The organism is Antarcticibacterium flavum (assembly GCF_006159205.1).
Taxonomy (GTDB): Bacteria; Bacteroidota; Bacteroidia; order Flavobacteriales; family Flavobacteriaceae; genus Gillisia; species Gillisia flava.
Genome location: NZ_CP040812.1, coordinates 2,364,525 through 2,422,195, shown reverse-complemented (window position 1 = coordinate 2,422,195; position 57,671 = coordinate 2,364,525). Strand labels below are relative to the sequence as shown.

Annotated in this window: 54 protein-coding genes and 1 tRNA gene (2 of these 55 cut by a window edge); 34 read left to right on the top strand and 21 right to left on the bottom strand. The window is 41.1% G+C overall.

All coding sequences use genetic code 11. The annotated features are described in order from the left end of the window. The 8 genes from FHG64_RS10255 to FHG64_RS10220 form a co-directional block, all read right to left on the bottom strand. Positions 1-636 carry the 5' portion of a PA0069 family radical SAM protein gene (locus FHG64_RS10255; RefSeq protein WP_139066314.1) on the bottom strand. 441 nt of this gene lie to the left of the window's left edge, so 636 of the gene's 1,077 nt are visible here — the first part of the coding sequence; its start codon is at positions 634-636; its stop codon lies off the left edge, out of view. 302 nt (positions 637-938) lie between these two features. After that, positions 939-1,721 carry an enoyl-CoA hydratase/isomerase family protein gene (locus FHG64_RS10250; RefSeq protein WP_139066313.1) on the bottom strand — a complete coding sequence of 261 codons (783 nt, stop codon included), beginning with the start codon at positions 1,719-1,721 and terminating at the stop codon, positions 939-941. Positions 1,722-1,781: 60 nt separating this feature from the next. After that, positions 1,782-3,236 carry a sensor histidine kinase gene (locus tag FHG64_RS10245; RefSeq protein WP_139066312.1) on the bottom strand — a complete coding sequence of 485 codons (1,455 nt, stop codon included), beginning with the start codon at positions 3,234-3,236 and terminating at the stop codon, positions 1,782-1,784. 47 nt (positions 3,237-3,283) lie between these two features. Beyond that, a complete protein-coding gene (locus FHG64_RS10240; protein ID WP_139067947.1) occupies positions 3,284-3,832 on the bottom strand; it encodes a CopD family protein in 549 nt (182 codons plus the stop codon). A 160-nt stretch (positions 3,833-3,992) separates the two neighbouring features. Then, positions 3,993-5,345, bottom strand: a complete 1,353-nt coding sequence (locus FHG64_RS10235) for an MATE family efflux transporter (protein ID WP_139066311.1) — start codon at positions 5,343-5,345, stop codon at positions 3,993-3,995. A gap of 4 nt (positions 5,346-5,349) precedes the next feature. Then, positions 5,350-6,384 (bottom strand): ferrochelatase, encoded by a 1,035-nt coding sequence (gene hemH / locus FHG64_RS10230; protein WP_139066310.1) that lies wholly within the window; start codon positions 6,382-6,384, stop codon positions 5,350-5,352. Between the two features lie 92 nt (positions 6,385-6,476). Further along, positions 6,477-7,208, bottom strand: coding sequence for a ThuA domain-containing protein (locus FHG64_RS10225; protein WP_139066309.1), 732 nt, complete (start codon positions 7,206-7,208; stop codon positions 6,477-6,479). A gap of 85 nt (positions 7,209-7,293) precedes the next feature. Then, a complete protein-coding gene (locus FHG64_RS10220; protein ID WP_139067946.1) occupies positions 7,294-8,193 on the bottom strand; it encodes an AraC family transcriptional regulator in 900 nt (299 codons plus the stop codon). Between the two features lie 198 nt (positions 8,194-8,391). On the opposite strand from FHG64_RS10220, the gene hemA reads away from it, so the two are divergent. The 13 genes from hemA to FHG64_RS10155 all read left to right on the top strand — a co-directional run bounded on the left by hemA (position 8,392) and on the right by FHG64_RS10155 (position 19,759). After that, on the top strand, positions 8,392-9,645 hold the full coding sequence (hemA, locus tag FHG64_RS10215; protein ID WP_139066308.1) for a glutamyl-tRNA reductase: 1,254 nt from the start codon (positions 8,392-8,394) through the stop codon (positions 9,643-9,645). Beyond that, the gene (gene hemC, locus FHG64_RS10210; RefSeq protein WP_139066307.1) at positions 9,642-10,553 is read left to right on the top strand and encodes a hydroxymethylbilane synthase; all 912 of its coding nucleotides are present in this window, start codon (positions 9,642-9,644) and stop codon (positions 10,551-10,553) included. The genes hemA and hemC overlap by 4 nt, the downstream gene beginning before the upstream one ends. 3 nt (positions 10,554-10,556) lie before the next feature. Next, positions 10,557-11,222, top strand: coding sequence for a uroporphyrinogen-III synthase (locus tag FHG64_RS10205; RefSeq protein ID WP_139066306.1), 666 nt, complete (start codon positions 10,557-10,559; stop codon positions 11,220-11,222). Positions 11,223-11,237: 15 nt separating this feature from the next. Then, the gene (gene hemE / locus FHG64_RS10200) at positions 11,238-12,266 is read left to right on the top strand and encodes a uroporphyrinogen decarboxylase (protein ID WP_139066305.1); all 1,029 of its coding nucleotides are present in this window, start codon (positions 11,238-11,240) and stop codon (positions 12,264-12,266) included. Further along, a complete protein-coding gene (locus tag FHG64_RS10195) occupies positions 12,253-12,765 on the top strand; it encodes a DUF6973 domain-containing protein (RefSeq protein WP_394344219.1) in 513 nt (170 codons plus the stop codon). Before hemE ends, FHG64_RS10195 begins: the two co-directional genes overlap by 14 nt. Next, positions 12,762-13,664 carry an oxygen-dependent coproporphyrinogen oxidase gene (hemF, locus tag FHG64_RS10190; RefSeq protein WP_139066303.1) on the top strand — a complete coding sequence of 301 codons (903 nt, stop codon included), beginning with the start codon at positions 12,762-12,764 and terminating at the stop codon, positions 13,662-13,664. Before FHG64_RS10195 ends, hemF begins: the two co-directional genes overlap by 4 nt. A gap of 377 nt (positions 13,665-14,041) precedes the next feature. Continuing rightward, a complete protein-coding gene (gene tnpA / locus FHG64_RS10185; RefSeq protein WP_139066302.1) occupies positions 14,042-14,500 on the top strand; it encodes an IS200/IS605 family transposase in 459 nt (152 codons plus the stop codon). Then, positions 14,501-14,824: a ribonuclease E inhibitor RraB gene (locus tag FHG64_RS10180; RefSeq protein ID WP_139066301.1), complete on the top strand. Its 324-nt coding sequence runs from the start codon at positions 14,501-14,503 to the stop codon at positions 14,822-14,824. 12 nt (positions 14,825-14,836) lie between these two features. Continuing rightward, entirely contained in the window at positions 14,837-15,811 is a 975-nt protein-coding gene (gene hemB / locus FHG64_RS10175) for a porphobilinogen synthase (RefSeq protein ID WP_139066300.1), read from the top strand. Between the two features lie 131 nt (positions 15,812-15,942). Then, positions 15,943-16,269: a hypothetical protein gene (locus FHG64_RS10170; protein ID WP_139066299.1), complete on the top strand. Its 327-nt coding sequence runs from the start codon at positions 15,943-15,945 to the stop codon at positions 16,267-16,269. 110 nt (positions 16,270-16,379) lie between these two features. Beyond that, entirely contained in the window at positions 16,380-16,862 is a 483-nt protein-coding gene (locus FHG64_RS10165; protein ID WP_139066298.1) for a hypothetical protein, read from the top strand. A 75-nt stretch (positions 16,863-16,937) separates the two neighbouring features. After that, positions 16,938-18,470 carry an IS1182 family transposase gene (locus FHG64_RS10160; protein ID WP_139067849.1) on the top strand — a complete coding sequence of 511 codons (1,533 nt, stop codon included), beginning with the start codon at positions 16,938-16,940 and terminating at the stop codon, positions 18,468-18,470. A gap of 194 nt (positions 18,471-18,664) precedes the next feature. Beyond that, a complete protein-coding gene (locus FHG64_RS10155) occupies positions 18,665-19,759 on the top strand; it encodes a CNNM domain-containing protein (RefSeq protein ID WP_139066297.1) in 1,095 nt (364 codons plus the stop codon). 265 nt (positions 19,760-20,024) lie between these two features. On the opposite strand, the gene FHG64_RS10150 is transcribed toward FHG64_RS10155, so the two are convergent. Continuing rightward, the gene (locus FHG64_RS10150; RefSeq protein WP_251805278.1) at positions 20,025-21,311 is read right to left on the bottom strand and encodes an IS1380 family transposase; all 1,287 of its coding nucleotides are present in this window, start codon (positions 21,309-21,311) and stop codon (positions 20,025-20,027) included. A gap of 61 nt (positions 21,312-21,372) precedes the next feature. Here FHG64_RS10150 and FHG64_RS19985 point away from each other — a divergent pair, with 61 nt between their 5' ends. From FHG64_RS19985 to FHG64_RS10135, 3 genes are all read left to right on the top strand, one after another. Then, positions 21,373-21,849, top strand: coding sequence for a methylated-DNA--[protein]-cysteine S-methyltransferase (locus FHG64_RS19985; RefSeq protein WP_353057341.1), 477 nt, complete (start codon positions 21,373-21,375; stop codon positions 21,847-21,849). Between the two features lie 97 nt (positions 21,850-21,946). Continuing rightward, positions 21,947-23,107 (top strand): serine hydrolase domain-containing protein, encoded by a 1,161-nt coding sequence (locus tag FHG64_RS10140; protein WP_139066294.1) that lies wholly within the window; start codon positions 21,947-21,949, stop codon positions 23,105-23,107. Beyond that, positions 23,097-23,810 (top strand): 3'-5' exonuclease, encoded by a 714-nt coding sequence (locus tag FHG64_RS10135; RefSeq protein WP_139066293.1) that lies wholly within the window; start codon positions 23,097-23,099, stop codon positions 23,808-23,810. Before FHG64_RS10140 ends, FHG64_RS10135 begins: the two co-directional genes overlap by 11 nt. 60 nt (positions 23,811-23,870) lie before the next feature. Here the strand turns inward: FHG64_RS10135 and amaB are convergent, their stop codons facing one another. Together amaB and FHG64_RS10125 are read right to left on the bottom strand one after the other, a co-directional pair. Continuing rightward, positions 23,871-25,424, bottom strand: coding sequence for an L-piperidine-6-carboxylate dehydrogenase (amaB, locus tag FHG64_RS10130; protein ID WP_139066292.1), 1,554 nt, complete (start codon positions 25,422-25,424; stop codon positions 23,871-23,873). A gap of 77 nt (positions 25,425-25,501) precedes the next feature. Beyond that, positions 25,502-26,047, bottom strand: a complete 546-nt coding sequence (locus tag FHG64_RS10125) for a 3-hydroxyanthranilate 3,4-dioxygenase (RefSeq protein WP_139066291.1) — start codon at positions 26,045-26,047, stop codon at positions 25,502-25,504. 242 nt (positions 26,048-26,289) lie between these two features. Here FHG64_RS10125 and FHG64_RS10120 point away from each other — a divergent pair, with 242 nt between their 5' ends. The 6 genes from FHG64_RS10120 to FHG64_RS10095 all read left to right on the top strand — a co-directional run bounded on the left by FHG64_RS10120 (position 26,290) and on the right by FHG64_RS10095 (position 34,385). Continuing rightward, positions 26,290-27,381 carry an isoaspartyl peptidase/L-asparaginase family protein gene (locus FHG64_RS10120; RefSeq protein WP_139066290.1) on the top strand — a complete coding sequence of 364 codons (1,092 nt, stop codon included), beginning with the start codon at positions 26,290-26,292 and terminating at the stop codon, positions 27,379-27,381. A gap of 133 nt (positions 27,382-27,514) precedes the next feature. Beyond that, positions 27,515-28,012: a GbsR/MarR family transcriptional regulator gene (locus FHG64_RS10115; RefSeq protein WP_139066289.1), complete on the top strand. Its 498-nt coding sequence runs from the start codon at positions 27,515-27,517 to the stop codon at positions 28,010-28,012. Between the two features lie 23 nt (positions 28,013-28,035). Beyond that, positions 28,036-29,142: an efflux RND transporter periplasmic adaptor subunit gene (locus FHG64_RS10110; protein WP_139066288.1), complete on the top strand. Its 1,107-nt coding sequence runs from the start codon at positions 28,036-28,038 to the stop codon at positions 29,140-29,142. A 6-nt stretch (positions 29,143-29,148) separates the two neighbouring features. Next, a complete protein-coding gene (locus FHG64_RS10105; protein ID WP_139066287.1) occupies positions 29,149-32,292 on the top strand; it encodes an efflux RND transporter permease subunit in 3,144 nt (1,047 codons plus the stop codon). A gap of 5 nt (positions 32,293-32,297) precedes the next feature. Further along, a complete protein-coding gene (locus FHG64_RS10100) occupies positions 32,298-33,683 on the top strand; it encodes an efflux transporter outer membrane subunit (protein ID WP_139066286.1) in 1,386 nt (461 codons plus the stop codon). A gap of 117 nt (positions 33,684-33,800) precedes the next feature. Then, positions 33,801-34,385: a phosphatase PAP2 family protein gene (locus FHG64_RS10095; protein ID WP_168191349.1), complete on the top strand. Its 585-nt coding sequence runs from the start codon at positions 33,801-33,803 to the stop codon at positions 34,383-34,385. A 173-nt stretch (positions 34,386-34,558) separates the two neighbouring features. On the opposite strand, the gene FHG64_RS10090 is transcribed toward FHG64_RS10095, so the two are convergent. The 4 genes from FHG64_RS10090 to FHG64_RS10075 are packed head-to-tail and all read right to left on the bottom strand — an operon-like array spanning position 34,559 to position 36,526. Next, a complete protein-coding gene (locus FHG64_RS10090) occupies positions 34,559-34,840 on the bottom strand; it encodes a GNAT family N-acetyltransferase (protein ID WP_139066284.1) in 282 nt (93 codons plus the stop codon). 52 nt (positions 34,841-34,892) lie between these two features. Beyond that, positions 34,893-35,381: a YciI family protein gene (locus tag FHG64_RS10085; RefSeq protein ID WP_139066283.1), complete on the bottom strand. Its 489-nt coding sequence runs from the start codon at positions 35,379-35,381 to the stop codon at positions 34,893-34,895. Between the two features lie 9 nt (positions 35,382-35,390). Beyond that, the gene (locus FHG64_RS10080) at positions 35,391-35,861 is read right to left on the bottom strand and encodes a CYTH domain-containing protein (RefSeq protein WP_139066282.1); all 471 of its coding nucleotides are present in this window, start codon (positions 35,859-35,861) and stop codon (positions 35,391-35,393) included. Positions 35,862-35,863: 2 nt separating this feature from the next. Continuing rightward, positions 35,864-36,526 carry an NAD(P)H-binding protein gene (locus tag FHG64_RS10075; protein ID WP_139066281.1) on the bottom strand — a complete coding sequence of 221 codons (663 nt, stop codon included), beginning with the start codon at positions 36,524-36,526 and terminating at the stop codon, positions 35,864-35,866. Between the two features lie 146 nt (positions 36,527-36,672). On the opposite strand from FHG64_RS10075, the gene dinB reads away from it, so the two are divergent. Further along, on the top strand, positions 36,673-37,764 hold the full coding sequence (gene dinB / locus FHG64_RS10070; protein ID WP_139066280.1) for a DNA polymerase IV: 1,092 nt from the start codon (positions 36,673-36,675) through the stop codon (positions 37,762-37,764). Between the two features lie 56 nt (positions 37,765-37,820). On the opposite strand, the gene pyk is transcribed toward dinB, so the two are convergent. The 5 genes from pyk to FHG64_RS10045 all read right to left on the bottom strand — a co-directional run bounded on the left by pyk (position 37,821) and on the right by FHG64_RS10045 (position 42,090). Then, positions 37,821-39,251, bottom strand: coding sequence for a pyruvate kinase (pyk, locus tag FHG64_RS10065; protein ID WP_139066279.1), 1,431 nt, complete (start codon positions 39,249-39,251; stop codon positions 37,821-37,823). Then, a complete protein-coding gene (locus tag FHG64_RS10060) occupies positions 39,251-39,736 on the bottom strand; it encodes an IPExxxVDY family protein (RefSeq protein WP_139066278.1) in 486 nt (161 codons plus the stop codon). The genes pyk and FHG64_RS10060 overlap by 1 nt, the downstream gene beginning before the upstream one ends. Positions 39,737-39,843: 107 nt before the next feature. Continuing rightward, on the bottom strand, positions 39,844-40,581 hold the full coding sequence (gene rnc / locus FHG64_RS10055) for a ribonuclease III (RefSeq protein ID WP_139066277.1): 738 nt from the start codon (positions 40,579-40,581) through the stop codon (positions 39,844-39,846). A 6-nt stretch (positions 40,582-40,587) separates the two neighbouring features. Further along, complete coding sequence (fabF, locus tag FHG64_RS10050) at positions 40,588-41,841, bottom strand: beta-ketoacyl-ACP synthase II (protein ID WP_139066276.1); 1,254 nt, start codon at positions 41,839-41,841, stop codon at positions 40,588-40,590. A gap of 15 nt (positions 41,842-41,856) precedes the next feature. Further along, positions 41,857-42,090 (bottom strand): acyl carrier protein, encoded by a 234-nt coding sequence (locus FHG64_RS10045; RefSeq protein WP_139066275.1) that lies wholly within the window; start codon positions 42,088-42,090, stop codon positions 41,857-41,859. 161 nt (positions 42,091-42,251) lie between these two features. Between FHG64_RS10045 and purN the strand changes: the two genes are divergently transcribed. From purN to FHG64_RS10025, 4 genes are all read left to right on the top strand, one after another. Then, on the top strand, positions 42,252-42,836 hold the full coding sequence (gene purN / locus FHG64_RS10040) for a phosphoribosylglycinamide formyltransferase (RefSeq protein ID WP_139066274.1): 585 nt from the start codon (positions 42,252-42,254) through the stop codon (positions 42,834-42,836). Between the two features lie 4 nt (positions 42,837-42,840). Next, positions 42,841-43,302, top strand: a complete 462-nt coding sequence (gene rnhA, locus FHG64_RS10035; protein WP_285897169.1) for a ribonuclease HI — start codon at positions 42,841-42,843, stop codon at positions 43,300-43,302. An 86-nt stretch (positions 43,303-43,388) separates the two neighbouring features. Then, the gene (locus FHG64_RS10030; protein WP_139066272.1) at positions 43,389-44,327 is read left to right on the top strand and encodes a PfkB family carbohydrate kinase; all 939 of its coding nucleotides are present in this window, start codon (positions 43,389-43,391) and stop codon (positions 44,325-44,327) included. A 62-nt stretch (positions 44,328-44,389) separates the two neighbouring features. Then, a complete protein-coding gene (locus tag FHG64_RS10025; protein WP_139066271.1) occupies positions 44,390-46,288 on the top strand; it encodes an amidophosphoribosyltransferase in 1,899 nt (632 codons plus the stop codon). A 556-nt stretch (positions 46,289-46,844) separates the two neighbouring features. On the opposite strand, the gene FHG64_RS10015 is transcribed toward FHG64_RS10025, so the two are convergent. Next, positions 46,845-47,453, bottom strand: coding sequence for a superoxide dismutase (locus FHG64_RS10015; protein ID WP_139066269.1), 609 nt, complete (start codon positions 47,451-47,453; stop codon positions 46,845-46,847). Between the two features lie 171 nt (positions 47,454-47,624). Between FHG64_RS10015 and FHG64_RS10010 the strand changes: the two genes are divergently transcribed. From FHG64_RS10010 to FHG64_RS09980, 7 genes are all read left to right on the top strand, one after another. After that, complete coding sequence (locus FHG64_RS10010) at positions 47,625-50,753, top strand: UvrD-helicase domain-containing protein (protein ID WP_139066268.1); 3,129 nt, start codon at positions 47,625-47,627, stop codon at positions 50,751-50,753. A gap of 31 nt (positions 50,754-50,784) precedes the next feature. Further along, on the top strand, positions 50,785-51,981 hold the full coding sequence (kbl, locus tag FHG64_RS10005; RefSeq protein ID WP_139066267.1) for a glycine C-acetyltransferase: 1,197 nt from the start codon (positions 50,785-50,787) through the stop codon (positions 51,979-51,981). A gap of 246 nt (positions 51,982-52,227) precedes the next feature. Further along, complete coding sequence (locus tag FHG64_RS10000) at positions 52,228-53,649, top strand: OmpA family protein (protein ID WP_139066266.1); 1,422 nt, start codon at positions 52,228-52,230, stop codon at positions 53,647-53,649. 68 nt (positions 53,650-53,717) lie between these two features. Continuing rightward, positions 53,718-56,474, top strand: coding sequence for a PD-(D/E)XK nuclease family protein (locus FHG64_RS09995; protein WP_139066265.1), 2,757 nt, complete (start codon positions 53,718-53,720; stop codon positions 56,472-56,474). Further along, positions 56,461-57,342: an alpha/beta hydrolase family protein gene (locus tag FHG64_RS09990; RefSeq protein ID WP_139066264.1), complete on the top strand. Its 882-nt coding sequence runs from the start codon at positions 56,461-56,463 to the stop codon at positions 57,340-57,342. Before FHG64_RS09995 ends, FHG64_RS09990 begins: the two co-directional genes overlap by 14 nt. Positions 57,343-57,409: 67 nt before the next feature. Further along, a tRNA-Ala gene (locus FHG64_RS09985) sits at positions 57,410-57,483 on the top strand. A 77-nt stretch (positions 57,484-57,560) separates the two neighbouring features. Beyond that, on the top strand, positions 57,561-57,671 hold the 5' portion of the coding sequence (locus FHG64_RS09980) for a GNAT family N-acetyltransferase (protein WP_168191348.1). Its footprint extends 393 nt past the window's final position; the window shows 111 of its 504 coding nt (coding positions 1-111); its start codon is at positions 57,561-57,563; its stop codon lies off the right edge, out of view.

Below are 57,671 nucleotides of genomic sequence, written 5' to 3'. Positions count from 1 at the left end.
ACTGGCAGTGCGAGGCTCCAGTAACCTGCGGGTAGTCTCTTCAAGGGAGGTAATAGAAATATTCACCTGCACCAGGTTATCTGCAGCCAACTCTTTTAATATATCCATATCCCGCTGTACTAATGCATTCTTGGTAATTATACCTACTGGATGTTTGTACTTCAAAAAGCACTGCAATAAGCTACGGGTGATCTCCAGCTTTTTTTCTATAGGCTGGTAACAATCTGTATTTCCTGAAAGTACTATAGGCTCTGCCTCCCAGCTCTTGCTGCGCAGTTTCTTTTCCAGCAGCGCCACGGCATTCCTCTTAACAAGGATCTTTTGCTCAAAATCCAGGCCTGCACTATAACCCCAGTACTCATGAGAATTCCTCGCATAGCAGTATACACATCCATGCTCACAGCCCTGGTAGGGATTAAGGGAATAACCCATTCGTATATCGGGACTGGTGACCTTATTTACAATGGTCTTAGGAAAAGTGTCTGTTAAGGTCGTTCCCGACGCCCTGGCCTCTTCCCCTTCTACTGCACAATAATTGAGGAAATCATCCCGCAGTTCGTGGCTATGAGCATCAAACCTGTTCCCTACATTCAACTGTGCTCCCCTGCCTTTTATTATTTCATCTCCATTGCTCATAAAACAAAAATATGGAATATATCCTTATAAAAGGAAATATTCCATATTTAATTCATTGATGTCTGGTTAAAAAACCTAGACCGCTTCCGCTGCTAGAATATAGAACCTGGACTAAAATCTACTTCAATGGAAAACATTGCTTTACCCAATTCTAAATAGCTTGGATTTCCATAAACTATTTTAGATTCAAAACCAGCCACATATTGAGGTTGACTTGACCTTAGACTATACATAGTAAGGTTAAATGTATATTCACACTATATAAATAGGATACCAATGATTTAAAATTTGTAATATAAAATCTATTTTCCGGGAAAATCGGCTTTTCTTTTGCTCAAAAACGCGCTCGTGCCCTCCTTGAAATCGGCTGTGCCAAAGGAGTTTCCAAATTCTTCGATTTCCCGGTCAAACCCGTTTACCCCATCTTCATAATTGGCGTTCACGGCTTTAATAGCTGCACTTATTGCGACCAGGGAATTCTTAAGGATCCTGCGTGCTATATTTTCTGTAAATTCCAGCAGCTCCTCTGGGGTAGTAACGTGGTTCACAAGGTTATACTGCAGGGCCTGGCTGGAATCTATCATTCCTGCTGTCATGATCATTTCCATAGCCCTTCCCTTACCTACCAGTTGTGGTAGTCGTTGGGTCCCGCCATATCCCGGAATAACTCCCAGTGAAACTTCAGGTAATCCCATCTTTGCTGTTTCACTTGCAATTCGAAAATGAGCAGCCATCGCAAGTTCAAGTCCGCCGCCAAGCGCAAAACCATTCACCGCCGCGATTACCGGCTTTGGGAAATTGGCTACCAAATCAAAAAGTTTTTCCTGTCCCCTTGCCGCCAGTTCCTTTCCTTCTTCAGTAGAGAAATTGGCAAACTCGCTTATATCTGCTCCCGCAACGAATGCTTTCTCACCACTACCTGTTAAAATGATAACCTTAACTTCATCATCCAGTTCAGCATCTGTAAAGGCCTGGTGAAGCTCTTCAATAGTTTGTTTATTTAATGCGTTTAGCTTGGAAGGCCTGTTTATAGTAATGGTTAAAATGCCATCATTTTTCTCCTCAAGTACATTCTCAAATTTCATATCGGTTATTTTTGGTTAGACAAAACTTCTTAGGCTGCTTCTTATAGGGCAACTAATGGTTTATTTAGGAAACTTTACAGTAAAGATAGTCCCTTTATTTCTTTTTGAAGTAAATGTGATACTACCTCCATAGGTCTCTACAAGGTTCTTAACCATTGCAAGTCCAAGACCCATCCCACTGGATTTGGTAGTGAACTTAGGCTCAAAAACCTTTTCTTTATTCTCTTCGGCTATACCTACGCCGTTATCACTTACGGTTATACTCACCATATCCTCTACCTCCTCTACTCTCACAAGGATTTTAGGATCTGGTATATCCTGCAGGGCCTGGGTGGCATTTTTAACCAGATTTGTCACAACCCTAATGAGCTGGGTGCGATCAAATTTTGCCAGGATCTCCTCTTTTTCTGTAGAGAAGATGATATATTCTTCATTAAAAATATCCAAAGCCAGCTTTACTATCTTTGGAACATTAAGGATCTCATTTTGCTGCGCAGGCATTTTGGCGAAATTGGAAAAGGCAGATGCTATGGCACTCATTGTATCAATTTGATGAATGAGGGTATTGCTATATTCCTCAACCTTCATCTTAATTTCAGGATCATTGGGGTCAAAATTTCTCTGGAAGCTTTGTACACTTAGCCTCATGGGGGTAAGCGGGTTCTTGATCTCATGTGCTACCTGTTTTGCCATTTCCCGCCACGCCTGCTCCCGCTCACCTGTGGCCAGTTTCACAGCACTTTCTTCAAGATCATCGATCATACTGTTATAGGCAGCCACCAGGGTATATATTTCTTCAGATGCGTTCTCGATCTCGATCTTTTGGTTCTTTTTGTCAAGCCGGGTTTCCACGATCTTCTCAGAAACCATTTTCAGGGATTTGGTAATGTATTTTGACAGGAAATAGGACAGCAGGATAGCCAGGACCAACATGAATAAATAGACCTCAGCCATTTTCATAAGGAAATCATTAAGGTCCTTTTGAAGTAATTCATCATCCTGCAGGTAGGGAAGATAAAGTATAGCCAGCGGCTTGAACTGGTTATCATTTAAATAGGAGTAGGAGGACTGGAAAACCTGACCGTTTACCTCGCTCCTTCTTAAATATCTTTTTCTTGAAGAAGATTCAAGTTCTTTGAGGACCTGGGGAGGGATTTGATCATTTGAGGTGTCACGAAAGAAAGATTCGTTGGACTGGATGAGCAATTTACCCGAAAGATCATAGATATTGAGTTGCATATCATGAACCTGGGAGATCTCATGGATCTTTTGCCGGTCTTTCATGATCACAGGTAAATTTTGAGTATTCACCACATGAGTCGTGCTGGCCAGAACAAATTTTATGTTTTCCCTTATGGCCTGCTCCTTTCTTTCCAAACGTTCCCGGTGATAGGCTTCACTCTCTTGTTTATATTGATAAACAGTCACCCCCACGATCAAAATTGAAGCACCCAAAACCAACAGGATCATGGAAATGAAAATTCTGTTTCTAAGGGAAAGTTTGATAAGCCTCATTTAAATTTTTAATGATTTAGCCAGCATTAATCAATTATCACACCATCTTATGCATTAGGATTTCCTGACCTGATTCTTTGATACATCTTAAAGCCAAGCATTAAAATAACAGAAAGCAATATAATCCCTATTACTCCATAGATCCAATCCAGGGCATTTCGCAATATCACAAGAAAGATCACTGCAAAAAGAATGATCGTTGCACCTTCATTAAACAACCTCATTCCATTGGAGGTCCATTTAATAACATCTTGCTGGAATTCTTTGAAAATGAGGTGGCACTTGAAATGATAGATAAATAACAATACCACGAAACCCAATTTCACCAGCATCCAGTCCTGCTCCAGCCAAAAAGGCATTAATACAAGCAACCATAAAGCAAAACCCGTTGCGAGGATAGCCGAGGGCCAGGTGATGATGTACCACAACCGCCTGGTCATCATTTTAAGCTGGGTGGTGAGGATAGAGCGTTCCGGTTCCTTCTTATCTGCAGCTTCTATATGATAAACAAATAATCGAGGAATATAAAAAAGCCCGGCAAACCAGGTGATAACAAAAATTAGATGTAAAGCCTTTAAGTATTGATAATATTCCAGCACGTTTCTCTATTTAATGTCTGCTTGCAGTTACAGATCCTTGGTTAAAAGCAATGATACTTTAAAATGCTTCGGAAGGGGTGCAGCCCGTCCTCATAATTTTCATGTGCAGGCCGTTGCTCCCTTTACAAAGATAGGAATTTCCTTCAGCAGAAAAATATTAACCTGATCCTGTGTCCAGCTTCTGCTTTATTTCCTTCCGAAGAAAAAAACCCGTCACCAGCGTGGAAAGCAGGTCGGCCAGTGGAAAGGAGATCCAAACCCCTAGCTCCCCCAGGTAGAGCGGCAACACGAGCACCAGCGGAATAAAGAAAAAACCCTGTCTTGTAAGTGTTAATAAAAGTGCCGGGGTGGCTTTTCCTATGGCCTGAAAATAGGCAGATCCAATTAATTGTAATGCTACAATTGGTGTAGCTGCAAACACCCATCGCATGGCATTGGGAGTTTGAGAGATGATCACAGGATTGGTGGTAAAAATGCTTACAATCTCTTCAGCAAATACCATAATGCCTGCAAAAACCAGGAGCCCCAGGATACTGGCATATAGTATTGCGGTAACTATACTTCTTTTGACCCTGTCCCAGAGCTGAGCCCCATAGTTGTAACCGGCAATAGGCAGGAACCCCTGGGTCATTCCCAATACAGGGAAAAGGGCAAACATTAACATGCGGGCTATTATCCCATATACGGTAACAGAGTCTTCTCCTCCCAGTTCAAATAATATATTATTCATAAGTAGGTATACAATACTTACCACAGCCTGTCTTGCAAGGGTTACAAAGCCAAGAGAAGCGATCTCTGCAGAGATGGAGCGGTCGAGCCCAAATGATTTAAAATTGATCTTAAGTTCAGAATTTCTCGAGAGGAAGAACCATAATACATATCCAAAACATAACAAATAGGACATAGTGGAGGCCCAGGCAGCACCTTCCATTCCCATATCGAGCACGTAAATAAGAATATAATCAAGCAGGAGGTTACCTACTGAGGGGATGATCATAGCCACCATGGCAAACCTGGGTTTTCCCTCTGCACGAATAACTGTATTCCCCATCATACAAAGTGCAAGGAAAGGGACTCCATAAAGTACAATGGTATAATAGATCCTGGCGGGTTCAAAAATATCACCTTTACCACCAAAGGCAGGAATTAGCGAATCCCGGAAGTACAGGCCAACTATGACCATTCCAATGGTAAGTAGAAGGGTCCAGGTAATTTGATTACCAAAGGTTCTTTGGGCCCTCGCCCTGTTTCCGGCGCCAAGCGCCCTGGAGATCACCGAGGATCCTCCAATTCCTATAGCCATTCCCAATGCTGCTATGAAAAAAGAGACCGGAAGTACTACATTGATAGCTGCAATGGCAATAGAGCCAATCCAGTTACCAACAAAGATCGTATCGACCAGAATGTTGAGGGACATGACAAGAATGCCAACAGATGCAGGTACCGCCTGGCCTATGAGCAATTTTCCTATAGGTTCCTTTCCCAGTACCGCGGCATCATTCCCTGCCATTATGCTATACCTCTACAGGTTTGGATAAAGCCCACTCGTCTATCCAGCGGGAAAGGACTTGAGACCAGTCGTCGCGATCATTGAGACAGGGCACAACGGTGAATTCCTTACCTCCCACTTCGTGGAAGATCTCTTCCCCCTCCATGGCGATCTCTTCAAGGGTTTCCAGACAATCGCTCACAAAAGCAGGGGTAACTATAGCCAGTTTTTTCATCCCCTGTTTACCGAACCTCTCAATGGTCCTGTCGGTATAAGGTTGAAGCCATGGGTCAAAACCTAATCGCGACTGAAAGGAAACGCTATATGTGTTTTCCTTTAACTCCAGGTATTCTGCCACCAACCTGGTGGTTTCGTAACACTGGTGCCTGTAACAAAATTGATGTGCTGCAGATGGGGTCTTGCAGCATGATCCATCTATCTGGCAATGGGATTTGGTAACATCGCTTTTCTTGATATGCCTCTCTGGCACCCCGTGATAGGAAAAAAGGAGGTGTTGAAAATCTATCCCTTTAAGCCTCTCAGCTATACTATTCGAGAGTACCCTTATATAATCTGGATGGTTATAGAATGCAGGAACAGATGTAAAGGACATTTCAGGAAAATGTTCTTTTCTAAGCTTTTCAGCCAGGACAAGAATTGTCTCTGTAGTAGCCATAGCAAACTGTGGATATAAAGGAAAAATAAGGACCTCATCTACCCCCTTATCCTTAAGCTCCTGCAGTCCCGACTTAATATTGGGTTTGCCATATCTCATTGCAAGCACAATAGGAACTGAGGTTAATCCATCAATCTTGTCGCGCAACCTTTCAGAAAGAACAATCAAAGGTGAACCTTCATCCCACCAAATCTTTTGGTAAGCCTCTGCCGATTTTTTGGGACGTGTGTTAAGAACAATCCCTCTTACAATGATATTTCTGGCCCAAAGCGGTACATCTATGACCCTTTCATCCATTAGAAATTCGTCGAGGTATTTTTTCACGTCCTTAGGATCGGTACTATCGGGTGATCCCAGATTAACAAGAAGAACTCCTTTGCTCATAATTTTCCTTTTTCAAAATCAAAAATAATATTATTAAATGGTCCCGTTATCGATCAGGCATTTTTCTTTCTTATTGCAGGATAGAAGAAATATTAATCCTTCTTCACATCCAGGGCAAAAAGTATTGAGCGCAATAAATGTTCAACAAAAGCCGGCTCTGTATATGACTGGATGGTATGGCCACCGCCGGTATAGATGGAAATACCACCTCCCTCGAGTTCTTTGTACCAGGCAAGTGGATGATCTTCCCCATTGGTTCCTCCCTTATAGGTGCTTTCATCAAGTTTTAATAACACCTTATTATCAGGGTTTATATTCTTATAATTATACCATTCGTCTGTCCTCACCCATCTTTCAGGTAAATGGGCGACTGCAGGATGATCTGGCATTGTGACTACCACTTCGGCCTCCTGCACTTCTGGATGGCTTACAAAATAAGCACCCACCAATTTGCCATACCATTCCCAGTCATATTCAGTATCTGCAGCGGCGTGGATACCAAAAAAGCTTCCGCCGTTATCTATGAAATCCTTAAAAGCCTCCTGTTGCTTCTCATCCAGTACATCTCCTGTAGTGTTAAGGAAGAGGACTAGATCATAGGACTCAAGGTTTTCCCGGGTAAATTCTTTAGGATCATCGGTTTCTTCAGTATTAAAACCATTTGCCTCCCCAAGGTCGGCAATTGCCTGGTAACCTGCAGGTATGGATTCGTGCCAAAAGCCTTCAGTTTTATAAAAAACCAGCACATTCTTATCCTGGGCATATAGAGAACCAGCAAGCGAAAAGACAAGGAATAAAAATGAAGCTAAAATCGATCTTTTCATAATTGTTTTTTTTATGGTTGAAGTGGGCCCGCAAAAATATTATTATGCGGGATCTATTAGCTTATCGCTTTTGCTATTTATTAATCTAATTTGCTGCAGGAAGGGACATAATATATTTCTTTGGAGTAGTACCAAATTTCTTCCTGAAGGCAGCAATAAAGTGACTGGCAGTACTGTACCCTACCTTGAGCCCTACCTCATTTACATTATACTCCCCACTGTCCAGCAGCTTCCTGGCATATTCCATTTTATAATCAAAAAGGAAACTATAAACCGGCTCGCCATATATTTGTTTAAAACCTTCTTTTAATTTTTTCAGGCTTAAACCTATCTCATTTGACAGCTCCTGCAGGGAAGGCGGCTCGGCCATACGGTTAATTACAATATCCTTGGCTCTTCTTATCTTAAGAATATTTTCCTCATCGCTTAAAAAAGGACATTGCTCCACATCCTTATCACCTGCACGGTTAAACTGAAGACTTAATAATTCGTATGCCTTTGCTTTGAAATATAAACCCTTAATGGTAGGCATAAGATTAAAGTTCATCAATTGATTAAGCACTATGGCCATTGAAGGGGAGATCTTGCCATCCTGGTAATATTTCTTGTCCTTATTTTCCAGGCTTAAGAAAGGTATAAATTTTGCCTCCTGGCTAAACAGGGAGTGAAATTTCTCGATAGAAACCACAAGGGAGATGAGCCAGCTTTTGGGAGCCAGGTTCAAATTAAGGGGAAGGTCCTGTTTTGGGTTGTATAATAAGAGGGAATTATCCTCTTCGAGGTTGATAACATAACTACCGCCATTGAATAAAAGATCTGTCCTTCCCTTTACACAAAAATGGAACTGTATGTAACTACTATCCACTCCCCGGCTACAGGATTCCACATTTTCACTGTCATTTTGTGATTTTAAAATATAAAATCCGTCTTCAATTTTCGTCTCTTCCACAAACCCTCCAGCGATATTTTCCTCCTGCATTTTCATCAATTTTTTTAATTTTTATTTAGAACTGTTCTAAACTACCTCTTCCAAACTTAAAGTCCCTACTACAAAAGTAGCTATTTTAGCTATAAAAAGGGAAAGAATATGATATATATCAGGAAACGACACATTTAGTACTTTAAGCGTTATATTTTAAATATTCATTATCTTACTTTTGCGACGGAATATGTAATAAGTTTCATGGAAAACACAATTTCTAGAGGAAAACATTTTTATGCAATTGGTCTAAGCTATAAAAAAGCTGATGCTGCCATACGCGGTCATTTTTCTCTTTCTGATGATGCCAAGGAAAATTTGCTGGTACAGGCAAAGACTGAGGGTGTAGAGGGATTACTTGCCACATCCACCTGTAACCGCACCGAACTTTATGGATTTGCTGAACATCCTTTCCAGCTTATAAAGCTCTTGTGTGAACACACACATGGGACTGTAGAGGAATTTGAAAAAGTAGCTTATATCTATAAGAACAAGGAAGCCATTTCACATCTTTTTAGAGTTGGCACCGGCCTTGACAGTCAGATTCTAGGAGATTTTGAGATCATAAGTCAGCTTAGAAACGGGTTTATTAGATCGAAAAAGCATGATATCACCAACCCTTTCCTGGAAAGACTGGTAAACGCAGTGATCCAGGCCAGCAAGCGCATTAAGAATGAAACCCAGATCTCCTCTGGAGCAACTTCTGTGAGCTTTGCCTCGGTACAATACATTCTTAGAGAGGTTGAAAACGTTTCAGACAAGAACATCCTTCTATTCGGGACAGGTAAAATTGGAAGAAACACTTGCGAGAACCTGGTGAAGCATACCAAGAACGACCACATAACATTAATCAACAGAACCAAAGATAAGGCCGAGAGAATAGCCGGGAAATTTAACTTAAAGGTTAGGGATTACGGCGACCTGCAATCTGAAATAAGAGAAGCAGATATTCTTATAGTTGCAACCGGGGCACAAAATCCTACTATCACCAAAGAATTGATATATCCTAAAAAGGATCTTTTGATCCTGGACCTTTCTATTCCTAAAAATGTTCATGATGACGTAGCTCAAATGGAGAATGTGAAATTGCTACACCTGGACAGTCTTGCCCAAATGACAGATGAGACTCTGGAAAGAAGAAAGGAATCTATACCACATGCTCAAAAGATCATTGCCGAAGTTGAAGGAGATTTCAACAAATGGCTTGAAACCAGGAAATTTGCACCTACCATTAAAGCTCTGAAAAAGAAGCTAAAGACAATGAAGGATGCCGAGCTGGATTTCCAAAGAAGAAAGATCGTCAACTTTAATGATGAACAGGCAGAGATCGTGAGCAACAGGATCATTCAAAAAATAATGAACCATTTTGCCAATCATCTTAAAGATGATTCAAATACTACAGATGAGAGCCTGGAACTTATTCAAAAGGTATTTCAACTGGAAGAGTCTCCTCAATGAATAAAGTGATAAGGATTGGAACCCGGGACAGTGAACTTGCTCTTTGGCAGGCTAACACTGTAAAAAATGCTCTTACGAAATTAGGTCATGAGGCAGAGCTGGTTCCTGTCAAATCCCAGGGAGACCTTAACCTGGACCAACCTTTATACGAGATGGGAATTACAGGGATCTTTACAAAAACCCTTGATGTTGCCATGCTAACGGGGAAAGTAGATATTGCTGTACATTCTATGAAGGATGTACCTACCACCCTTCCAAAAGGAATTGTGGAAGCCGCGGTTCTAAAACGGGCCAATACCAGTGACATCTTATTACACAAAGGTTTAGACTTTCTGGATTCAGAAGGCACTATCGCAACGGGAAGTCTGCGACGCAAGGCCCAGTGGCTAAACCGCTATCCTGAACATAATGTGGTGGACCTGCGCGGGAATGTTAATACCAGGATGAAAAAACTCGAAGAAAGCAGCTGGAACGGGGCAATTTTTGCCGCGGCCGGCCTGGAAAGAATCAACCTGAAACCAGATGACCACCTGGAGCTTGGCTGGATGTTACCCGCCCCTGCACAGGGAGCGATGCTGGTAGTGGCTATGGAAGAAGATGAGCAAAGCCTTGATGCCCTCGCTGCCCTGCACCACTTCAATTCTGCGGTTTGTGTACACATAGAAAGAGAATTTCTAAAGGTACTTGAAGGTGGTTGCACTGCTCCTATAGGCGCCCTTGCAACCATTGAAAATGAAACTGTCAAATTCAATGGTGCACTTTTTAGCCTGGATGGGAGCCGAAAAATAGAAGTAACAAAAGAGATCCCACTTAAAAAAATTGAATCTTTTGGAAAGAATTGCGCCCTGGAAATCCTTGAAAATGGAGGTAAGGAGTTAATGCGCGAAATAAGGAGAGTCATTAATTAATGTATGCCTACTTTACTTTCCACAAAAAAACTTACTCTGCCGCAAAAGCACCTTTTGCTTAACACCGGGATTGGACTGGTGGAATACGATGCCATTGGCATAAAGGTTCTTGAGCTCCCACAGAATCTCAACCTTCAAAAAAACCTTATCTTCACCAGTAAAAATGCCGTGAGAGCTGTTTTGCCCTATTTGAACCGGGAAGTAATTTTTGGTTCGGAAGTCTTTTGTGTAGGGGAGAAAACCGCTGCATTATTGAAAACTGAAGGATTTCAGGTTGTGGAATGTGAGAATTACGGCAAAAGCCTGGCAACAAAAATTATCAAGGAATACAGCGACAGGTCTTTTACTTTCTTCTGCGGAAAAATGAGAAGGGAAGAGATCCCCCATTTGCTGAAGGGCAGCAATATTAATTTTACTGAAGTCCTGGTGTATGACACCAGGTTGAATAAAAAGGAGATAAAAAGCGAATTCGACGGAATTTTATTTTTTAGCCCCAGCGGTGTTAAGAGTTTTACCCGGAAGAATAAGATCTCTGGAGCTACAGCATTTTGTATAGGTACCACAACGGCTGCAGAAGCCGGGAAACATACAAATGATATTATTATAGCCAATAAACCCACAATAGAGAATGTAATTGTGGGGGCAGTGAAACATTTTAAGAACAGATAGCATTAAATAATTGCAATGATAAAGAACGATTTATTTTTAAGAGCATTAAAAGGAGAAACTGTTGAAAGACCCCCGGTATGGATGATGCGCCAGGCAGGCCGCTATCTGCCAGACTTCATGAAACTAAAGGATCAATATGATTTCTTTACCCGGTGCCGCACCCCGGAACTTGCTACTGAAATTACGGTTATGCCCATTCACCAGGTAGGAACAGATGCCGCAATTCTTTTTAGCGATATCCTTGTGGTTCCCCAGGCAATGAATATTGAAGTGGAAATGAAGCCCGGGCTGGGCCCATGGCTACCAAACCCCGTGCGCACCACAGCCGATGTTGAAAAGGTAATTGTTCCAGATGTGCACGAGACCCTGGGATACGTAATGGAAGCCGTAAAGATGACAAAAAAGGAACTTAATGATGAAGTGCCGCTAATTGGTTTTGCAGGTTCTCCCTGGACGATCCTTTGTTATGCGGTACAAGGCCAGGGATCCAAAAATTTTGATATCGCAAAGAAATTTTGTTTCACCAATCCCGCTGCAGCACACACATTGCTGCAAAAGATCACAGATACCACTATAGCTTACCTGAAAGCTAAAGTAGAAGCGGGAGTGGATGCCGTACAAATATTTGATTCCTGGGGAGGAATGCTTTCTCCTGAAGATTATCAAACATTTTCCTGGAAGTACATTCAGCAAATAATAGACGCATTAAAACCTGAAATCCCTGTAATAGCATTCGGAAAAGGATGTTGGTTTGCCCTGGATGTCATGGCAAGATCGGGCGCATCAGCTTTAGGAGTAGATTGGACTTGTTCTCCAAAGAATGCAAGGTACTTAACTGGAGGTAATATCACCCTTCAGGGTAATTTTGATCCGTCAAGGTTATATTCCCCGCCGGCAGAGATCAAGAGGATGGTAAATAATATGATCAATGAATTTGGAAAAGATCGTTATATAGTAAACCTGGGTCATGGGATACTGCCAGATATCCCTGTTGAAAATGCCATTGCTTTCGTGGAAGCGGTAAAGGAATATAAATCTAACTAACCTGGGCCTTTTAAGGAAAATAGCAGGCCTGAATGCAAAGGAGTTAGCAGGCCTTTGTCTTGTTTTCCTTAAGTATCCACGTTACCTTTTACCAACATATAAAGCAACCAAAAGGACGGTGTATATAAGCGACCGGCTGTATGGGAACCTTCATCACGGGGACAACAGGACAAACGCCTTTAGGCATGCGCTTTGGAATTTCCTAATTTGTCAATACTGCCTTCCGGTTGCCGGGACTGCTGAAAAGGCTGCAACCTGGAGTAAGACAATAACAGACCTCCATGAAAGACTGGCTCCAAATGAAGAACTGGCAAAGATGATGGATCTTCACAATAATAGGATAGGCAGGGATTTGTTTCATAGAAGACCGAAGGAGGAAGAAGTAATACCACTTTTGCAATTAATGATTAAAGAGGCTGTAAAAGTTTCTACAGTAGAACATATAGAAAAGGAGAGGGAAAAGCTCGTTTTCATTGAAAAAATAGAACACCCGCTATGAAAGATAAATTCTATAAATATATAGAGCAACTGCAGGACAGAATAACTACTGCCCTTGAGGAGATAGATGGGAAAGCAAAATTTCGCCAGGATCTCTGGGAGCGGACTGAAGGTGGAGGAGGCAGGACAAGGGTCATTGAAAATGGCAATGTCTTTGAAAAAGGAGGGGTAAATATCTCTGCAGTTTATGGTCCGCTTGCTCCCGCTATGCAACAATATTTTAAGGTTGGCGAGGTAGATTTCTTTGCCTGCGGATTAAGCCTCGTCCTACATCCAAAAAACCCTATGGTACCTACCGTACATGCTAACTGGCGTTATTTTGAGATGTATGATAAAGAAGGGAATACAATAGACCAATGGTTTGGAGGCGGGCAGGACCTTACGCCTTATTATCTCTTTGAAGAAGACGCTGTTCATTTTCATAAGATTTGCAAAAGGGCTTGTGACACCCACGATCCCGATTTTTATTCACGCTATAAGAAACAATGTGATGAATATTTTTGGAATTCACACAGGAATGAAGCCCGTGGAATTGGGGGATTATTCTTTGACTATTGTAAAGCTACAGAGGAAAGAAGTATTGACAAATGGTATGATTTCGTTACCGAAGTTGGCAACAGCTTTTTAGAAGCATATCTACCCATCGTTGAAAGGAGAAAAAACATGGAATCTACTCCACATAATAGAAACTGGCAGGAAATACGACGTGGTCGATATGTTGAATTTAACCTGGTACATGATAAAGGCACCCTATTCGGATTAAAAACCAATGGCAGGATCGAGAGCATTTTAATGAGCCTTCCGCCCTACGTTCAATGGGTTTACGACCATCGCCCGGAACCTGGTAGCGAGGAAGAAAAATTAATAACGGTTCTGGAAAACCCACGAAATTGGTTATAATATCTGTATTCTAAAATATATATGCCGCCCCGCCGGGGGGCTATAAATATGTCGCCCCGCCGGGGCTATAATATGGCGCTCCCAAAATATGATTCCCTATAAATATGTCGCCCCGCCAAGGCTGGATTGAGCTCCAGAGGAGCGCCATATGTATAGCTAAAATGCACAGTTAGAAATGGGGAGCCCCGGAGGAGCGGCATATTTATGACACAACCCATGCTCAGAAAAATGCCGGGTCTTTCCAAAAATTAAATTTACCTCCATAATTGACAAATTAAAAATCTGATAATTGTTATTAACAGCTTAAAAAATAAGAAGCCAGAGAAATTTTATTTAAATTATATACCGGACAGCTCATGTGGAGCAAAAATTCAAAAATGGCAGATACCTATTCGCAGATATATATTCATGTCGTCTTTGCAGTAAAGCGAAGAGCAAATATGCTTCCACCGGAGAAAAAGGACGAAATATATAAATACATCACCGGGATTGTAACAAACGAAGGTCAAAAATTAATTGCAATAAATGGAATGCCAGATCATATCCATATTTTAATTGGATTAAAACCTACAAAATCTTTATCTGATCTTGTGAGGGACATAAAAGCAAACACCTCCCGGTTCATAAATGAGAAAAAATGGCAGCTTCATAAGTTTGAATGGCAAAACGGTTTTGGCGCCTTTTCTTATGGCCACTCGCAACTCACCAGAATTATTCGATATATAGAAAATCAGGAACACCATCACAGGAAATCCTCTTTCAAGGAAGAATATTCTCAATTCCTCCACAACTATAATATTTCCTTTGATCCTAAATATGCCTTTCCGGAAAATTAAATGAAATATCTCAACAGGATAGTAATTAGCCTCTTTAAATCCCTGGGAGGTAATATGATGGAAAAACATCCAATTACACACTGGTTTTATTTTCAGGAGAAAAAGGATTTGCTGAAATTTGAAGTCCATATGAACCAAATTGGATTCTCCACGATGGGAAAAGATTTGGAACGGAAATCTGCCAATGATAAATTTCTATTAATTGTTGGAAGGGTGGAGAAATTAAATGAGGACTCCATTAATTTCGACACCGAAGACTTCATCGAAATAGCAGCGGAATACAGGGGCGAATACGATGGCTGGGAAACACAAATTGATAATTAAACCTACATTATAATGTATCCATTAAGAAGAAACAGAAGATTAAGAACAGGAGAGGCAATAAGGTCCCTTGTAAGAGAAACCTCAATAACCCCCAATGATTTTCTTGTCCCGCTGTTCATAGTTGAAGGAAAGAATATAAAGGAAGAGATCGCTTCCATGCCTAATTATTATCGTTATAGCCTGGATCTTCTTGAAAAAGAGGTAAAAGAACTATGGAAACTTGGCCTTAAGGCTGTGCTTCTTTTTGTGAAGGTGCCAGATGAACTTAAGGATAATGCCGGTACAGAAGCTATCAATGCTGAAGGCCTTATGCAGCGAGCTGTTAAAACTGTCAAAAACGCGGTGCCAGATATGCTTGTAATGACAGATGTGGCACTTGATCCATATTCTTCTTACGGCCATGATGGTGTGGTTGCAGACGGGAAAATACTTAATGATGATACCACAGCAATCCTTGCTGAGATGTCTTTATCCCACGCAAAAGCAGGTGCCGATTTTGTTGCCCCCAGCGATATGATGGACGGTAGGATCTTTGAAATAAGGAGTCTGCTGGAAGATGAAGGGTATCACGATACAGGAATAATGAGTTACAGTGCTAAATATGCATCTGCATTTTATGGCCCCTTCAGGGATGCTTTGGATTCGGCTCCAGGGTTTGGAGATAAGAAGACCTACCAAATGGATCCCGCCAACCGGGATGAGGCTATAAAGGAAACTCTTATGGATATTGAGGAAGGCGCAGATATCGTCATGGTAAAACCCGGTTTATGCTATCTTGATATTGTAAGGGATATAAAGAACACCGTGAATGTTCCGGTAGCCGTGTACCAGGTAAGCGGGGAGTATGCCATGCTAAAAGCTGCAGCTGAAAAAGGATGGTTAAACCACGATGCCGTTATGATGGAACAGCTCACCGCCATTAAACGGGCAGGTGCAAATATGATCGCCAGCTATTTCGCAAAAGATGCCGCAAAGTTGCTATCCTAGAATTTTGAAAAAAATGAGTAACTCCCGCTAAATATATGGCGGGAGCTATTGCTTATTATTTTCATAATTTTTCACCTCCATATTCTCTTTCTCTCTACATTTGTGCTGTGAAAGTATCATACATAAAGAGTATGTTTATTTATTTGCTGCTTGCTATAATAAGCATTGGCAACAGCAATTCTTTTGCCCTGTCCCCTGCAGCTCCGCTGCAAGTGGAACAGGAAACCCTTCAAGAAGACAGCCATAACCTTCCGTTATTTTCTGAGGAGATCGCAGGAACTTTCATTTTCCAGGTGGTTACCGCCAAACCCTTTGGAAATCAAGGCTTACTTTCTGCTTTTACCACTCCTGCACATTCAAAACAGGTATATTTGGATCCTTTGTGTCTTTCTGTTTATCCAGAAATTCAAAAAGCTCTTATAAAACGACACACCTTTCCCTTCCATTTCTTTTGGTGATCTAATTTTTTATTCTAAACCTGCATTTGGATCCTATTTGGATTCCAATCTGCCCGTGCCCAATTTATTCGGCTCAAAAAATTCAGCATTCACTAAAAATATATTTAAAAATGGATACAGCATCTGCCACTATAGGCATTGTTTTAATATTATTATTTGTATGCCCTGTGGCTTATATCATTTGGCAACAAGCAGCCAAAAACAAAAAAAGACTTCAGCAATTAAAGCTTGCAGAGAAGCAGTTCAAAATTAAACTTGACACCATTGATCTTACTCCTTCCCTATTGCTGGGCCTTGATTCTGCAGCTAAAAAGCTTGTAGTGATCAATACCCTGCATAATTCGCCTCTGCAGGTAGTAGACTTGAAAAAAGTTCATAGGTCGAGTGTGAAAAAAGTTGCAGTAGATGAGGTAAAGGAAAATAAAAATCCTTCTTGTAAACTCGTCTCCCTGGAATTGCTAAACGGTCATCCCGGTAATACCACTAGCATTGTTTTTTATGATGAGGAGGAGGAGACGGGTTTCGATGTGGAAACACAACTTGCCCTGGCCAATAAATGGGATACCCTAATTAAAGGCCACCTACAGGCTTAATTTAAAAAGGTGAGGCTGTCTGAAAAGGCAGCCTTTTTCGTTGGAAATAATTCTAAGATGTATTATTTTCATGGTATGAACAAGAAAGTTGTATTTAAGACTTACTCTCAGGACCAGTTAAGTCTTCTTCCACCCAGCTATGATGATTTAGTTCCTAAGAATCATCCTGTCCGAATTGTAAATACCATTGTTGATCGCCTTGATATCTCAACTCTAGAAAGGAGCTATAAAGGAGGTGGTACTTCCAGCTATCATCCCCGGATGTTACTAAAAGTGACCATCTATGCCTATTTGCGCAACATTTACTCCTCTCGTAAGATAGAGCAAGCCCTGCAGGAGAACATCCATTTTATGTGGCTTAGCGGACAAAGCAAACCAGATCATAACACCATCAATGATTTTAGAGGAAAACGATTAAAAGGAATTTTCCAAAACATTTTTAATCAGGTCGTCATTTTATTGGCAGAACAAGGAGTGCTTTCTCTTAAAGAACTTTTTGTTGATGGTACCAAGATAGAAGCCAATGCTAACCGCCATACCTTTGTGTGGGGCAAGTCTAACAAGACTAGCAAAGAGCGTATCAAAAAACAACTCAAAGAACTCTGGAAATATGTGGAGAGCGTTTATGACCAGGAGCAAATGTTGCCAAATGAACCAGATTTTGAAGCTATAGATCCTGAAAAAGTTGCTCAAACCATTGACACCATAAACCAGGCCCTGAAGGACAAAGAGATTGACAAGAAGGTCAAACAAAAGCTCAATTATGCCAAAAAGAACTGGCCACAGAACCTACAAAAATATAATGAGCAGGAGAAGATCCTGGGAACAAGGAACAGCTACAGCAAAACAGATCCCGATGCCACCTTTATGCGGATGAAAGATGATTATATGCAAAATGGGCAATTAAAACCCGGGTATAACTTGCAGGCTTCAACCAACAATCAGTTTATCGTTAACTACTCCTTAGCACAAACTACAGCTGACACCACCACTTTAAAAGATCACCTGCAAAAACATATTGCCTCCTATGGAGAAGCTCCTCAAACTCTTACTGCCGACGCTGGTTACGGCAGTGAAGAAAATTATGTTGATCTAGAAGAGAAAGAAGTTACTGCCTATGTGAAATACAACTACTTTCACAAAGAACAACGGGATAAAAAGCACAGAGAAAACCCTTTCCATCCAGATAACTTGTTTTACAACCGTGAAACAGATACTTATTACTGTCCAATGGGACAGGCGATGAATAAAATAGAATGCTACGAGAGTCAAACTAAGAATGGTTTTAAACAAACAATACATAGATACCAGGCTCAGAATTGCCTTGGATGCCCTCTGCGAGGCAGCTGCCACAAAGCAAAGGGGAACAGAACTATAGAACGCAATCACAACCTAATCCGCCTGAAAGAAAAAGCAAGGGATCTACTGCTCAGTGACGAAGGTATAGCACATCGCAAGCGTCGGTGCTGGGATGTAGAGGCTGTCTTTGGAAATATTAAGCAGAATATGGGCTTCAAGCGATTTATGCTCCGAGGAATGGAAAAGGTTACCACTGAGATAGGACTCATAGCAATGGCACACAACCTTAGGAAGTTCAGTGTAGCCTAAGAGCTATATCATTGACTTTCTATAATTTTATAAAAAGGAGAAGCAAAACAATTATTAAACAACATAAAAAGAGAAACCGCCTAAAAATTACTTTTTAGACGGCCTCATTTTTGCTATATCTCTTTCCGGGCTTAATTCCTTGCTGTTATGATTATATTCTCTAATTTAGTAATCTACATCCACTAAATTTTGTAATGGGATTATTAATTTTTTACGCTGTTATATCCATCTTCTTTTCGTTCCTATGTTCGATACTTGAAGCTGTATTACTAAGTATTACTCCTACTTATATTCGAATGAAAACCAATGAAGGAAAGGCATTTGCTCAAACTCTTGCCAACCTGAAAAAAGATATAGATAAACCATTGATCGCTATACTTACGGTGAATACCGTAGCTCACACTGTTGGTGCGATCCTCGTGGGAGTGCAGGCAGAGAAAACATTTGGTGACGGCGGGAATGCAGTGGGTATAGTCTCTGCCATCATGACCCTGGCAATTCTTATAATTTCTGAAATAATTCCAAAGACCATTGGCGCCACCTACTGGCAATCCCTGGGTAATTTTACGGCCAGAACTTTGCAAATACTTATTTTTCCATTGAAGTATACCGGTATTCTATGGCTTATGCTACTTACCACAAAATTAATAGGAAAGTCGGCCCACGTAAGCACAATGAGCAGGGAAGAGTTTATCGCCCTCACTGATACTGCCGAGGAAGAAGGTGTTTTTGCTGAAAGTGAAACCACCGTGATCAAAAACCTCCTGGTATTCAAATCTGTTGAGGCAAAGGATATTATGACACCTTTCTCTGTAGCAGTGACAGAAGATGAAAAAACCAGCATTGAGGATTTTCATCGCACTCATAAAAACCTGAAATTTTCCCGAATTCCTGTCTACAAAGATAAATCCAATAATATCACCGGCTTTATCCTTAAGGATGATGTGCTGGAGGAAATGATAGATGAGAAAGGTCCTGAGCCTCTAAGCACGTTGAAAAGGGATATCCTAATTACCGATGTGAACAAACCAATTCCCGAACTTTTTGAGACTTTTATTCAAAAACGGGCTCATATTGCGGTTGTGGTAGATGAATACGGCAATACTGTGGGTATAGTCACAATGGAAGATATAATTGAGACCCTTCTTGGGCTGGAGATAATGGATGAAAGTGACAATATTGAGGATATGCAGGTGCTTGCACGACAAAATTGGGAACGACGAGCTAGAAGACTCGGACTTTTAAAGCAAAACGATGAAGTACCTCAACCTCCCAAGGACCAGGATTAATACCCCGCTGGGTGTAGCCGATATATCCTAAAATCCGCATCTCTCTTTAAAATTGATCTTTTTTATAGGTTCATAATAAAAATGTTTTCCATTATTTTGTTTCCGAGGAATTATCCAGGCACATTTTATTTTTTATTATTGAGATGTTTACTATTTGAGGTTTGAAAAGCTAATTTTTTTGAATTAAGACAATAATAGCTCATCCCTGGTGTAGGATTATTTTTGCAGATATTAGATTTCCTTTCTACTCTTTCTGTTGTTGTTACTATGTTTGATAATGGTTGTATGAATAAATCCTTAATTTGAGTTGGCGGCTTTGTTTGATCCATTTAGCAGGTAATATGATAAATCTGAAAATGAATTTTTTCATCCTGTAAGTGGGTTTTAGATACCTGTTCGTTTTAGAAAAATGCTGGATTATCTTATTGTAGAGATTCCGGCATATTGCCGTAAAGTATAAGAAGACAAGATTTTTGTTCAAGGATGAGAAAGGCATATTGTTCCAACCAAAATCATTTTTAAGTATATCAAACTGGCGCTCCATATTTCCTCTTTGGTTGTAAAACGCTGCAACACCTTTGGTATCCAGATCAAAATCATTTGTTATTATGGCTCTATAATCATAAATATCTTGAGTAATCAAGTCTATCTGCCTATCTTTTTTTGGTTTTCTTTTTACAACGAGTCTATATGTTTGTGCCTTATTTGATGGGGACTGTCGTTTAAAGGGGGTTATCTCAATAGATCCTACTTCCATGGTCCCATCTTCACACTTCATTTCTTCCCACTGGCCAACTTGGGAAAAATATTTTTCAACATAGCTGTTCCTGCATCCTATGTAAAAATTATCAACCTTACTTTGTAAGAAGGAAATGACATCATATTGGTATGATGCCGCATCGGCTCTGAAATTATGGACTTTTTTGATCTTTTGGGAATCCAATAAATCAAATACTCTTTTAAGGGTGTCTAGCTGAAAAGATTTTGCATCCGAGTTTCCGTTCCGGTTTTCAATATATAGGATGTTCTCTTCATTTATGGTACATACTCCGGGCTGATATCCATAATTCCTTTTATACGTCATCTTACTATCTTCCTTTTCATTGAAAATAATCGTGTTGTCGTAATCAATAGTAAGCTTGTCAGACTTAAAAACTCCAAGCTTTTTAAGAATATCTATATTCAGACTTTCTAATTTTGAGTTTGTACAATATTGATGAGTTACAACACCTCGCTTGGTTTTACAAGATTGAGTTTGCTCGGAAAGTTGAGATAGTCTTCTTAAAACAGTGTCAGGACTTGCTAGTTTTACAAAAGGATTATTAGTGAAATGGGGTTTCAAATGTGCTTGTAAATCTTCGATATAATCTCCTCCACAGAGGTAGACTGATTTCAAAGAATAGAAAATGTCTTTCCAGGAATATTTACTTTGATTGACCATTGGAGGAAGCCTGTCATTACAAATTTGATCGATGTTCATCTTGTTCAAATAGTCAAAAACAAAATTTGCTCCTCCGAAAGCGGAGATCGGATTGGATTTTATTATCTTCACGGCTGTAGTATTGTGCAACACTAATTTAAGTGAATATTACGTAGCTGCAAAGCCCCATTAAATAAGGTTTTGCAGCTTTTTTATTATAAGACTTACGGATTTTAGGATATACGGGGATTCTTCAGGAATTGCCAGGATCACTATCCTCGATGGTGAAAAATTCGAAGCCGGTGAAATCCCTTCAGAATTAAAACTGGCAGTCCACCAACTGGATTCTTATTTTAAAGGAGAGCTACAGGAGTTTCAGTTAAAAATAAACCCCGAAGGAACTGCTTTCCAGAAGCGGGTATGGCAAGCACTTATGGAAATTCCTTTTGGCAGTACTGTTTCTTACCTTCAGCTGGCAAGACAACTGGGAGATCTAAAAGCTATAAGGGCCGTGGCAGCTGCAAATGGTAGGAATCCCCTGTGGATCGTGGTACCCTGTCACAGGGTCATAGGAACCAATGGTTCCCTTACAGGTTATGCCGGGGGGCTGTGGAGAAAACAATGGCTGCTCAACCACGAGAATCCACCCCTGCAACAGGAACTTTTTTAACTAAATTAATCTCCATACCCCTTCAATAATTTTAAAATACCTGTAACTTTAAATATCTCTTAGAGAATAAACAGCCGGGAATAACTCACAAATATCAATGAAAAAAATTTTTAAAGTCGCTGTAATAGTGATTGCAACCTTGTTGTTTGCAGCGCTGCTGTTATGGGCGCTGGGGTACTCATATATTTTCAGGGGGCTACAGGTGGTTTACTTAAAAGGTCATACCACTGCTTACATTGATGATCACCCCGAATTTGCAAATCGTTTTATTGAGGCAGGAGAGGCACCCCAGCCCTGGCCTGTGCATAAGGAGTATAGTAACACTTCCTCTACCTCAGGCCTTGAGAAAATAAACAAGGAGCTTGGGACCGTTGCATTTTTAATAATTAAAAAAGACAGCATTTGGTATGAGAATTATGCTGAAGGCTATGATGAGAATAGCCTCACCAATTCTTTTTCCATGGCAAAATCCATTACCACGGCGCTTTTAGGAAAAGCCATAAAGGATGGGTATATAAAAAGCCTGGACCAACCGGTGAAAGATTTTTTACCTGAATTTTCCTCACCTTATAATACCTCCCTCACCGTTGGAGATCTCTCTTCCATGGCTTCGGGGTTAAACTGGAATGAGGATTATTACAACCCCTTTGCCCAAACAGCAAGAGCCTATTTTGACAGCGACATTCGTCAATTGGTTTACAATCTTGAGATTACTTCCCCGCCCGGAAAGGAATTCGAATATTTAAGCGGAAATACCTTAATGCTTGGAATGGTACTGGAAAAAGCCACTGGCCAAACCCTGTCCGGTTACTTAAGTGAAAGTTTCTGGAAACCCCTGGGAATGCAAAATGATGCTCTCTGGCAGCTGGATAGTGAGGAAAGCGGACTTGAAAAAGCGTATTGCTGCATCGCCTCCAACGCGAGGGATTTCGCAAGGTTTGGAAAACTATTCAAGAATTACGGAAGATGGAATGGCAAACAAATCCTGGATTCGACTTTTGTAGCCACAGCCACTCGTCCAAGGTTTGAAGATTCCCCTCAATACGGTTATGGGTTCTGGCTAAGCGACTATAAGGAGAAAGAAACATTTTATATGAGAGGGGTCCTGGGACAATATGTAATCGTAATTCCCGAAGATGATCTTATTATTGTAAGACTGGGACATAACCTAATCAAGCGGGAAGAAAGTGAAGACCATGCGCCCGATTTTTTTATGTATATAGATGAAACCTATAAAATGCTAACCAATGCTACGTAAGATCAACCCAGAACATATTCTTTTTCTTGATATTGAAACTGTCCCGCAGGAAAAGCATTTTAAAAATCTTTCTTCGGAAAAACAGAAGCTTTGGGAAGAAAAGTCCAAATACCAGCGCAAAGAGGAATTCACAGCAGAGGAATTTTACGACCGTGCCGGGATATGGGCAGAATTTGGAAAGATAATTTGTATTTCTGTTGCCTATTTAAAATACAGGGATGACAAAAGAATCTTAAGGGTCACCACCTTCCAGGGACCCGAGGAAAAATTGCTGCGTGACTTTTCGCACCTCCTGGAGACGCATTTCTATAAACAACATCATTTGCTCTGTGCCCATAACGGAAAGGAATTTGATTTCCCTTACATCGCAAGGAGAATATTGATCCATAATTTACCCCTGCCAGAAAAGCTCAACATGTTTGGACGCAAACCCTGGGAAGTACCTCATCTCGATACTTTGGAATTATGGAAGTTTGGCGATTATAAACATTATACCTCCTTAAAACTTCTAACCAATGTACTTGGAATCCCATCTCCCAAAGAGGATATTGATGGCAGTGAGGTAAGGGATGTTTATTATATCGATAATCAACTGGGAAGAATAATAAATTACTGCGAGCGGGATGTTATTGCCATCGCCCAGGTAATTTTAAAACTACGACAGGAAGATCTTCTCACAGAAGCTGAGATCGTTACCGTCTAAAATAAATGTCCCCGGAAGAAACACTTCCGGGGACATTTTTATAAAATACCATTATTAAAGCTATAGATCAAACTTGATCCCCTGTGCCAATGGCAGCTCGGTAGTATAGTTAATGGTATTAGTTTGCCTTCTCATATAGACCTTCCAGGCATCTGAACCAGATTCACGGCCACCACCGGTGTCCTTTTCTCCACCAAAAGCTCCACCAATTTCTGCACCACTGGTTCCTATATTTACATTGGCGATCCCGCAGTCACTTCCTGCAACCGAGAGGAAATGTTCTGCCTCCCTTAAGTTATTGGTCATTATCGCAGAGGAAAGCCCCTGGCGCACCCCGTTTTGAAGTTCCAGTGCATTTTCAATATTTCCACTATATTTCATAATGTAAAGTACGGGAGCAAAGGTTTCGTGCTGTACGATCTCGAAATGATTTTGAGCCTCAGCAATGGCAGGCTTCACGTAGCAACCACTTTCATATCCTTCACCTTTCAGTACGCCGCCTTCCACAAGAATTTTTCCACCTTCCTTCACCACCTTATCCAATGCATTCTGATAATTCTTCACTGCATCCTTGTCGATAAGGGGCCCAACATGGTTCTTTTCGTCAAGTGGATTCCCAATTCTAATTTGATTATAAGCCGCTACGATAGCATCTTTAACCTTATCGTATATAGACTCGTGGATAATAAGTCTCCTGGTAGAAGTACAACGCTGGCCTGCAGTTCCCACAGCACCAAAGACTGCACCAATAACAGTCATCTTAATATCGGCATCGGGCGTCACGATGATCGCATTATTACCTCCCAGCTCCAATAAGGATTTTCCAAGACGCTCGCCAACTTTTGCTGCTACTATTTTTCCCATTCTCGTGGATCCTGTGGCAGAGATGAGAGGAATTCGCTCATCTGTAGTCATCATTTCTCCCACAGTATAATCACCGGTTATCAAACAGGAGATCCCTTCAGGCACACCATTTTCACTAAACACCCGTGCTGCGATCTTCTGGCAAGCTACAGAGGTTATAGGGGTTTTCTCAGATCCCTTCCAAACACAGGCATCACCACAAACCCAGGCAAGCGCCGTGTTCCATGACCATACGGCCACAGGGAAATTAAAAGCAGAAATAATTCCAACTACCCCCAGAGGGTGGTACTGCTCATACATCCTGTGCCCCGGTCTCTCACTATGCATTGTAAGACCGTGCAATTGCCTGGATAATCCTACGGCAAAGTCACATATATCTATCATTTCCTGCACCTCTCCAAGGCCCTCCTGGTAGCTTTTTCCCATTTCGTAGGACACCAGTTTTCCAAGTGGCTCTTTTAGCCGGCGCAATTCTTCATTAAATTTTCTTATTATTTCACCCCGCTGTGGTGATGGCATTTTCCTCCAGGTCTTAAAACCTGCTGTAGCAGCACTCATCACTTTTTCATAATCCTCGCGGGTAGTTGCTTTGACCTTTCCAATTAAAGCACCATCAACCGGAGAATATGACTCTATAATATCTCCACTCCCAAAGAAATCCTTACCCGTAGAGGTACCATTATTTACGTCTTCTATTCCCAGATCTTTTAGTGCCTGCTTAATCCCAAATTTTTCGGCAATTTCACTCATTAAATGTCTGTTTTTATCTGTTTTTTGTTTGTTTCTGCTAAAATACGATTTCTAAAAGGAAAGGCATATATCAAATTCTAGCCTTTTTCAGCAGCCATAAACCTTTCATCTGCCTCCATTACGGTACCGCAATTATCACAGGTGCGCAGCTCTTTACTTTGGTAGAAATGCTTAAAATGTTTTAGGAAATCTGTCTCAATATTTTCAAGTGGAAAATACACTTCATATAACTTATTATTACAATTATCACAAAACCATAACAAGCCGTCTTCCCCTTCTTCTCCCAATCTCTTTCTTTCTATGACAAGACCAATGGAACCTTCGTGACGCACAGGAGAGTGAGGGATCTTACCCGGGTGAAGGTACATATCTCCAGGTCCCAGCTGCATGGTTTTTTTTTCACCATTTTCCTGCACATGCACCTCTATAGTACCCTCCAGTTGATAAAATAGTTCTTCGGTCTCATTGTAATGATAGTCTTTACGTGCATTTGGGCCTCCTACCACCATTACGATGTAATCTTCAGATTCTTTGTAGACATTCTTATTTCCAACCGGTGGCTTTAGAAGATCTCGATTTTGTTCTATCCACTTATTGAGATTGAAAGGTTTATTGATCGCCATAGCTATTGTTTTTATTTCTTAAAATTAAGCATTATCTCTTACAAAAGCTGTTCTTCGTTGAAATGAATTGGGCGTGTGCCCCGGCACCGGGCTATACGCTTCAAGTCCTCGCCCGCAAAAAGGGCTCCGGGCTTTACGCTCCTATCCCTCACGCGGTTCAATTAGCCCAACAGTTCTCAATTGCCTGAAAAGCTAAAATTTATTTTCATACTTTTAAACCTTGCTTATCAACAAATATCACAATGAAAAAAATCTTACTCCTTTTATCCCTTACCGTAGCATTTTCCTGCAACCAGGCAGCAGAAGAAAAAAAACCAATTGGCGAAACTGCCGCCCCACCACAATCTGATAATATACAGGGTGACAATTTTGGGATTGTTATTCATGGTGGTGCTGGAACCATACTCAAAGAAAATATGACAGACTCCCTGGAGGCTGCCTATAAAGAGGTGCTGGAGGAAGCCATTCGCACAGGGCACCAGATCCTGGCCGATGGGGGTTCTTCTATAGAGGCCATCCAGCGAACTATAAATGTTATGGAGGATTCCCCGCTTTTCAATGCAGGGAAAGGAGCTGTTTTTACAAATGAGGAAACCAATGAGCTCGATGCAGCCATTATGGATGGGGAAACCTTGAACGCCGGCGCTATTGCGGGAGTAACCACAGTAAAAAACCCGATAAACCTTGCATTTGAGGTTATGAAGAATTCACCCCACGTATTACTTTCAGGCAAAGGAGCAGAGCAGTTTGCCGGTGAAAGAGGTATTGAGGTAGTAGACCCATCTTACTTTTTTGATGAAAAACGATTTAATGCCCTGCAAAGGATTAAAGATTCAGAAAAAACAGAACTGGACCACGATGCAGAAAAAATGGCTCTTTTGGATCCTTTTATCAAAGATTCTAAATTTGGAACTGTTGGTGCAGTCGCCCTGGATAAGAATGGAAATATCGCAGCAGGTACTTCTACAGGGGGAATGACAAATAAAAAATGGAACCGCATTGGCGACGTGCCAATAATTGGTGCCGGTACTTATGCCAATAATGCTACCTGTGCAGTCTCTGCCACAGGCTGGGGAGAGTATTTCATTCGCGGGGTAGTGGCTTACGATATTTCTGCAATGATGGAATACCGCAAAATGAGTTTACAGGAAGCAGCTACCGCAGTAATACAGGATAAGCTTACAGAACTTGGAGGAGAAGGCGGGATCATAGCCATCGATGCCAAAGGCAATATCGCTATGGAATTTAATTCAGCCGGGATGTATCGTGCAGCTATGAACAGGGATGGGGAACTTACATTAGGGATCTATACTGAAAATGAGAAAGCCGAATAAGAGTTAACCATTTCTACCATAAAAAACCTCCCGCTATTTTTATCTAGCGGGATTTTTTTTAACAATAAATTAGGTTTTGATGGTTCGGTTTAATCCGAACTAATCGATAGTTTTGCAGCCCTAAAACCTTGAAATGACTAAAAGCGAACTTCGGCGGGAAAAAATGGAACTCATAGAACAAATGGGGGTACTATTTGAAAAGGAGAATCTCGCTCCCCTGGCGGCCCGTATTTTTGCAACTGTCATCCTTACCGGCAAGCAGGGAATAACATTTGATGAGTTGGTAAATGACCTAAACACCAGTAAGAGCACCGTTTCAACTCATTTGGAGTACCTGCAGGCAACCAACCGCGTACAATATTTCACAAAAACCGGTGACCGGAAAAGGTATTTTACTATCAATCCTTCCCTCATGGTTAACGTGTTAGATGATATGCTGGTTAAGTGGGAATCCCAAAAGAATGTTCACGAGAAGGTCCTGGTATATAAGAAAAAGCACAATGAGCTGGCCGAAAAAGAACAGGGGGTCTTGTTTGACCTTGAGTTCCAAAGGGATTATCTCACCTTTTTAAATGAAGCTACCACCTCAATCCAAAAATTGAAAGAAAAGATTAGCCAAAGAAATCTTTAATAAATCTGCAAGTTATTATCTTTATGAAAAAGATATTCTCAATAGTATGCCTTGGCATGATACTTCTTTCCTGCGGGGACAAGAACCAGGAGCAGGCCCAGGCACCCGCAACCTATCCAGTTATAGAAGTACCTGTACGCACGGTGACAGATTACTCCTCATTCCCGGCAAATATTGAAGGTACCATTAACAGTGCTGTAAGGGCAAAAGTTCCGGGATATATAACCCGGGTACTGGTAGATGAGGGGGAACAGGTGAAGCGAGGACAGCTCCTTTTTACTCTTGAAACAGAATCTCTCACCCAGGACGCTGAAGCTGCCAGGGCTGCCGTTAATGCCGCTCAGGTGGAAGTTGATAAACTGGTGCCACTTGTTGAAAAGAATATTATTAGTGAAGTGCAGCTTGAAACGGCAAAGGCTCAACTTTCCCAGGCAAAAAGCAATTACAACAGCATCACAGCAAACATAGGATATGCCAACATTAAAAGTCCCGTGGACGGCTATGTAGGTGCAATCAATTTTAGAAGTGGGAATTTGGTAAGCCCGGGAGATGCACAACCGCTCACGACTGTATCCCAGGCAGAAGAAGTTTATGCCTTCTTTGCTATGAATGAGGCAGATTATTATGAGTTCATGGAAGAGGCAGAGGGTAATTCCCGGCAGGAAAAGCTTGATAATATGCCCCCGGTAAAACTCATACTTGCTGGTGACAGGGAATATAAATATGAGGGAGAAATAAAGACTATTAACCCACAGGTAGATGCAGGGACCGGGACCGTGAATTTTAGAGCTACCTTCCCAAATCCGGAAGGACTACTTGCTACGGGAAATTCCGGTCGAATCCTCATTCCACGAACCTATGAAAATGTGATGGTGATCCCTTCAAAAGCTACATATGAAGCCCAGGGAAGGATCTACACATTCAGGCTGGATGAAGGAGACACCGTGCGTAATACTTTACTACAGGGAAATAAAAAAATTGGTGACCTACTTATTGTGCAAGCTGGTATAAATGCAGGGGACAGGATTGTAGCAGAAGGAGTTGCCAAATTAAGGGATGGCCAAAGGATCACTCCAAATCCTACAGAATTAGATAGCATCGCTGGACAAATCCAACCCGTTTTTAAATAGAATACTATGTTAAGAATATTCATTGAACGGCCGGTACTGTCTACAGTAATATCAATTATCCTGGTGATCCTGGGTTTACTGAGCATGCAAACCCTTCCGGTTACCCAATACCCAGATATTGCTCCTCCCACGGTACAAATTAATGTAGGATATCCCGGTGCTAATGCAGAAACCCTACTGGAGAGTGTTATAATTCCAATCGAGGAGCAAATAAACGGGGTGGAAGGAATGACCTACATCACTTCCAGTGCGAGTAATGATGGTAATGGGAGCATACAGGTCTTCTTTGACCAGGATATTGATCCCGATATTGCAGCAGTGAATGTGCAAAACCGTGTTTCCCGGGCCAATGCGCTTTTACCTCAAGCCGTTATCCAAAATGGTATTACGGTACAAAAACAGCAAACCAGTGCGCTCATGTACTTTTCCATTTATTCCAGCAATGAGGAATATGATGGCACCTTTTTGGAAAACTATATGAATATTAATATGATCCCTGAGCTCCAACGTATAAATGGTGTGGGGGAAGCGAGATCGTTTGGGGGAAGGACTTATGCCATGCGCATTTGGCTACAGCCCGAAAGGATGGCGAGTTATAACCTTGTCCCATCAGATATTAGAGCAGCTTTAAACGAGCAAAGTCTTGAAGCCGCAGCAGGATCTATTGGTCAAAACAGCGGGGAGAGCTTTGAATATGTACTCAGGTATAGGGGTCGTTACAAAACCGTGGAGGAATATGAGAACATTATTCTAAGGGCTGAAGAAAATGGACGCATCCTGCGCCTTAAGGATGTGGCCAATGTTGAACTCGATGCCCAGGGCTATACCTCCAAGATCCTTGTAAATGGTTTACCCGGGATTAACGTGGGGGTGTTCCAAACCCCGGGATCAAATGCCCAGGAGATCATTCTGGACATTGAGGAAACCCTGGAGAATTTAAAAAAGGATTTTCCTGTGGGTGTGGATTACTATGTGAATTACAACACCAATGATTTCCTAAGCGCTTCCATTTCCAAAGTAAGGACAACCCTTATTGAAGCTTTCGTACTGGTTTTCCTTGTTGTTCTTTTGTTCCTTCAGGATTTCAAGGCGACATTAATTCCCGCTATTGCGGTGCCGGTGTCAATAATTGGTACCTTCTTTTTCCTTAACCTATTTGGTTATAGCATCAATATGTTAACCCTATTTGCCCTGGTGCTCGCCATTGGGATCGTGGTAGATGATGCCATTGTAGTGGTGGAAGCAGTGTATGCTAAAATTGAAGGAGGAGCGCAATCAGCAAAGGCTGCTACTGTGACAGCGATGGATGAGATCGCCGGGGCGATAGTTTCCATCACCCTGGTAATGGCAGCGGTTTTTGTTCCTGTAACATTTCTTACAGGCCCCTCTGGAGTATTCTATCAGCAATTTGGGGTTACCCTTATCGTAGCCATACTTATTTCAGCAGTAAACGCATTAACCCTTAGTCCTGCCCTTTGTGCATTATTCTTAAAGCCGCATAATAATGAAGGTGAAAAGAAGAAAAATTTTCTTCAGCGGTTTTATATGGCTTTCAATGCCGGTTTTGAGGCAACAACCAGAAAATATACCAGATCTGTAGGATTTTTATACAGGCACAAATGGATAAGCGCCGTAATATTGGTTGCCGCTGTAGGCCTTACATTTTTAGCTTCCAGGAATACCCCAACGGGATTTGTTCCTACTGAAGACCGGGGGATCATATTTATGAACCTCGAATTGCCGGCAGGGGCATCGCTGGACAGGACTGCTGAAGTGACGGAAAGGTTATATAGAGAAGTAATCGAGATCCCCGGCGTAAGAGGGGCTTCTATGATCAACGGCAGGAATTTCTTCTCTGGAGCAGGAGGTTCTTATGCCCTGGGGTTTATTCCCCTTGATAATTGGGATAACCGTACGGAAGACAGCCTTTCAATAGAGGTCATTACTCAAAAGTTAAACCGCATTGCGGCCAGTACTGCACCAGATGCCACGATCAATTTCTTCCAGCCTCCAAGTATTCCCGGTTTTGGGGCTTCTGAAGGTTTTGAAGTGCAATTGCTGGATCGTACCGGGGGAGAATTTAGTGAACTTGACCGGGTAGCGACCGAATTCAGCGGAGCTCTTTCAGCACAAAATTCAATTGCTTTTGCAAATAATCCTTTTAATACCGAATTCCCCCAATACCAAATAGATATAGATATTGCCAGAGCAAAACAGAGCGGAGTCTCTGTGAACGAGATACTAAGTGTGTTGCAAGGCTATATTGGAGGCATATTCGCTGCAGACTTTAGCCGCTTTGGAAAGCAGTACAGGGTCTACATCCAGTCTCTACCTGAAGATCGCAATACCCCTCAAAGCCTGGATATGATGTATGTAAGAACTGAGGGTGGAGAGATGGCACCCATTAACCAGTTTATTTCGTTGGAAAGGGTTTACGGCCCGCAATCTGTAAGCAGGTTCAACCTTTTTAACGCTGTAAAACTCACAGGATCTGCTGCACCAGGATTTAGTTCTGGTGATGCCATTGGTGATGTGAACAGGCTGGCAGAAGAACTTCCGCAAGGTTTTGACATTGCATATTCGGGATTGACAAGAGAAGAGATATCTGCGGGGGGACAGGCGGTGACAATTTTCCTTTTAAGTATTCTATTTGTTTATTTCCTTCTGGCTGCCCAATATGAAAGCTATATAATTCCCTTTGCCGTATTGCTTTCACTTCCCATAGGAATTATGGGAGCCTTCGTTACCACCTGGCTTACCGGGCTTCAGAATAATATTTTTTTCCAGATAGCCCTTATAATGCTGTTGGGGCTCCTGGCTAAAAACGCAATCCTTATTGTAGAATTTGGAATTCAACGAAGGAGGGATGGGATGAGTATTGTAGATTCTGCCATTGATGCAGCAAAAGTAAGGCTGCGACCCATATTGATGACCTCTTTCGCTTTCATTTTGGGATTAATGCCTTTGGTGCTGGCCGGTGGGGTTGGTGCCGTGGGTAATCGTTCTATTGGAACAGGTGCTGTTGGAGGACTTTTGGCAGGGACAGTAATTGGGGTATTTATTATTCCAATTCTCTACATGCTTTTCCAATACCTGCATGAAAAAGTAAGTGGGCCGCCACAGCCTGCAGCAAAAAAAAATGAGGAGTGAGAACTATGAGAAAATTTTTCCTTTTAATTAGTGTATCTCTTTTGCTTCAATCATGTTTTGTGGCAAAAGATTATAACAGGCCTACGGTAGAAGTCCGGGAATCGTACAGAACAGATCAATTGCCTGCAGATAGTTTAAGTATGGCGCTGGTTTCCTGGAAGGAATTATTCCAGGATCCCGTATTACAGGCATATATTGAAGAAGGTCTTGAAAATAATATAGACATAAGGGTAGCCCTGCAGCAAATCAAGGCGGCAGAGGCCTATGTTAAACAAGGCCGTGCAGGATATTTTCCCACTTTTAACCTTGGAGCGGGAGTCAACCACCAGATCCTCTCCAGGAACAGCCAGTTTGGACGCCTCTTTGATGGCTCCATTACCCAATATGAAGCAACCGGAAATTTATCCTGGGAAGCAGATATTTGGGGAAGGATACGCAGTACAGATAGGGCTTTCCAGGCCTCCTACCTTCAAAGTGTTGCCGCACACCAGGCAGTAAAGACAGAGCTTATTGCTGCTATAGCCTCTACTTATTACCAGATCCTTGCCCTGGATGAACAAATAAAAATAACCCGGGAAACGGTGGGGAACCGGGAAAATAGCCTCGAGATAACCCGGGCTCTTAAAGAAGCAGGGAATGTGACAGAGGTAGGAGTGAAACAAACCGAAGCCCAGTTGTATACGGCCCAGGCAGTTGTCGTGCAGCTGGAAAACCAGCTACGTTTATTGGAAAACACATTATCTATCCTCCTGGGAGATGCCCCACGGAGTATCGAAAGAAGTAACCTGGATCAACAGGAGATCAATACGCCCCTGCACACAGGTGTTCCGGGAGAGTTGTTGGGAAACCGACCAGATGTAATTGCTGCAGAATATAACCTGCGAAATGCCTTTGAACTAACAAATGTTGCCCGCAGCAATTTTTATCCTTCACTTAGCTTAACTGCAGCCGGCGGTTTTCAAAGTCTGGATTTGGCAGAGTTATTCAATGTGAATTCGCTTTTTGCAAATCTCGCGGCTTCAATAGCTCAACCGGTTTTTAATCGCAGGCAAATACGAACTGAATTTGAAGCCTCACAGGCAAGGCAGGAAATAGCCTTGCTTGAGTTTCAACGCTCCCTTCTCATAGCTTCCAGGGAGGTCTCAGATGCTCTTTATAATTTCCAGGCGGCAACTGAAACTATTGAGATCAAGAATAACGAATTTGATGCTTACGACCAGGCTATGTCCTTTTCAGAGGAATTGTTAAATTATGGTTATGCCAATTACCTCGAAGTCCTGACTGCCAGGGAAAATGCTCTCAACTCCCAGCTCGAACTTGTAAATGCACGATTTAACAGGTTAAATGCTGTTGTGGAGCTATACCAGGCTCTAGGTGGGGGATGGCAGTAAATAAGGGTTTAGGATGAAGGAGTTAACACTACTTTTTAAGAAGAATGTGGTGTAATTCCTAATTTTAAGGTTCAACCTTAGAAAATGGCTTTTTTACCATTACTGAAAAAATCGATTTTGATTCTTACTGCTGGCTTCCTGGTGAAAACGGCCTTGGCATCGTATAGAAAAACCCAACCCGGCCTCAAAATTCTCAACTATGATGCAAAAAGTATTTTCCTTGGAATAAAGGATGTTTACCTGGGTCCCCGCAAATTGAAAGCAAGAGACCTATTAATTCTCGCTGCAATGGCGTTCACCATATTATCCCTTTACCGGTACGATGAAGAGATAAGCAACTGGTTCAGGCGGCGGGGTGAGACTGCACTCGTGGTCTTGAAGAATTTTGGCTGGTACTACGGCAGTCCTGAAAATCATTATATGATAAATGCAGGATTTTATCTTTATGGATTTTTCTTTAGAAATGAAGAAGTTAGAAAAGCCGGGACGCTTTTAATAACATCCTCTCTTGCTGCAGGGCTTCTTCAAACCATCCTTAAAATAATAACAGGCCGGGCAAGGCCTTTGCGCGAAGAGGGGAAATTTAGCTTTAAACCTGGAAGCAGGGAAAATTCATATTACTCTTTTCCCTCTGGTCATTCCATTTTGTCTTTTACCACTGCATATGCACTAGCTACACAGGTAAGACAACCCGCCTTGTAAATTGGCCTTTATCTCTTTGGTTCTATCGCACCACTTTCAAGATTATGGGCAGGAGCCCATTGGGTTACAGATGCTTTGACAAGTATTTTTATAAGTATCCCCCTTGTGAACAGGATCAATACTTTCCTTCAGGAAAAACGACAATACAGGCAAGGATTATAAAAAAGGCCTTGTTAAGCCAGAACATCCTTATACTTATCTGCCCGCTCCATAATCTTTCTTGCATAAGGGCACTTAGGTATGATCTTCATATTATTTTTCCTGGCGAAATCGGTAGCTTCGTCTACGAGCTTTTTTCCCACCCCCTGCCCCTGGTAATCGGGATCTACTTCTGTATGTTCAATAGTGAGCTTTTGTTCCTCGCTAATTGAATAGTTGATCTTTCCCGCTTCTTTATCCCTGTCTTTGGCAGTAATAACCCCACGGGCCTCGCTGTTGCTGTTTTGAAATTGCATATCTTTTTGATTTTAAGATAATAGTCTTTTAGCTGCTTAAAAAGGAATTAACTTAGTTTAACTTACCTCCTTTAGCTGTCCACCAGGGTTTAACCTCCACTTCAAGTCTTCCTGCCTTTACCATAGGGTCAAGACGGGCAAGGCTATCTGCTTCTTCTTGAGTAGGAGTGTTGTAAATAACTATTCCGCGAAGTTCTCCATCATCACCCATGGGCCCGGTAAGACTGGAATATCCTTCCTCATACATCCTGCTCAAGTGTGCAAGATGTTCCTTTTGAAGCCTTGCAACTTCTGTAGAATCCTGAGACCTGTTTTTACCTGCTTTAAGAAATACAATATAATATTGCTGCATAAGATACGTGGAGTCTCCCTCCCCGTACATAAAAGTTTGATAGCCTTTATCGCGTAGTTCCTGTGCCTGTACATCAATCGAGGGCTTTTGAACTTCGACTGCAGCAGGTGCAGGAACTCCCCGCACTTTTTCGACCGGTTGATTACAGGCTGCCAGACCAAGTAATGATAACAGAATATATCTTTTCATAAGAATTCATTATTTCCAGTTCCTATATGGATTTTTAATTAATTGAGAATTATAATATTTGGTTTGTCCCGTGACTTCCTCTCCAAGCCAGGCGGGCGGTTCAATTTCTTCGGAAAGGTGATTTAACTCCACTTCAGCAACCACCAGCCCATCATTTTCTCCTGAAAATTCATCTATTTCAAATATATGCTTTCCGTGTTTCACCAGGTAACGTTGTTTTTCGATAATTCCGGGTTCACATAATTTTAGAAGGTCCTCAGCATCTGTAACGTCTATTTCTTTTTCCCATTCATACCTTTGGAGGCCATCACTGGAAGACTTTCCTTTTATGGTGATAAATGCTCCATATCCCATGATCCTTATACGAACTGTACGTTCCGGATGCGTATTGAGGAAACCCTGTGAAATTCTTGTTTCCTGAAAAGCCTTTAGCCGGTACGTATTGGATTTTACAAGGAATTTTCTTTCAATCTCTATCATATTTAATCCTCCTTACCTGCTATTTCTTTTATTTCATTGGAAGGGATAAAAGTCTTTGTATATCCCTCTCCTGCTACCTTGATCATTGCTGCTGCTATTATCGCCGGTTGTATGGATCTGTATTTTTTTAATGGACCAATCATTAGAGGATTTAAAACCTTCATGACTTTTTTAGCTATATTCTCCCCTGTTCGGCTTTCAACACGGTCTCCTGCAATCAAGGAAGGCTGAAAGATATAAGTATTTGGCAGCTTTTGTTCCAGGATGTCCTTTTCCATTTCACCTTTGATCCTGTTATAGAAGATCTTGCTTTCGCTGCTGGCACCCAGGGCAGAAATTACAGTGTAAACAGGGATGTTATTTTCAGCAGCCAGCTTTGCGGCAGCAACCGGTATACCATAATCGACCTTACGATAGGTTTCCTCATTGGGAGTTTTGGCTTTTGTAGTTCCCACACAGCAATATACTTCATCTCCTGTGAAAAGCTGTTTTTGGTCTTCAAGCTTAAAAAGGTCTATCAGGTACTCCTCGATCTTATTATCTTTAACAGCTACACTGCTTCTGGAAAAAAGTTTGACCTTTGAATAATTAGGATCCTCAAGTAATTTTTGAAGCAAAATTCCTCCGGTAAGGCCTGTTGCTCCAAGTATGATTGCTGTTTTCATAATTGCCCCTTTTGAACATGAAAGCTTAACTTCCACTTCGTCTATAGTTTAAAGATAGTTTTTTACGTGCAATATTCGAAGTATCCTGCGATAACTAAAATACTAAGCTGTATTTCTTTAAATAGTAGTTTTATTAAATTTACAGGGTGGGAGAAGAAAATTATTTGAGGAAGATCATTCATATTGATATGGATGCATTTTATGCCTCTGTAGAGCAGCTGGACAATCCTGAATTACGTGGAAAAGCCATAGCGGTTGGGGGCAGTGAGGAACGCGGGGTTGTAGCTGCAGCAAGTTATGAGGCCAGGGAATTTGGGGTGCGCAGTGCGATGAGCAGCATTATAGCTAAAAGAAATTGTCCTCACCTAATATTTGTTAAACCACGTTTTGAAAGGTACCGGCAAATCTCGAATAAAATAAGGGCTATATTTCTGGAGTACACAGACCTGGTGGAGCCACTTTCCCTGGATGAAGCATATCTTGATGTCACCCAAAATAAAAAAGGCCATCCCAGTGCCACCCTCATTGCGCGCGAAATACGGGAGAAAATTAAATTGGAAACAGGGCTAAATGCCTCAGCCGGAATTTCAATAAATAAATTTATTGCCAAGGTCGCTAGCGATATCAATAAACCAAATGGACAAAAAACCATCAACCCCGAAGAAGTAGAAGAATTTCTGGAAAATCTGCAAATAAGGAAGTTTCATGGGGTGGGAAAAGTTACTGCTGAGAAAATGTACCAGCTGGGAATCTTTAAAGGATTTGACCTAAAGCAGAAGAGTGAAGAATTTCTCACTGAACATTTTGGAAAGAGCGGAGCTCATTATTATAATGTGGTACGGGGAATACATCTTAGTGAGGTAAAACCAAACAGGATAAGAAAATCCCTTGGTGCCGAAAGGACGTTTGATGAGAATATATCCTCTGAGATTTTTATGCTGGAACGACTATCTAATATTGCCGAAGAGATTGAACGCCGGCTACAAAAAAGTAAAGTAGCTGGAAAGACAATCACTTTAAAGATAAAATACAGTGATTTTAGTCTTCATACCCGCAGCAAGACCCTGCCTTACTATATATCTTCCAGGGACCTTGTCCTGGAGACTGCCCGGGAACTGCTATACCAGGAAAAGATGAAGAATTCTGTAAGATTATTAGGCATATCCCTTTCCAATCTTAATACTGAAAAACCTGAAAAGAAAGATGAGATTGCCGTGCAACTTAAGTTTGAATTCTAAATAAGAAAAAGCCGGAAAAAGTAATTTTCCGGCTTTAATATTCAATTAAATTCTATTTAAAGGATCTCAGAAACCCGAAGTGTATTAACCATACCCTTATCTGTAATAGGCATAGCTGCAAGATTAATTACAAAATCTCCCTTCTCCACATATTTACTTTCCAGTGCGATTTGATTTATGTCTTCAATAGTCTCATCGGTACTGGCATATTTATCATAGAAAAATGCCCTTACTCCCCATAATAAACTCAACTGGGAAAGAATTCTCCTGTTTGATGTAAAAACAAGTATATTGGATTCTGGCCTCCAGGCAGATATCTGGAATGCGGTATACCCACTGTTTGTCAAGGTACAAATAGCCTTGGCCTTGATCTCATTTGCCATAATAGCAGCGTGATAACAAACGGCTTTTGTAATATATCTCCTTGTTCTAATATGTGGTGGGTCATGAGGCACCTTGATCAACGGTGAATTCTCCACACTCTTAATGATCTGTGTCATCTTCTGGATCACCTGCACAGGGTAATTCCCAACAGAGGTTTCCCCGCTTAACATTACAGCATCTGCACCATCCATTACAGAGTTTGCCACGTCATTAACCTCTGCCCTGGTTGGGGTAAGGCTTGTGATCATAGTTTCCATCATTTGGGTGGCTATGATAACCGGTATCCTGGCTTTTTTAGCGGTTAGTACAAGTTGCTTTTGAATAAGCGGCACTTCCTGTGCCGGGATCTCCACTCCCAGGTCTCCTCTTGCTACCATTAAACCATCACAATAAGCTACGATCTTATCTATATTTCGCACCCCCTCAGGTTTTTCGATCTTCGAGATGATAGGAATTTTATGGTCGCTATGTTCTTTAATAAGATTTTGCAGTTCAATGAGATCATGTTCATGTCTCACAAAGGATAGTGCCATCCAGTCCACTTTTTGCTCACAGGCAAAAATAGCATCCTGCACATCCTTTTCGGTGAGGGCAGGAAGTGAGATATTTGTATTTGGAAGGTTTACCCCTTTCTTTGATTTCAATGGACCACCCTGTATAACACGGGTTACCACCTCATCCTTTTTATTTGTACTTACTATCTCAAATATCAATTTACCATCATCAAGTAAGATTCTCTCTCCTTTTTGCACATCCTGTGGAAATTGATCATAATTCATATAAACCCTGGAAGCCGTTCCCTTGAATTCCTTACCTGTAGCAAATATGATCTGGTCACCGGGATTTACGACAACCTCCTCTTTCATTATTCCCACCCTTAACTTAGGGCCCTGAAGATCTGCAAGAATAGCAGCACTGTATCCAAATTCCTCATTTAGGTCCCGTATCATTTGGATCCTTTCCTTTACATCATCATAGTTGGCATGGGAAAAATTGACCCTAAACACGTTAACCCCTTCCTCCATCATATCTTTTAAAACAGATTTTGAGCTGGTTGCAGGGCCTAAGGTGGCTACGATCTTCGTTCTTTTGTTTGCTGGCATTATTCTAAAATTAAATTATTTTTTGATTTAAGTTGATCTACATCAACCGTATAAGCTGTGATAATATGTGGTATGGAAACTAATTTTCCCACCAGTGCATTTACCTCCCGTGGCTCCAAATCCTCCTCTACTTTAAGAAAATAATCCACATCCTTAAATTCCGGTATGAGATATGTGATTTGAGGAGAAACCTCTTCCTCAACAAAAAGGGAACCTGAGCTAATTACCTTTTTTACTTCCCCTTTGAATTTATTCTTTATGAGATGAAAAGCGCGGTACTTTTCAGGTTGTTTAAAAGAATATAAAGGATACAGCGCCTGCACTTCCCCGTGATTAAAATCTACATCTACTGCAGCACGTTTTAACTGGAACTGGAGAAATTTATTGAGATAAAATGCTAATTTATACTCTTCCAATGAGCTGTGCAGGGCGAGTAGATGATAATCTTCTTCCACATCTTCCAACACTAACTTATGGGCTAACATACATCTAATCTTTAGTGATAAAGATAAAATAAGATTGCCAAATTATGATATTTTTAGGGCTATTTTTAGGATATATCTACGAAAACGTTATAGTATTCCGTGATTTATTATTCTACTTCTATTCGATTTTGAAGGGCATAAAAAGCTCTTTTTGAAGCTTTTTCCTCTGCCTTCTTTTTAGAGGTAGCCCGGGCCTTGGCTACGACCCTTCCTTCAATTCTAAGTTTTACGGCAAAGTGTTTCACCTCATCGTTGCCGGTGTCATCATAAATCTCGAAATTAAAATTCTTCTTTGTTTTTTGACACCACTCAATAAGAAGGCTTTTGTAGCTTATAACCCTTCCCTCCAGCTGTTCGATATCTACATATGGATTGATGACCCTCTCATAAATAAAACGCTTGCAGTATTTATATCCGCGGTCCCAATAGATGGCTCCAATAAGGGCTTCAAATAAATTCCCATGAATATTAGCGCCAAATTGGTCTTTGGGAATATTTGTTTGAACAAAATCAATTAGGTCCAGGTCCTTTCCCAGCTCGTTTAAGTGTTTACGGCTTACGACCTTGGATCGCATCTTGGTAAGATAACCTTCATTGCCGCCGGGAACTGTTTTAAACAAATAGCCGGCTATAACTGCACTAAGCATGGCGTCACCCAGGAATTCGAGTCTTTCAAAATTAACCGCATTCCCCTGTTTATCCTTTTGGTTGAGCGACCGGTGCGTAAAGGCTTTTTGATAATGCGCAACATCCTTTGGTTTAAATCCAAGGATCTTATGCATAGCAATAAAAAAATTCCCGTCTTTAGAAGAGCGGGAATTTAATATTTTTCGAATAACACTCATGTGCGATTATTCAGTGAATTTTTTGAAAAGCACACATGCATTATGTCCTCCAAAACCAAAAGTATTACTCATCACCACGTTCACATCCCGCTCCTGCGCCTTATTAAGGGTAAGATTTAATTCAGGATCTATATTTTCATCCCTGTGTTCGTGATTGATAGTAGGAGGTACAATTCCATGTTTCATTGACAAAATAGCCGAGATAGCTTCAACAGCACCGGCTGCACCAAGTAAATGGCCAGTCATGGATTTCGTGGAATTGATATTAATATTTTTGGCATGTTCTCCAAATACAATGCTTATAGCCTTCAATTCTGCCACATCCCCTAGAGGAGTGGAGGTACCGTGGGTGTTGATGGCATCTACATCTTCAGGTTTGATCCCGGCATTTTGCAAACAGTTTTTCATAACTGCCACAACCCCGGTTCCTTCGGGATGAGGAGCCGTCATATGATATGCATCAGATGATAACCCGCCGCCAATAAATTCAGCATATATTTTTGCTCCGCGAGCCTTTGCGTGCTCATATTCTTCCAGGACAATTGCCCCTGCTCCCTCTCCCAATACAAATCCATCTCTGGTAGCATCGAAAGGTCTTGAAGCGGTTTCAGGACTTTCATTTCTGGTAGACAAGGCATGCATGGCGTTGAAACCGCCCATTCCGGCCTTGGTCACTGCAGCCTCAGATCCTCCTGAAATTATAATATCGCTGTAACCCAGCCTTATATAATTCAAAGCATCTATCATAGCGTTTGCAGCTGATGCACAAGCAGAAACAGTAGTATAATTTGGACCCATAAGACCGTGACGAATAGAGATATTACCCGGGGCAATATCTGCTATCATCTTTGGAATAAAAAAGGGATTGAAACGGGGAGTGCCGTCACCATTTGCAAAATTGGTAACTTCATCCTGAAAAGTTTCCAGGCCTCCTATTCCCGCACCCCAAATCACACCTACACGATACTTATCGATGGTATTCATATCTATACCGGAGTCTTTTATAGCCTCATCTGAAGCTACTATGGCATACTGGGCAAACCTGTCCAGTTTCCTTGCCTCCTTGCGGTCAAAAAATTCAAGAACATCGAAGTTTTTGAGTTCACAAGCGAATTTAGTTTTGAATTTTTCAGAATCGAAATAGGTTATAGGAGCACAACCACTTTTACCGGCCACCAATCCATCCCAATATTCTTCAACATTGTTCCCAATAGGTGTCAAGGCTCCCAGGCCTGTAACTACAACTCGCTTTAACTCCATAAAATGCTTTTCTTTTTATTTTGCGTTTTCAATATAAGAAATTGCCTGACCAACTGTAGCAATGTTTTCTGCCTGGTCGTCTGGAATCTGGATATCAAATTCCTTCTCGAATTCCATGATTAATTCCACAGTGTCTAATGAATCAGCGCCCAAGTCGTTGGTGAAGCTGGCTTCGTTTACAACTTCATTCTCGTCAACTCCCAATTTGTCAACGATAATCGCTTTTACTCTTGATGCAATGTCTGACATAATATTCTATTTTAATTTTGATTAGGTGGCAAAAATAAAAAACTTTATTTTAAAACCGGTTTTTAGTTTAAAAATGTGGTTCTAATTTACGTAAATTTCATTTAAACCCTTTATTTTTACGTCTTAATTATTGTTAACTCCGCCTTGAACCGCCCTTTTCTATGCCTCCAGCCAAAATTGTGATCTTCGCCTCCGGTAACGGAACCAATGCTGAAAACATCATAAAATATTTCCAAAACACTCAAACAGCAGAGGTTATTGCCGTTTTTTCCAATAACAGAAAAGCCCCTGTTCTCAAAAAAGCGCACGACCTGGGAGTGAAAGCGCTTCATTTTGATCGTGAATCCTTTTATGAGACCAATGAGATGCTCAATGTCCTAAAAGACCTGAATCCAAATCTCATTGTTCTGGCAGGGTTTCTATGGCTTTTCCCAAACAAGATCCTCAAAAAATTTCCGAACAGGGTCATTAACCTCCACCCTGCCCTCTTGCCAAAATTTGGTGGTAAGGGAATGTTTGGTGATGCTGTACATAAGGCAGTAATTGACCAGAAGGAGGTAGAAACAGGCATTACCATTCATTTTGTGAATGAAAAATATGATGAAGGCAAAACAATTTTCCAGGCTACTATTCCTGTTGATGACAATATGACCGCCTCCCATCTGGCCGGGAAGATCCATGAGCTGGAATATGAACATTTCCCGCTGGTAATAGAAGATCTCCTCAAGCAGCAAAAAGGTGAATGATCCTATGGTACATATTTATACAGATGGGGCTGCAAGAGGCAATCCCGGGCCAGGCGGCTATGGGATCGTTATGGAATGGGTTGGAAAACCATACAAAAAGGAATTTTCAAAAGGATTTAAACACACCACCAATAACAGGATGGAACTCCTAGCTGTTATAGAAGCCCTCCGGAAATTAAAAAATCCCGGAACCAGGGCAGTTGTATTCACAGATTCCAAATATGTTGTGGACGCAGTGAGCAAGGGCTGGATCTTTGGCTGGGAAAAAAAGAATTTTAAAGATCGCAAGAACACAGACCTATGGAAGGAATTCCTGGTCGAGTACAGGAAACATACGGTCGATTTTAAATGGATAAGGGGACATAATAATCATCCTCAAAATGAACGCTGCGATACCCTGGCAGTCGCAGCTTCCAAACAGCCACGCCTACTTATAGACGAAGGTTTTCAAGAGCAACAAAATTAATAAACCCATTCTCCTTAAAGTTTGTGATTTCCCCTATTCCTTGTAAAACATCATGTATATTTGCACCTCAAAATTGAAATCCTGTTATGAGTAAATTATTGATAGTAGGCACAGTAGCCTTCGATGCAATTGAAACCCCTTTTGGTAAAACCGATAAGATCCTGGGTGGTGCCGCAACATATATTGGACTGTCATCTTCCCGTTTTAATATAGACAATGCGATAGTCTCTATAGTAGGGGAAGATTTCCCACAAGAGCATCTTGACCTTCTTACCGGCAATGGTATTAATATAGACGGAATTGAGATAGTAAAAGGAGGAAAGACCTTCTTTTGGAGCGGCAAATACCATAATGACCTTAATACCAGGGACACCCTGGAAACACAATTAAATGTGCTTGCAGATTTTAACCCTGTAGTTCCGGAGAGTTATAAGGATGCCGAGATCGTAATGCTTGGAAACCTGCACCCATTAGTACAATTAAGCGTGCTGGAACAGGTAGAAAACCCAAAATTAGTTGTCCTGGACACTATGAACTTTTGGATGGACAATACGTGGGATGACCTTATGAAAGTCATCGCAAAAGTAGATGTGATCACTATAAATGATGAAGAAGCGAGACAGCTAACCGGGGAACATTCCCTGGTAAGAGCTGCCAGAAAAATCGAGGAATTGGGCCCTAAATACGTGGTCATTAAAAAAGGGGAGCACGGCGCCTTGTTGTTCCATAAGGAAAAAGTATTCTTTGCCCCGGCGCTGCCACTGGAAGATGTATTTGACCCAACGGGAGCAGGAGACACCTTCGCAGGAGGTTTTGTAGGTTACCTTGCACAAACAGAAGATATCTCTTTTGAAAATATGAAGAATGCTGTGATCTACGGTTCAGGTCTTGCCTCTTTTTGTGTCGAAAAATTTGGCACAGAGAGAATGGAAAAGCTGGATCTTGATGAAATAGACTCGCGCATGCAGGAATTTAAAAGTCTTACACAATTCGATATAAAACTTTCTCCTAATAGAGCCCTGTAATTTCAGGGCTTTTTTTGTGACTAAGAAACCTTAAAATACCTAAAGCCGAAATAAACCAATATATGAGTGACGCTTTAAAACACGAGTGCGGGATTGCACTCATCCGGCTTCTTAAACCGCTGGAATATTACAAGGAAAAATATGGTACTGCCTTCTATGGGGTAAATAAAATGTACCTCCTAATGGAAAAGCAGCATAACCGCGGACAGGATGGAGCGGGATTTGCGAGTATTAAGCTCAATACTGCCCCTGGAGATCGTTACATTAGCCGCTTAAGGTCAAATGCAGCACAACCCATACAAGATATCTTCAACCAAATTAACGAGCGTATAAACCAGGAGATCACAGAAAATCCTGAATATGCCAATGATGTTGCACTTCAAAAAAAGCACATCCCATATATTGGAGAGCTATTCCTTGGTCACGTGCGCTATGGAACATTTGGAAAGAACAGTATTGAAAGCGTGCACCCCTTCCTGCGGCAAAATAACTGGATGCACAGGAATCTTATTGTTGCAGGAAATTTCAATATGACCAATGTATTCCAGCTATTCAATAATTTGGTAGAACTGGGACAGCACCCTAAAGAGCGGGCAGATACTGTTACCGTGATGGAGAAGATTGGACATTTCCTTGATGACGAGGTTAGGAAACTTTATAAAAAATTAAAAAAAGAAGGTTTTACCAAAGTAGAAGCTTCGCCTGTGATCGCAGAACGGCTTAATGTTGCCAAAATTTTACGCAAAAGTGCCAAGAATTGGGACGGCGGATATGCTATGGCCGGTTTGCTGGGCCACGGCGACTCCTTTGTACTTAGAGATCCCGCAGGGATTAGGCCAGCATATTATTATAAGGATGATGAGGTTGTCGTGGTAGCTTCGGAAAGACCTGTAATACAAACCGTGTTTAATGTAAACTTTGAGGATGTACAGGAACTTCCTCCCGGCCACGCTATTATTACCAAAAAAAGCGGGGAGGTTGCAATAAAACAAATCCTGGAGCCACTGGAGCGTAAAGCCTGCTCCTTTGAAAGAATCTATTTCTCGCGAGGAAGTGATGCCGAGATCTATAAGGAAAGGAAGATGCTTGGTCGGCTTCTCATGCCAGAGGTGCTTAAATCTATTGATCACGACACCATTAATACCGTATTTTCCTATATACCTAATACTGCTGAAACTTCCTTTTATGGAATGGTAGAGGCTGCACAGGACGAGCTTAACAGGCAGAAGAACCAGACTATCCTGGCAGAAAAGGAAACTCTAACAGATGCCCGCCTGCAGGAGATATTGGAATACAAACTCCGTACAGAGAAAATCGCGATCAAGGATGTTAAGTTAAGGACCTTTATTACCGAAGACAGCAGCAGGGATGACCTGGTAGCTCACGTGTATGATGTCACTTACGGGGTGGTTAAACAAACAGACAATCTGGTTATCATAGACGATAGTATTGTACGAGGAACCACTCTTAAAAAGAGTATCATTAAAATGCTGGACAGGTTAAATCCAAAACAGCTGGTGGTTGTTTCCTCTGCCCCGCAAATTAGATTTCCTGATTGTTATGGGATAGATATGGCAAGGCTGGAAGACCTGGTAGCTTTTAGAGCCACATTAGAGCTTCTTAAAGACAACAACCAATATCATATCGTAGATGAAGTATATGAGAAATGCAAAAAACAGGTAGACCTGGATGATGTAGATGTTCAAAATTTCGTAAAGGAGATCTATGAACCATTTACAGACCAGCAGATATCTGATAAAATTTCTGAGCTCCTAAGCGAGCCGGAGGTAAAGACCAAGGTAAAGATCATCTATCAAACAGTAGATAACCTTCATAAGGCCTGTCCAAAGAATCTGGGTGACTGGTATTTTACCGGGGACTATCCAACTTTTGGAGGTAACAGGGTGGTTAACAGGGCTTTTATAAACTTCTATGAAGGAAATAAAGACCGTGCTTATTAGTCGGCTTCTTACAAAAGAAAATTTTAATTTGTAAAAAACTGCATTTCAACTAATTTCCGGGTACTTGGTCTAAAAGTGTTTGTGCAGCCTACCTAAAGCTGTATATTAGCAAAGCCATAGCATAAGTAGGTTAAGTTCATGGTAGATTTGGGGCAAAAAAAGGTGGATTCTTACATCCGCCTTTTTTTATGTCTTGTCGTGAAATGTTTTTTAGAAACAAGAGGCAAGAAACAAGAACCAGGAGGCAAGAACCAAGAGGCAAGAACCAAGAGACAAGAAGAGAGAAGAGAGAAGAGAGAAGAGAGAAGAGATAAAAAACTCTAATTTTACTTCGTAAAAAGATTGGAAACCACTATTTAGACAGGGAAGTCAACCTTCGAAAAAATTTCTGAATATCCTTGGCAGATGAAATTTGAGCGAAATGTTGGTAAATTTTTCCATTTGCATGTTTTTCATTTAGGTAGAACTACTTATAACGTTTAATGGTGACTAAGTTTATACCATAAAAAAAGGCTGCCTCTCCAGGCAACCTTTTTTCCTTTTTCAAAATAATAATCTATTTCGCCTGTGCATAGCGTGTAGAAACTTCTTTCCAGTTGATCACGTTAAAAAAGGCATCAATATATTCAGGTCTTTTGTTTTGGTATTTTAAGTAGTAGGCATGTTCCCATACATCCAGTCCAAGGATAGGAGTACCTCCACATCCAACTCCTGGCATTAAAGGATTATCCTGGTTGGGAGTAGAACAAATCTCCACCTTACCACCTTCATGAACACATAACCATGCCCAGCCAGATCCAAATTGAGTGGCTGCTGCATTTGAAAATTCATCTTTAAAAGCCTCGAAAGATCCAAAAGCTGAATCTATTGCCTGGGCCAATTCACCTTCTGGCTTGCCACCTCCATCTGGAGACATGATCTCCCAGAACAAGTTATGATTATAGTATCCCCCGCCATTATTACGAACGGCAGAATTTGATTTATCTAAATTTTTAAGAATGTTTTCTATTGTCTTCCCTTCGTTATCTGTTCCTTCAATGGCAGCATTCAACTTTGAGGTGTACCCGGCGTGATGTTTATCATGGTGAACTTCCATGGTCTTTGCATCAATATGTGGTTCCAATGCGTCAAACGCATATTTTAGTTTTGGTAATTCAAAAGCCATAATTATTAATTTTTTAGTTATAATATGATCATTGTTTCAAAATTAGGCATTAAGCCTATTATTAAAAATATTAAACTGTTATAAAAACCTTAAAGATTGCTTTTTCTTTGCTTTAATTTTGATATTTAGAACTATCATGGATTTTCCTTCAATCTAAACCATTCCAATAATTTGCAAACACCAAATTTATTCAGAATATATAACGCTTCAGCCGGGTCTGGAAAGACATACACCCTGGTGAGGGATTACCTGCTTTTACTGTTGCGCAGCAGCCAGCAGGATGCATACCGGAATATCCTGGCGATCACCTTCACCAACAAAGCTGTTGCTGAAATGAAAACCCGGGTAATAGCTGCCCTATATGCCCTTTCAAGGGATACCTGCCAGCCCTCCTATCAAAACCTCCTGGATGATCTGGTTAAGGAAACCGGGCAAACCGATAAGGAGATAAGTGTGAAAGCCGGGAAGATCCTTAAAAGCATTTTGCATAATTATGCATCTTTTGATATTTCTACCATAGACAGGTTCACCCATAAGATCATAAGGACCTTCGCCAAGGATCTTGGTATCCCGGTAAATTTTGAGGTTGAAATGAACACGCAACAAATACTGCAGGAGGCTGTGGACAGGGTGATCAACAGGGCGGGAGAAGACAGGGAACTTACTAGGGTGCTGGTTAATTTCACCCTTACAAAGACCGATGAGGATAAAAGCTGGGATATCACAAAAGACCTTAATAAATTCGCAAAGATCCTGTTGAATGAAGGCAATCAAAAACATCTAAAGTTCTTAAAAGAGAAAAGCCTGGAGGACTACAGGAAATTTTCAGACAGAGTAAAATCCCTTATAAAAACTTCAGAGGAAAATATTGCCACTATTGCCAATCATTTTTTTACCATAGTAGAGGAAGGAAATCTCTCAAAAAAGGATTTTAAAGGTGGGTATGTGTTTTCATACTTCAGCAAACTAAAATCGGGGGATTATAAAGTTAATTTCACGGCAAACTGGCAGGAAAATATTGCCACAGATAGGCTTTATGCCGCAAGTGTCCCTCAGGATAAAAAAGACATCCTGGACGACAGACAACAGGAAATTGCGCTTTTATTCGACTCCTCCAAAACAGCCATCATAAGGCGGGAATACCTGCGGGAGCTATTTTTTACCATAACCCCACTTTCCCTGTTAAGCGAAATTGCAAGCGAGATGGAACACATAAAGAGGGAACGATCCCTTGTTTTGATCTCAGACTTCAACCCAACTATTGCAGCACAGGTGAAGGATCAACCGGCACCTTTCATTTATGAACGTCTTGGAGAACGCTATCGCAACTACTTTATAGATGAATTTCAAGACACCTCCCAAATGCAATGGACCAATATCACTCCCTTAATAGACCACGCCCTTTCAGCTTTTTCAGGAAATAGTGAACCGGCCTGCTTAACATTGGTAGGCGATGCCAAGCAGTCCATTTACAGGTTCAGGGGAGGAAAGGCAGAGCAATTCATTGACCTTTATGGAGATTCAAATCCTTTTAACGTTGAAAAAGAAGTAACAAATTTGCCATATAATTACAGAAGCTCCAGGGAGATTGTGGAATTCAACAATTCTTTTTTTAGTTTCCTGGCTGAAAAGTTTGAAAAACAGGATTACCGTGAACTCTTTAAGGCAAGTGGTCAAAAGGCTAAAAAAGAAAATCCCGGCTATGTGCAAATAGATTTCCTCGAAACTGAAAATTCTGAACAGGAAAAAGAAATGCAACCTGAAAGGGTTTTTGAGATCATACAGGAGCTGGAAGAAAAGAAAGTGCCAAAAAGTGACATTTGCATTCTCACAAGGACAAGGAACCAGAGTTTTACTATAGCAAATTTTTTAAGCGAAAAGGGCCTCACTATTGTTTCTTCGGAATCTCTTTTAGTGTCAAATTCCCCAGAAGTGATTTTTATAAACACACTTCTGGAATTCTCCTTAAATCCGGAAGACAAACAACTCAAATGGAAAGTTTTAAAATTTCTTGTTGAAAAATTGGATGTTGATGACGGCCATCGTCTTATTTCAACCAGCCTGGAGCTGGATGAAACTGAATTTTTCAACTGGCTGGAGGATTATGACTTATATTTTAATTTGTCGCAAATTAGAGAGTTGTCAATTTTTGAAGCGGCAGAATATATCTTAAGAAGTTTTTCCCTTGTTGAGGGTTCAAACGCCTATATTCAATTCTATCTTGATTTTGTTTTTGAAAAAACCACCGGTTCCCCCGTGAGTATTACCCAATTCCTGGAATATTGGGAGCAGGAGCGTGAAAGGCTAAGCATATCTGTTCCTAAAACCGGCAATGCGATCCAAATAATGACTATTCATAAATCAAAGGGTTTAGAATTCCCGGTGGTCATATATCCATTTGCCAATACTAAGATACGGGACATAAGCAAGGAGTCGCTATGGCTTCCACTGCCCGAGGACCTGGCAGAGATCCCGTTTAGCTATTTTAAGGCATCGTCTAAAATGCTCAATTGGGGTGAATTCGAGGAAAATGCTTATCAAGAATTGGTGTCACAAACAGAATTTGATGCCATTAATATCCTGTATGTTGCCTTTACAAGGGCATCCAGGCATTTATATATTATCTCCTCCCTTGACCTTAAAAAAGGGCAGGAATATGAGGACAGGGTTTCGGGTCTTCTCATAGGTTATCTAAAATCCCGGGGATTGTGGACAGATAGCTCCTCCTATTACTTTGGAAGTACTGAATACAAGGTAGCGGAGATTGAGATCATAGATGCGGTTAACCCTAAAACATATATTAGTTCCTCTACACAAAATGAAGTAGTCAGGATCGTAACGCATACCGGAAGCATGTGGGGGTCCAACAGGGAGACTGCTGTCAATACGGGTAATCTCGTTCACAATATACTTTCAGAAACCGATACCACTAAGGATATTGGTCCCGCCATGGAGAAATTTCTAAAAAAGGAGGAGAAGGATCCCGCCACACAGACTCAAATGAAAGAACTTTTGTCACAGGTAGTCACGCATCCCCAGTTGGCCACTTATTTTAGAGAGGATGCAATTGTGAAGAGAGAAAGGGATATTATAAGTCCGGGAGGGGAGGTCCTGAGGCCAGACAGGCTCAATTTTGAAGGCAACAGAGTAACTATACTTGATTATAAAACAGGCAAACTCCAGCCCCAGCACCGGGAGCAAATGCAGCAATATGCCGGAACACTGGAATCTATGGGATATGAGGTGGAAAAAAAGATCCTCATATATATTAATGAGGAAGTAAGCCTTAGCATTGTATAAAAGATGTTTAATTTTGTAAAAACTGAAAAATATGTACGGAGCAATAAAAGACCAATTACAAAAGGAATTAGAAGAAATTAAGGCCAACGGCCTTTATAAAAAAGAAAGGATCATAACCTCCCCACAGGATGCCGTGATTAAAATATCCACAGGACAGGAGGTAATAAATTTTTGTGCTAATAACTATCTGGGGCTTTCCTCTCATCCCGAGGTCATCCAGGCTGCCAAGGATACGCTTGACTCCCATGGTTTTGGAATGTCCAGCGTTCGGTTTATATGCGGGACCCAGGATATTCACAAAGAACTGGAAGCAAAAATTGCCGATTTTTATGGTACAGAGGATACTATATTATATGCCGCAGCCTTTGATGCCAATGGCGGGGTGTTTGAACCCTTACTCACAGCAGAGGATGCTATCATAAGCGACTCCCTTAACCATGCCTCTATAATAGATGGGGTTAGACTTTGTAAAGCTGCAAGATACCGTTATGAAAATGGTAACATGGAAGACCTGGAGGCCCAGCTTAAAGCTGCCAACGAGAAAGGTGCAAGATTTAAGATCATAGTTACAGATGGGGTCTTTTCCATGGATGGCCTTCTGGCTCCCCTGGATAAAATTTGTGACCTGGCAGAGCAATATGATGCAATGGTAATGATAGATGAATGTCATGCGACCGGGTTCATTGGTGAAAGTGGAATAGGAACACTGGAGGAAAAGAATGTCCTTGGAAGAGTTGATATAATTACCGGGACCCTGGGGAAAGCCCTGGGCGGTGCAATGGGGGGGTATACCACAGCAAAAAAGGAGATCATTGAGATCCTTCGCCAGCGATCCCGACCATATTTGTTCTCAAACTCCCTTGCCCCCGCAATTGTGGGAGCTTCCATCAAGGTGTTTGACATGTTAAAGAAAGACACCTCTTTAAGAGACAAATTGCATGAAAACACTGCTTATTTTAAGAAGGAAATGAAAGCTGCGGGATTCGACATTATAGACGGGGAATCGGCAATTGTTCCGGTGATGCTATATGACGCACAACTATCACAGGATATGGCAGATATGCTCCTGGAGGAAGGTATATATGTCATTGGTTTCTTTTACCCGGTTGTCCCTAAAGGCAAGGCCAGGATACGGGTACAGCTATCTGCAGCTCACGAAAAAGAACATTTGGATAAAGCTATAGAAGCTTTCAAAAAAGTTGGCCGGGAGCTCAAAGTTATAGGCTAAAACCCGGATTAATTATTTGTTAAAAATTTACAAAATTGATATTTAATAAGTATATATTTTGCTTTTTTGTAAATCATAATAAATGGAAGTTTAATTGTAAAACTCACAAGTACAAAGGCTTAACAAGCCCTTTTAATGTGCAGCATTTGCGGCTTAATTAAGAAAACTTTATTATTTTTAGCTTTGTTAATATTGATTTACCGCATACTTTTGCTTGAATTAACACTTAAAACTAAATTAACAAATATGAAACATCTTAGCAGATTTTTATTAGCTTCATTACTTGTGCTCAGCTTTAGTGCTGTACAGGCGCAGGATGAAAATAACCCTTGGGCCATAGGAATTGGCGTAAATGCGGTTGACCTTTACCCAACAGGAGAAGACGCTCCTGCCGGAGGATGGTTTGATCAATATTTCAATGCTGCAGACCACTGGAATATTCTACCGGCTGTTTCAAGAATATCTGTTGGCCGTTACATAGGTAGTGGTTTGGTATTTGAGGCTGCAGGTTCTGTTAATCAAATAAGTAAATTTGGGGAAGAAAGCCTTAATGACCTTTCATATTATGCTCTGGACGGTACTATAAAGTATAGCCTAAGAGCTTTATTGAATGACGGTTGGTTAGATCCAAATATTGGTATTGGTGGTGGTTACACCTGGCTAGATAGTGAAGGTGCCGCTACATTAAACGGTTCAGCAGGATTAAGTTTTTGGTTCACAGACAATGTGGCCCTTAGCCTTCAATCAACTTACAAGCATGCGTTTAAAGATGAGGCATTTCCTCATTTTCAACATAGTGCAGGTCTAAAATTCATCTTTGGTGGTATGGATACCGATGGGGATGGAATTTATGACAAGGATGATGAATGTCCTGAAACTCCGGGATTACCTGAATTTAACGGTTGTCCAGATTCTGATGGTGACGGCGTGCCAGATCACCTTGATGCCTGTCCTAACACTCCTGGTATGATCGAATTCGACGGATGTCCTGATACCGATGGTGATGGAATCCCAGATCCACAGGATGAATGTCCTAACGAAGCTGGAACGGCTGAATTTAACGGATGTCCAGATTCTGACGGTGACGGTGTGCCAGATAACAAAGACGAATGTCCTAATGAGGCAGGTCCGGCTGAAAACAACGGATGTCCTTATGAAGACCGTGACGGTGATGGTGTATTAGATAAAGATGATGAGTGTCCAGATACTCCGGGAACTGTTGAAAACAACGGGTGTCCAGAGCCAACTGCTGAGGTGGTTTCTGAATTGAACGAATATTCCAAGACTGTATTGTTTGACCTTAATAAAGCGACCATTAGATCTGAGTCTGAAGAAGCTCTTGAATCTATCGCTGATATAATGGCTGAATATGACAATACTGTATTCCACATTGAAGGACATACAGACAGCACAGGAAGCGATCAATATAACCTGCAACTTTCTAAAGAGCGTGCAGCTTCTGTAAGAGAATTCCTTGTCTCTAAAGGGGTTCCTGCCAACAGATTGACTTCTGAAGGTTATGGAGAGTCAAGACCTATAGCTTCCAACAATACTTCACAGGGAAGACAGGAAAACAGACGTGTTGAGATCTCTTTGGATAAAGACAAAGAAATGAGAGACCGTAGTAATGAGACTCAAACAGATACTACCAGAACTGGTAATAACTAGGAAATAGTTTCTCATAAAATTTAAGTGAAAACGCCCCGATTGATCGGGGCGTTTTTTATTTTTACCTAATGACATCTTTCCTCACCACCGTAATCAAGGACCTTTTAAAAACTAATGATTCATTATCAAACCTCACCTTTATACTGCCAAGCAAACGTGCTGGAGCATTTTTGCGCAGGGAGATCTCCAGCCAGATTATAAAACCGGAATTTTCCCCGGCTATTATAAGTATTGAAGAGTTCACTGAACAGGTCTCAGGACTGGCTACCGTAGATAACACCACCACTCTCTTTGAATTTTATTCTGTATATAAAAATTGCACCCCTGCTGAGGAGACAGAGGAATTTGAAAATTTTAGTTCCTGGGCACAAACCCTCATTCATGATTTTAATGAAATAGACAGATACCTCATCCCACAGGAAAAGATCTTTAATTATTTAGCCGATATACAGGATATTACCCATTGGTCCCTTGCAAAAGAGAAAACAGATATAGTAAAGAACTACCTCGCCTTCTGGAAGAAGTTACCAGTTTACTACCGGGACCTCCAAAAGAACCTTATTCAAAATGCAGTGGGCTACCAGGGGATGGTTTACCGGGAGGCAGCAGAAAAAATAGCAGAGTTTGCCGGGGAAAATGCTACAGCCCATGTCTTTGTAGGATTCAATGCCCTTAATAATGCAGAACAAAGGATCTTTCAAACAATGCTGGAAAAAGGCGCCAGGGTATATTGGGATTTAGATGAGGTACATTTTAGGGATAAAGAACACGATGCAGGGCTATTTTTAAGGGAGTATGCCGCTACCTGGCCTTATTATGATAAAAACAGGTTTGAGATCCTTTCCAACAACTATTCTCTTGAAAAAGAGATTGAGATCATTGGCATTCCCAAGCAAATAGGCCAGGCCAAATATGTAGGAGAACTATTGGAGAGCTTACCTCCGGGAGATCTTGATAATACAGCCCTCGTCCTGGGGGATGAAACATTATTATTACCTGTCCTTAATTCCATCCCCAACAATATTCCTGCACTTAACATTACTATGGGTTATCCTTTAAAGTACAGCAACTTCTCCCTGTTATTTGAGAAGATGTTTGAATTCTTTAAAAATGAAGATGGCAGGTATTATTATAAGGATGTGATAAGTGTGCTAAGTAATCCAATTATCCAGAGAATAAGCAGGGACAGGTGTAGAAAAGTTATAGCCGCCATTAAGAATGAGAACCTGCTCTATCTATCGCCACAGCAAATCCAGCAACTATTCAGAGATCCTGTTCCTGAGGCAGTAAAACTCATTTTTCCATCCTCCAGCCCTCCTCCACGGCAAGCCATTGAGAATATTTTGTTATTGATATCTCACATAAAGGAAAGCTTAAATGAAGAGCAAGACGCCCTTAACCTGGAATTCTTATATCGATACCGGCAGGTTGCCCTTCAGCTAGAGGAATTGCTTAAGAAATATCCGCATATCAAATCTATTAATGCACTGCACCACTTCTATAACGAAATAAGCAGCCTGCACGCACTGGATTTCCAGGGAAAACCCTTTCAGGGTCTGCAGTTAATGGGAATGCTGGAATCCAGGGTTCTTGATTTTGAGACAGTTATCCTAACCTCGGTAGATGAGGGAACGCTTCCAGCAGGAAAAAGCAATAATTCGTTTATCCCTTTTGAACTAAAGAAAACTTTTGGCCTTCCTACTTATAAGGAAAAAGATGCTGTTTACACCTACCATTTTTATCATCTACTTCAAAGGGCTAAAAAAGTGTATCTCCTGCATAATACAGATACTGAAGGAAGCATGGGAGGTGAGAAAAGCAGGTTCCTGTTACAGCTGGAACTCGAAAAACAAATGAGGCATAAGATTTCCACTACTGTTATAACCCCAAAGGTCAAACACACGCAGGATCAACTACAGGAAGTCGAAAAAACCCCGGAGGTAATGGAGATGATAAGGGAAATTGCAGGAAGGGGTTTCTCTCCTTCCGCCTTAACAACTTATATAAGGAACCCACTGGATTTTTACTTACAATACATCCTAAAAATAAGGGATAAAGAGGAAGTCGAGGAAACAGTGGCATTCAATACCCTGGGAACCGTAGTTCATAAAACCCTGGAAGAATTCTATGGCCAGTTAAAAGATAAACAATTAACACTGGAGGATATTGAAGCATTTAGAAAAGCAACTACTGCAGAGGTTAAAAGGCAATTTACACTGGAATATAGCAGTGCCCCACTTTCTAAAGGTAAGAATCTACTAATTTTTGAGGTCGCCAGAAGATATGTCCTCAATTTTCTTAAAATGGAAAGCAACGCCCTGCAGGGTGGAAGTGAAGTTTTTATTAAGGAAGTAGAAGCCAATCTTAGCACCTCCCTTGATATCCCAGAACTTGATTTCCCTGTGAATATTAGGGGCAATGTGGATAGAGTTGATATTCATAATGATGTCCTGCGTATAATAGATTATAAAACTGGTAAAGTAGAGCAACCACAACTTGAAATATGCAACTGGGATGATATAATCACAGATTACGACAAGTTCTCTAAACCTTTCCAGGTGCTTATGTATGCCACCATGCTGCTGGAAAACAGGAGTGGCGGGCCACAGGTCGAAGCAGGCGTGATCTCCTTTAAAAACCTGAAACAGGGTTTCCTCAAATTTGCAAAAAAAGAACACAGCCGCGACCGCAACAAGAATTACAATATTGATCCTGAGGTCCTGGAAAACTTTAAAGTACAGTTAAAGTACCTCATAAAGGAGATCTGTGACCCTAAAATTCCGTTTCTTGAAAAAGAAATAAAAAATGCATATGGAACTTACTAAAAAGAAGAATTTACAAATAGAAGGCAAACATGGCAAACCTGTGCTTACAGACCTAATTTTCAGGGAGGATGACAAACCAAAGCAGGTAATTCTTTTTTGTCATGGATATAAGGGATTTAAAGACTGGGGAGCCTGGGAAAAAATGGGGGAATATTTTGCAAGGGAAGGTTTTTTCTTCCTGAAATTTAATTTTTCCCATAACGGCATTACTCCAGATGATCCTTTGGAATTTCGGGATATTGAAGCCTTTGGAGACAATAATTACATCAAGGAACTGGATGACCTGCAAAGTATTATAGACTGGATATTACTGCCAGACTTTGAACATGCGGTCCAGCTGGATGTCGCTAATTTAAATGTGATAGGCCATTCACGTGGAGGAGGCATTGCCACAATAAAAGCTTCGGAAGATAAAAGGATCACCCGGCTGGTAACATTATCTTCTGTAAGTGATTTTGCCTCGCGTTTCCCGGAGGAAAAAGAGCTTGAAAAATGGCGTGAGAAAGGGGTAAGCTATATCGTCAACACACGTACAGGCCAGAAGCTGCCACACCATTTTCAATTTTATACCAATTTCCAGGAAAATGAAGAAAGGCTGGATATTTCCAGGGCTGCAAAAGAGCTCGAAATTCCGCATCTCATTGTTCACGGCAGCAATGACACATCTGTACCAATTAGTGATTCAGGCCAGTTGTTTGAATGGAGCCCCTTCCCCGACCTTCTGCTGGTGGAAAGTGCAGATCATGTGTATGGACTCTCCCATCCCTGGGAGCAGGAAGAATTTCCTAAAGAATTCCAATATGTGTTGGAGAGGACGGTGAAATTTTTGAAAAAAGACAAAGAACAACTTAAGGCAGAGATGAAATAGCATCGCTTTTAAAAAAGAAAATAAGATTTTACACATTTAAAATTTTGTTTTACCTTTGGCCCTTCAAGGGGGATTAGCTCAGCTGGCTAGAGCGTTTGGCTGGCAGCCAAAAGGTCATCGGTTCGACTCCGATATTCTCCACAAAACCACTCTTTTTAAGGGTGGTTTTTTGTTTTTAAATCCAATATTATCTCACAGAGATTAAACAAATTTCCCACATGAAAATAAGGATCGCTACTAAGGAAGACCTCCAGGAAATAAAAAAACTGACCGAAGATTGTGCCGTGGCTATGAAGGAAAAAGGGATCTTTCAATGGAATGAGCATTAT

Coding starts and splice junctions, on each gene's coding strand:
- FHG64_RS10250 (WP_139066313.1), bottom strand. CDS start 1,721: ATGAAATTTGAGAATGTACTTGAGGAGAAAAATGATGGCATTTTAACC.
- FHG64_RS10245 (WP_139066312.1), bottom strand. CDS start 3,236: ATGAGGCTTATCAAACTTTCCCTTAGAAACAGAATTTTCATTTCCATG.
- FHG64_RS10235 (WP_139066311.1), bottom strand. CDS start 5,345: ATGGCAGGGAATGATGCCGCGGTACTGGGAAAGGAACCTATAGGAAAA.
- hemH (WP_139066310.1), bottom strand. CDS start 6,384: ATGAGCAAAGGAGTTCTTCTTGTTAATCTGGGATCACCCGATAGTACC.
- FHG64_RS10225 (WP_139066309.1), bottom strand. CDS start 7,208: ATGAAAAGATCGATTTTAGCTTCATTTTTATTCCTTGTCTTTTCGCTT.
- FHG64_RS10220 (WP_139067946.1), bottom strand. CDS start 8,193: ATGAAAATGCAGGAGGAAAATATCGCTGGAGGGTTTGTGGAAGAGACG.
- hemA (WP_139066308.1), top strand. CDS start 8,392: ATGGAAAACACAATTTCTAGAGGAAAACATTTTTATGCAATTGGTCTA.
- hemC (WP_139066307.1), top strand. CDS start 9,642: ATGAATAAAGTGATAAGGATTGGAACCCGGGACAGTGAACTTGCTCTT.
- FHG64_RS10205 (WP_139066306.1), top strand. CDS start 10,557: ATGCCTACTTTACTTTCCACAAAAAAACTTACTCTGCCGCAAAAGCAC.
- hemE (WP_139066305.1), top strand. CDS start 11,238: ATGATAAAGAACGATTTATTTTTAAGAGCATTAAAAGGAGAAACTGTT.
- hemF (WP_139066303.1), top strand. CDS start 12,762: ATGAAAGATAAATTCTATAAATATATAGAGCAACTGCAGGACAGAATA.
- tnpA (WP_139066302.1), top strand. CDS start 14,042: ATGGCAGATACCTATTCGCAGATATATATTCATGTCGTCTTTGCAGTA.
- FHG64_RS10180 (WP_139066301.1), top strand. CDS start 14,501: ATGAAATATCTCAACAGGATAGTAATTAGCCTCTTTAAATCCCTGGGA.
- hemB (WP_139066300.1), top strand. CDS start 14,837: ATGTATCCATTAAGAAGAAACAGAAGATTAAGAACAGGAGAGGCAATA.
- FHG64_RS10170 (WP_139066299.1), top strand. CDS start 15,943: ATGTTTATTTATTTGCTGCTTGCTATAATAAGCATTGGCAACAGCAAT.
- FHG64_RS10165 (WP_139066298.1), top strand. CDS start 16,380: ATGGATACAGCATCTGCCACTATAGGCATTGTTTTAATATTATTATTT.
- FHG64_RS10160 (WP_139067849.1), top strand. CDS start 16,938: ATGAACAAGAAAGTTGTATTTAAGACTTACTCTCAGGACCAGTTAAGT.
- FHG64_RS10155 (WP_139066297.1), top strand. CDS start 18,665: ATGGGATTATTAATTTTTTACGCTGTTATATCCATCTTCTTTTCGTTC.
- FHG64_RS10140 (WP_139066294.1), top strand. CDS start 21,947: ATGAAAAAAATTTTTAAAGTCGCTGTAATAGTGATTGCAACCTTGTTG.
- FHG64_RS10135 (WP_139066293.1), top strand. CDS start 23,097: ATGCTACGTAAGATCAACCCAGAACATATTCTTTTTCTTGATATTGAA.
- amaB (WP_139066292.1), bottom strand. CDS start 25,424: ATGAGTGAAATTGCCGAAAAATTTGGGATTAAGCAGGCACTAAAAGAT.
- FHG64_RS10125 (WP_139066291.1), bottom strand. CDS start 26,047: ATGGCGATCAATAAACCTTTCAATCTCAATAAGTGGATAGAACAAAAT.
- FHG64_RS10120 (WP_139066290.1), top strand. CDS start 26,290: ATGAAAAAAATCTTACTCCTTTTATCCCTTACCGTAGCATTTTCCTGC.
- FHG64_RS10115 (WP_139066289.1), top strand. CDS start 27,515: ATGACTAAAAGCGAACTTCGGCGGGAAAAAATGGAACTCATAGAACAA.
- FHG64_RS10110 (WP_139066288.1), top strand. CDS start 28,036: ATGAAAAAGATATTCTCAATAGTATGCCTTGGCATGATACTTCTTTCC.
- FHG64_RS10105 (WP_139066287.1), top strand. CDS start 29,149: ATGTTAAGAATATTCATTGAACGGCCGGTACTGTCTACAGTAATATCA.
- FHG64_RS10100 (WP_139066286.1), top strand. CDS start 32,298: ATGAGAAAATTTTTCCTTTTAATTAGTGTATCTCTTTTGCTTCAATCA.
- FHG64_RS10090 (WP_139066284.1), bottom strand. CDS start 34,840: ATGCAATTTCAAAACAGCAACAGCGAGGCCCGTGGGGTTATTACTGCC.
- FHG64_RS10085 (WP_139066283.1), bottom strand. CDS start 35,381: ATGAAAAGATATATTCTGTTATCATTACTTGGTCTGGCAGCCTGTAAT.
- FHG64_RS10080 (WP_139066282.1), bottom strand. CDS start 35,861: ATGATAGAGATTGAAAGAAAATTCCTTGTAAAATCCAATACGTACCGG.
- FHG64_RS10075 (WP_139066281.1), bottom strand. CDS start 36,526: ATGAAAACAGCAATCATACTTGGAGCAACAGGCCTTACCGGAGGAATT.
- pyk (WP_139066279.1), bottom strand. CDS start 39,251: ATGCCAGCAAACAAAAGAACGAAGATCGTAGCCACCTTAGGCCCTGCA.
- FHG64_RS10060 (WP_139066278.1), bottom strand. CDS start 39,736: ATGTTAGCCCATAAGTTAGTGTTGGAAGATGTGGAAGAAGATTATCAT.
- rnc (WP_139066277.1), bottom strand. CDS start 40,581: ATGAGTGTTATTCGAAAAATATTAAATTCCCGCTCTTCTAAAGACGGG.
- fabF (WP_139066276.1), bottom strand. CDS start 41,841: ATGGAGTTAAAGCGAGTTGTAGTTACAGGCCTGGGAGCCTTGACACCT.
- FHG64_RS10045 (WP_139066275.1), bottom strand. CDS start 42,090: ATGTCAGACATTGCATCAAGAGTAAAAGCGATTATCGTTGACAAATTG.
- purN (WP_139066274.1), top strand. CDS start 42,252: ATGCCTCCAGCCAAAATTGTGATCTTCGCCTCCGGTAACGGAACCAAT.
- rnhA (WP_285897169.1), top strand. CDS start 42,841: ATGGTACATATTTATACAGATGGGGCTGCAAGAGGCAATCCCGGGCCA.
- FHG64_RS10030 (WP_139066272.1), top strand. CDS start 43,389: ATGAGTAAATTATTGATAGTAGGCACAGTAGCCTTCGATGCAATTGAA.
- FHG64_RS10025 (WP_139066271.1), top strand. CDS start 44,390: ATGAGTGACGCTTTAAAACACGAGTGCGGGATTGCACTCATCCGGCTT.
- FHG64_RS10015 (WP_139066269.1), bottom strand. CDS start 47,453: ATGGCTTTTGAATTACCAAAACTAAAATATGCGTTTGACGCATTGGAA.
- kbl (WP_139066267.1), top strand. CDS start 50,785: ATGTACGGAGCAATAAAAGACCAATTACAAAAGGAATTAGAAGAAATT.
- FHG64_RS10000 (WP_139066266.1), top strand. CDS start 52,228: ATGAAACATCTTAGCAGATTTTTATTAGCTTCATTACTTGTGCTCAGC.
- FHG64_RS09995 (WP_139066265.1), top strand. CDS start 53,718: ATGACATCTTTCCTCACCACCGTAATCAAGGACCTTTTAAAAACTAAT.
- FHG64_RS09990 (WP_139066264.1), top strand. CDS start 56,461: ATGGAACTTACTAAAAAGAAGAATTTACAAATAGAAGGCAAACATGGC.